The following is a 57,671-nucleotide window of genomic DNA, read 5'->3' as shown; positions in this document are numbered from 1 at the left end:
CCCGCAAGGCGGGCAATCAATGCAACGTCTGACGTTGCGATGGGGAATAAGACCGCATCCGGCAGCAACTGATAGACGCTGTTGTCCGTCGCCATCGTCAGCCTGTCGGCATAAGTTGTTGTGACATCACCCGTAAAACCGTTGCTTTTTAATGCTTCCAAAAAATCGAGCACCAGCTGGATGACACCCGGTGCCTGAGAAATCTGTGGGATCATTGAATTATGACTCTGTCTTTGTTGTATGCCTGGCGGGCCCGAGGCGACCTGCCGGATCTGCCGGGCAGATCCACCCTGTTCTTTATCCAGAATAAAAACTAACATACTTCGTTTTTAAGCGCTCCGTCTGGTTCACCTTTGTTGCAGATGTTTCATGACGTACCGCAAAAAGCACGTACGGCAACAACGCCTTGCAACTAATTATGTGGCGGGCTATCCAAAAGCCGTCGTATGTTCCATGCTTATTTTTAGCCCCCTGTTTATGAATATAGTGTTTGGAGGCACAGGGTTTGTGCCTTACTTCGTTTATCACATTGAGAAACATGAATGAATCTCCCAATTAAACGTTATGACTTGCCCCAGATTATGTTTGGGGTGCTATTTATTGCCCTGATGACCGTTGCCAGCATCTGGATTGTACAGCCCTTTATTCTCGGGTTTGTCTGGGCCGGGATGGTAGTCATTGCCACATGGCCATTAATGATCAAGCTCCAGCGCCTTCTCTGGGGACGCCGTTTTCTGGCCGTCATTATCATGACGCTGTTGTTGATCTTATTATTCGTCTTGCCTATCGCCTTGCTGGTCAGCAGCGCCGTGGAAAATGGTGCGCCGCTGGTCGAAATTGCGAGCCATCCTTCATCGTTACATATGCCTGATTTTCAGTGGCTGAACGCGATCCCGCTGGTGGGTAATAAGCTTTACAACGGCTGGCATGCCCTGATCAATGGCGGCGGGAACGCGCTGATGAGCAAAGTGCAGCCCTACGTCGGACAAACAGCAGCCTGGTTTGTGACGCAGGCAGGTCATCTGGGCCGTTTCATTGTCCACTGTGCGCTGATGTTATTGTTCAGTGCCCTGCTTTATAGCCGTGGAGAAAATGTTGCCATGGGTATCCGCCATTTCGCGGTGCGACTGGCAGCAGAACGTGGTGATGCAGCCGTTATTCTTGCCGGTCAGGCAATCCGTGCCGTGGCGTTAGGTGTCGTTGTTACCGCCATTGTTCAGTCAGTTCTGGGTGGGATCGGACTGGCCATCGCTGGCATTCCTTATGCCACCGTGCTGACCGTCGTGATGTTCGTGTGCTGCGTCGCGCAAATCGGTCCGTTACTGGTTCTGATACCGGCCATCATCTGGCTGTACTGGTCCGGCGACAATACCTGGGGCACCGTTCTGCTGGTATGGAGTTGCGTGGTTGGTTCCCTGGATAACGTGCTTCGCCCGGTTCTTATCCGCATGGGTGCGGATTTACCGATGCTGCTTATCTTGTCCGGTGTTATTGGTGGTTTATTTGCTTTTGGCATGATTGGCCTGTTTATCGGACCGGTCGTGCTGGCTGTCTCATATCGTCTGATTTCGCTTTGGGTCAATGAGGCTCCTGAGCCTGACATGGAACCTGAAGAAGCACTAAAAGCGCTGGATGAATAATTTCGTTGCGTTTTAACTGACCACCGGCGCTGCCCCTGATAATTCAACCGGGCAGCGCTTTTTTTTATTCCTGCTTCCTTCCTGAATGACTCACACTAAAAACACTTCTTCTCATCAATTAGCATGAGAATAATATCTATTAGGAGAATTCTTACAGACTAAATACCTTGAGAAACTTAGTATTATTAACAGTTCGGATTTCAACCCACTGATTTATATACAAGCTTCCCCCTGAGCTGGTATATCCCAAATTGCTGTGTGTAGTCTTTGCCTGTCTGCTATGACGGGCTTTTTTTTTATTTCTTTTCCTCACCGTTCTATTTATCCCGTAACCCGCTAACCGTTATTTTTATTCCCGTAACTTCCATCCCGGTAAAAAAGAAAAAGGCCGCCACCCGAAAGTGACAGCCTTAGCGTCAGTCATTAGTCATTTATTTACTTTTCAGCTAACGCTAACCAGGTCTGGACAACGGTATCCGGGTTGAGTGACAAACTGTCGATTCCTTCTTCCATCAGCCATTGCGCGAAGTCCTGATGATCTGATGGCCCCTGCCCGCAAATACCGACATATTTCCCCTGCTTCTTAGCGGCTTTGATTGCCATCGACAAAAGGGCTTTAACGGCTTCGTTTCGTTCATCAAAGAGTTCAGAAACCACGCCGGAATCACGATCCAGCCCCAGCGCAAGCTGCGTCATGTCATTAGACCCAATAGAGAATCCGTCGAAGTGCTCAAGGAACTGATCTGCAAGCAATGCATTTGACGGTATTTCACACATCATAATCACTTTCAGGCCATTTTCGCCCCGTTTCAGCCCCTGACTCGCCAGCTCTTTAACGACAGCTTCAGCCTGTGCCACGGTACGAACAAACGGGATCATCACTTCAACGTTAGTCAGCCCCATATCATTGCGCACGCGCTTCATGGCCTCACATTCCAGCGCGAAACAATCCCGGAAGCTGTCAGAGACATAACGACCCGCACCACGGAAGCCCAGCATCGGGTTTTCTTCGTGAGGCTCGTATTTTTCGCCGCCGACCAGATTGGCGTATTCATTCGATTTAAAATCGGACAAACGCACAATCACCCGTTTCGGCCAGAATGCAGCGCCGAGCGTCGCGATCCCTTCCGTCAGACGAGCCACATAATATTCACGCGGGCTGTCATAGCCCTGGATCATCTTATTGATGGTTTCCTGCAACTCCGCCGGCTGCTGATCAAACTCCAGTAATGCTTTGGGATGAACACCAATCATACGGTTAATAATGAATTCTAAACGCGCCAGCCCGACACCTTCATTCGGCAGACAGGCAAAGTCGAATGCGCGGTCAGGGTTACCGATATTCATCATGATCTTCAGCGGTAATTTTGGCAGCTCATCAATTTCAGAGCTCTGCACGGTGAAGTCCAGCTCATCCTGATAGACGTAACCGGTATCGCCTTCAGAACAGGAAACCGTCACTTTCTGGTTTTCTGTCAGTTTTTCAGTGGCATCACCACAACCGACTACCGCAGGAATACCCAATTCACGCGCAATGATGGCTGCGTGACAGGTACGCCCGCCGCGGTTGGTGACAATCGCCGATGCCTTTTTCATGATCGGCTCCCAGTCAGGGTCCGTCATGTCAGTTACCAGAATATCACCTGCCTTAACGTGGTGCATTTCGCTGATATTATGAATGATTTTTACCGGCCCGGCCCCAATACGATGGCCGATAGCGCGGCCTTCAACCAACACTTTACTGCTGCCATTTAGCTGATAGCGTTCCATCACCTGACCGTTTGAACGAACTGTCTCCGGACGTGCCTGCACGATATAAAGGTTGCCGTTATGGCCATCTTTCGCCCATTCGATATCCATCGGACGACCATAGTGTTTTTCAATCAATAATGCCTGACGTGCCAGTGCCTGCACTTCGTCGTCCGTCAGGGAGAAACGGGTGCTCTGTTCAGCCGGCACATCTTCAATCTGAACCTGTTTGCCATGTTCCTGGCTCGGAGCATATACCATGCGAATTTTCTTCGAGCCCATCGTACGGCGGACAATAGAAGGCTTATTCTTTTCCAGCGTAGGTTTATGTACGTAAAACTCATCAGGGTTAACCGCACCCTGAACGACCATTTCACCCAGACCATAAGCCGAGGTGATAAAGACCACCTGATCAAAACCCGACTCGGTATCAATGGTGAACATCACGCCTGCAGAAGCGAGATCAGAACGCACCATGCGCTGCACACCCGCAGACAGCGCCACGCCACGATGGTCGTAGCCCTGATGCACACGATAAGAAATGGCACGGTCATTAAATAAGGAAGCGTAAACATGTTTCACGGCGGTCAGTACAGCATCAAATCCCTGAACATTCAGGAAGGTTTCCTGCTGTCCGGCAAATGATGCGTCCGGCATATCTTCGGCAGTTGCGGAAGAACGCACAGCGAATGACGCATCAGGCTCACCGTCGGAAAGCTGCTGATAGGCCTCGCGGATGGATTTCTCAAGTTCAGGCTGGAATGGCGTCTCAATGATCCACTCGCGGATTTGCATGCCCGCCTGAGTTAATTGCCCGATATCGTCAACATCCGTTTTATCCAGCAACTCATGAATACGGTGGTTGACACCGCTCTGATCGAGAAAATCATTGAATGCCTGAGAAGTCGTTGCAAAACCATTTGGAACTGAAACACCCAGATCAGACAAATTGGTGATCATTTCCCCGAGGGATGCGTTCTTGCCCCCGACTTTATCAACGTCCTTCATACCCAGTTGGTTGTACCAGATAACATTGCGTAAATCGGGATCGAGATGAGCCATGAAACAATCCTTTCTTATTTATTTACAGTAAAAGTCAGTAGGCGTGCAAACCGGTTGTCTAGTCATTGTCAGCGACGCTTTTTCTGTCATTTAACAACGCTGTCATTTTGAGATTAGCATAATGATCCATAAGAGATGGACAGGTGAATCGATCCAGCAAATCAAACTATTTTTGTTTAGGAAAATTCCACAGCAGCAAAATTACTCACGCGATGGAAATCAACAATATTCCTTATGAATCATGGAGAAGTTGCCTTTAGTTTCGAAACTAAATTAATGCTAACAGAGCTGCTGAAGCTCTGCTGAAGCAAATCAAAAAGCTGCGAGAAATCGTGGAAAATTTAAAATACCATTTCATTTATTACAGTCATTTTGCGCACTGTCTCGCAGCAATGAGCAGAACATTGCTGGCTGGAACGAATACGCTTTTTATTTCCTGAAATTCTGGTTATTACTAAATAAGCGATAAGTTGAAGATAAATGAAGTGCGATAACTCAGGAGCAGTTTGTGGACAGATGCGTGTTTTACATTTCGGACGGTACCGCGATTACAGCAGAAGTTTTAGGCCATGCTGTGCTTTCACAATTTCCGGTAAATGCCACAACCTATTCACTCCCCTTTGTTGAAAGTGAAGAGCGCGCCAAAGCTGTCTGCCGGCAAATTAATGAAATTTTTGAGAAAACCGGTGCCCGCCCACTGGTGTTTTATTCCATCATTTCACCCAACATCCGCGACATCATTAAAAACAGTGAAGGTTTCTGTCAGGATATTGTTCAGTCGCTGGTCGCCCCCTTACAGAATGAGCTGGGCGTAGATCCTACCCCAATTGCCAACCGGACGCATGGCCTGACAGCCAGCAACATCAGTAAATACGATGCGCGCATTGCCGCGATTGATTACACGCTGGCCCACGACGACGGGATTTCCCTGCGCAACCTCGATCAGGCGCAGGTGATTTTACTGGGGGTCTCGCGTTGCGGTAAAACGCCGACCAGCCTTTATCTGGCATTACAGTTTGGTATCCGCGCGGCTAACTACCCATTTACCGCCGACGATATGGACAATATCCAGTTACCTGCCGCGTTAAAACCGCATATGCATAAGCTATTTGGCCTGACGATTGACCCGGAACGACTGACGGCAATTCGCCAGGAACGCGTTGAAAACAGCCGCTATGCATCTTTGCGCCAGTGCCGGATGGAAGTCTCTGAGGTAGAAGCTTTATTCCGCAAAAATCAGATCCGTTACCTCAACAGTACAAATTATTCTGTTGAGGAGATTTCGGCGAAGATCATGGATAGCTTCGGCATGAGTCGCCGGATGTTCTGAATCCTTTTACTGATGTAGATGGCATATCCTGCCGCCAATGGTTGAATTCATCGGGTTTTGCGTTATTGTGATCGGCATCACTTCCCGGTATTCCTGCCGCAGCGAAGAAACAAATTTTTCGAGAACACGATGTCACAAACAGATGAACTGCGTACGACGCGCATCGACAGCCTGATTACGCCTCAGGCACTGGCAGACAAACTGCCAATTTCCCCGTCGGTCGCACAACACGTGATGGAATCACGTAAACGAATTGAAAAGATTATCAGCGGTGAAGATCAGCGGTTGCTGGTCGTTGTCGGCCCCTGCTCAATCCACGATATAGAAGCGGCTATTGATTACGCGGGCAAGCTCAGCGTATTGCGTGAAAAGTATCAGGATCGCCTGGAAATCGTCATGCGTACGTACTTTGAAAAGCCACGCACCGTTGTCGGCTGGAAAGGCCTGATTTCAGACCCTGAACTGAACGGTTCCTGCCGTGTGAATGACGGTATTGAGCTGGCACGTAAAGTATTACTGACCGTCAACCAACTAGGCATCCCGACAGCGACCGAATTCCTTGATATGGTGATCGGACAATATATTGCCGACTTGATCAGCTGGGGTGCCATCGGCGCTCGCACCACCGAAAGTCAGATCCACCGCGAAATGGCCTCGGCACTTTCCTGCCCTGTTGGTTTTAAAAATGGCACTGACGGAAATACCCGCATCGCCATCGATGCTATCCGTTCGTCGCGCACCAGTCATATGTTCCTGTCACCGGACAAAAAGGGTCAGATGACCATTTACCGTACCGCCGGCAACCCTTACGGCCATGTGATTATGCGTGGAGGTAAAAAACCGAATTATCATGCGGATGACCTCGAACAAGCCTGCCTGAATCTGGCGGAATTCGATTTGCCGCAGCGGCTGGTGGTCGATTTCAGTCATGGCAACTGCCAGAAACAGCACCGTCGTCAGCTTGAGGTAGCAGAAGATATTTGCCAGCAAATCATCAGCGGTTCAACTGCCATTGCGGGCATCATGGCGGAAAGTTTCCTGGTTGAAGGCACACAGCCCATCGTTCACGGCAAACCTCTGATTTACGGCAAATCGATTACCGACCCATGTCTGAGTTGGGAAGACACCGAGACATTACTCTCAATGCTTGCGCAGGCAACAAACAGCCGGTTCTGATCACTTTGCTGTAACCTTCTTAAGGGCAACTTTGGTTGCCCTTTTTTGTGTCAGTAGCAGGCCTGGGGGCGTGTAACCCTCTGTCTGTTCTGATGCTTCTCCGCGCATCCCCTCCTGCTTCCCCTCTTAAATTAAGGGGTTAACGCCACAGAATTACATTCCAGCGACAAAAATCTTCTTGATGTGTTTAGGTAATGATTTGATAATGATTATCAAATTGATATTAATTCCCATTACCACACGTGTATTAAACGTACTCTTGCCATAAATATTTTTACAAATCATTCACATAACATCGCAAGCTTTATCCGCCAAAGAGCGGGTGACTTTAGACAACGAGGAAACAGCAATGCATTCAGTTCACTATCAGGACTATTTACAGGCAAAAGAAGCTAATCCCGGTAAATATGCCCGCGATCTGGCGGGAATTTTACGGATAAGCGAAGCTGAGTTAACGGCTTTACGTGTTTCCCATGATGCTGCGCGTCTGGATGTTGATGCCCGTAGCTTGCTGGCTGCTCTGGAGAATGTCGGTGGCACCAAGTCAATCACCCGTAACAACTTTGCCGTACACGAGCAGGAAGGTCGCTATGAGAATCAGCATCTCAGCGGTCACGCCGGTCTGATCCTTAATCCACGCGCGCTGGACCTGCGTTTGTTCCTGCAACACTGGCTGCACATTTTCAGCCTGTCAGAAACCACGGCCCGCGGCGTTCGCCACAGCATTCAGTTCTTCGATGCGCACGGTGATGCCGTTCATAAAGTGTATAACACCGATGAAACTGACATGGCAGCATGGGACGCGCTGATTGCGCAGTACAAAAGTGACGTCAATCCTCCGCTGCAAATTGAAGTCGCCCCTGAAGTTCCGGCTCCGACGACAGCCGCCGACACCAGCACTCTCGATGCTGAATGGCGTGCAATGACCGACGTTCACCAGTTCTTCCAGTTGCTGAAACGTCACGATGTCACCCGCCAGCAAGCGTTTAAAGCTGTCGGGGATGATCTGGCATGGCGCGTCGATAACGGCTCGCTGACGCGTTTACTGAATATCGCCAAAGATGACCAAAACGAAATCATGATTTTTGTAGGCAACCGGGGTTGCGTGCAAATTTTCACCGGTCCGATTGAAAAGGTCATGCCGCACGGTGAATGGATTAACGTCTTCAACAAACAGTTCACCCTGCATCTGGTGGAAAGTGCTATCGCGGAAAGCTGGATCACCCGTAAGCCGACCAAAGACGGTTTCGTGACCAGCCTGGAGTTATTTGCCGCTGATGGTACGCAGATCGCGCAACTTTACGGTCAGCGTAACGAAGGCAATCCTGAACAAACTCAGTGGCGGGAACAACTGGCACAACTTAGCAATGAAGGTGTTGCAGCATGAACAAAACCTTGAAAATGGTGGCCGCTATTACAGCATTGCTGGCGACCCCGATGCTGTATGCCGCTGAAAAGCTTGTCAGTATTGGCGGTGACGTTACCGAAATTGTTTACGCACTCGGTGCGGGCAACGAAGTGGTCGCCCGCGACAGTACCAGCTTGCGTCCGCAGGCAGTACTGGCCCTGCCGGACGTCGGTTATATGCGCCAGCTCAATACTGAAGGGATTTTGTCTATGCACCCGTCGCTGGTGCTGAGCAGCGAACTGGCAGAACCCTCACTGGTGTTAAAACAGCTTGAGCAGAACGGCGTAAAAGTGGTGCGTGTGCCGGGGAAACCTTCTGCGGACATCGTCCCGGATAAAATCGAAGTAATTGCCGCAGCGCTGAACCGTCAGGCGGAAGGTGAAAAACTGATCGCGACCTATCGTTCGCAGATTTCTGCTATTCAACACGATGCCCTGCCGGTAAAAATGTTGTTTGTGATGAGCCACGGTGGCATGTCATCTATGGCAGCAGGTCAGAATACTGCGGCAGATGCGATGATTACGTCTGTCGGGGCGAAAAATGCCATGCAGGGATTCAGTCGTTACCGTCCGCTGTCACAGGAAGGGGTGATTGCCGGTGCGCCGGATATCCTGCTACTGACCGCTGACGGAGTTAAAACCCTGGGTGGAATGGATCAGGTGTGGAAACTGCCGGGTGTTGCTATGACGCCTGCGGGCAAAAATAAGCGTGTGCTGGTCATCGATGATATGTCCCTGCTGGGCTTTGGTTTGCAAACACCTGCGGTGATGGCACAACTTCGTCAGGCTGCGGAACAAGCAAAATGAGTAGCATGAGCCCTCCGGTGCCGTCAGGTCGCCGTTCGCCAGTTTGGGCGATGATTGGCCTTGGCGGCGCTCTGCTGGTGCTGGCCGTGATGGCCGCGAATACCGGCGCGATGTCACTGTCGTTAAGGACGTTACTCGCACGTCCATTTGGCGATAGTTTATGGCAGGTCTGGCTGACAATCCGCCTTCCCCGCGTGCTGCTGGCGGTGGTAGTCGGTTGCGCGCTGGCCAGTTCCGGTGCGGTTATGCAGGGATTGTTTCGCAACCCGCTGGCGGACCCCGGCCTGCTTGGGATCAGCAGCGGCGCGGCGCTTGCGGTTGCCCTGACTATAGTGATGCCACTGGCATTGCCACCCTTGCTGGCCCTGTACAGCCATATGATCAGCGCATTTGCTGGCAGTCTGGCCATTTCAGCCATCGTCTTTACACTGAGTCGTTTCGGCCATGGTGGGTTATCGCGCTTACTGCTTGCCGGTATTGCCATCAATGCACTGTGCGGTGCCGCTGTCGGCGTGCTGACCTACGTCAGTGATGACCAGCAGTTACGCCAGTTCTCTTTGTGGAGCATGGGCAGTCTCGGGCAGGCGCAATGGCCGACACTGGCTGTGGCCTCTTCGCTGATCCTGCCAGCCTGTGTTGCGTCCCTGTTCATGGCGCGGCGCCTGAATATCCTGCAATTAGGTGAAGAAGACGCGCACTATCTCGGTGTGAATGTCCGCCGCACGCAGTTGCAATTATTGCTGCTGAGCGCCCTGCTGGTCGGGGCTGCTGTCGCGGTTTCTGGTGTGATCGGTTTTATCGGTCTGGTGATCCCGCACCTGTTGCGGATGCGTATTGGCGCAGACCACCGCTGGCTATTACCGGGATCGGCCATGGCGGGTGCCTGCCTGCTTTTGCTCGCTGACACGCTGGCCCGCACACTGGTTGCTCCGGCAGAAATGCCGGTGGGATTGCTCACCAGCCTGATTGGCGGGCCGTATTTCTTATGGCTGATCCTGCGCCCGGGAGTTCCGCGTAATGTCTGACTTTACTTCATCAATGGTTGCAGAAAATCTGACGTATTCCGTCAATAGCCGCCGGTTAATTGACGATGTTTCACTCAGCTTGCAAAGCGGAGAGATGGTGGCGTTGATTGGGCCAAACGGTGCCGGAAAATCAACACTGATGCGTATGCTGACCGGCTACCTGATGCCACAATCGGGGCAGATTTCGCTTCAGGGAAGACAACTCAATGACTGGCCAGCACAGGAACTGGCGCGCACCCGGGCAGTTATGCGTCAGAACAGTACATTGGCGTTTGGCTTTAGCGTGCGGGAAGTACTGACACTCGGGCGTTCACCGCACGGTCAGCAAAATATGCAACGGGCACTGACTGAAGTCATGACGCAAACCGATTGTCTGAATCTGGCAGAAAGAGATTATCGCCATTTATCGGGGGGCGAACAGCAGCGGGTTCAACTGGCGCGGGTACTGATCCAGCTCTGGCAACCCGCCCCTTCCTCACGCTGGTTGTTTCTCGATGAACCTACATCGGCGCTGGATTTATATCATCAGCAACACGCGTTGCGTTTGCTGCGACAGCTAACCAGGCAAACGCCGCTGGCGGTATGTTGCGTGCTGCATGATCTCAATCTTGCGGCGTTGTATGCCGACCGGATTATTTTATTGCACGGCGGAAAAGTGGTCGCCAGCGGGACGCCCGTTGACGTACTGAGCGAAGCCATACTGAGCCGCTGGTATCAGGCCGATTTGAACGTCTGCCCGCATCCGGAAACCGCATTGCCGCAAGTTTTCTTACGCCAGTAGAGACGGTTCAATAAAAATGCCACATTCAGATGTGGCATTTTTTATCTCAGCTCGAACAAGATATTTCGAGGTGTTTTCCCCAGTCGGGTGGCAATTTCGCCATTTCATCATACTGAGGCGCATCGCTGTAAGGGTCACGCAATGCCTGGTGAAGTTGCTCCAGCGCACTGATATCATCCACTTCAGCCCTTTCGATGGCTTTCTGCGCCAGATAATTTCTCAAAATAATGCGTGGATTACTTTGTTTCATGGCGTCCTGCCGCGTGGCATCATCAATATCTTCCGTTTGTAAACGATGACGATAAGCCTGATACCAGCTGTCAAAAGCGTCACGGTCGATGAATTCATCCCGTAAAGGCGACGCGGCCTGCTGTTGTTCTGTCTGGCTGAGCAACCTGAAAGTCTGCGTGAAATCCCGCCCCTCTTTCGCCATCAGACTTAGCAGCCCGGTGAGCAGATCGTTATCCTGTTTATTCTCGGTAAAGAAACCCAGTTTGCCGCGCATCAGCGTGCCATAGGCCCTCATCAGCGCCGGTTCATACTCGCCAAGCGCGGTCTGGAGCTGTTCCGTGGACATCAGGCCGGATAGCGTTTGTGCCAGACGATGCAGGTTCCAGTAAGCCACCGCCGGCTGATTATCGTAGCTGTAACGCCCCTGATGATCGGAATGGTTGCAGATATAACCCGGCTTATAATCGTCGAGGAAACCGTAAGGGCCGTAATCGATAGTCAGTCCGAGAATCGACATATTGTCGGTATTCATTACGCCGTGTGCAAACCCGATACTTTGCCATTGTGCAATCAGCGCAGCGGTTCGTTCCACCACACTGGTAAACCATTGCTGGTAGCGTGATGCGTCAACCGGCTCACTTTCCAGCAACCGGGGCCAGTGATGTGCGATGACATAATCTGCCAGTTGCCTGACATGTTCAGGCTGTTTGCGGTAGTAGAAGTGCTCGAAATGACCAAAGCGAACATGGCTTTCCGCCACGCGGATCAGCATCGCACCGCGCTCAGGCTGCTCGCGGAAAACCGGCTCATCACTGGTGGCAATCGTCAACGCCCGCGTTGTCGGCACCGATAAATGATGCAGCGCTTCCGAGGCGAGAAACTCACGCACGACAGAACGCAAAACCGCACGACCATCTCCCATTCGTGAATAAGGTGTCAGCCCGGCCCCTTTCAGATGCCAGTCGAACCGTTTTCCGGAAGGTAAAACCTGTTCACCCAGTAAAATACCCCGCCCGTCGCCCAGTTGTCCGGCCCACTGGCCGAACTGATGTCCGCTATAAACCTGAGCCAGAGGCTGCATACCGGGGAAGAGTTTTTCACCGCACCAGTATTCGCGATGCTGAGCATCGAAAAGCGAGTCATCCAGCCCCAGTTCACGCGCCAGTGGTTCGCTGTGATAAAGAAGCCGTGCGCCTTTTAGCGGCGTCGGTTGCAGTTGCGTGTAAAAGTCAGGCAACTGGTCAGCATAATGATGTTCAAATCGCGGCATAAATCCCCCTTTTTAATAGTGTAGGACTGCGGGACGTTAATTAACACGGAGCGAATGCAGGGAGATTATGACCTTGAGTGATAAAAAATCCCGGCACAGCAGGCGCTGGCCGGGATCCTGAGAGTGAAACAACCTGCGACGATCAGTGAAATTGGGTGGGCCGCACAAGCAGGCTGTCCAGTTCAGCGGGCTCAACACCAGGCCATAGCAAACCCTTCACCCCTTGTATTTCTACTTTGCGTAACGCATCAAAATAGTCCTGAGAGTCGAGCCCGTCGACCACGATATTACGGCAAAACCGGTTAACATTTCTTATCAGCGAGGGCATCACGATAGTGAAATGTTCCCCCTCACAGAGCTGCCAGAAAAGATTTTTGTCGAGCTTCACCCACTGAAAAAGATGGTCAAAAACGGGCACCATGTTAATAGTGCCTGAGCCGAAGTTTTCCAGACAAAGTGGAAAATATTGTTTTAATGCAACCAGTTGCTGGTTATTTTTGCCTTCGGAAAGACGCGGAAACGACTCGCTCAGATTAAGATGAATGAAAGTATGCATGCTGAACGCATTGCGGAGATTTTCATCTTCCAGCAATAAGGCCACCTGTTTTTCCTCAACACTGATATTCAAAATAACCTGATTATCGCTAAACCATCGGGCATGCTCACCCGCCCATATCTGTTGCTCATTAAGAAACCGTAATAACTGCTGCGGTGTTAACAGGTTCAGTACCAGTTCTGTGGGCATGACTAACTTGCTGTCTGCGCTGGAAAAACGGCAAATTAATTCTATGGCGAGTAATTTCCCGTCAATGGTATAGACCGGCTGGCACAGGTAGCTGCTGTTAAAGGCCGTATCGAATTGTATTTTCATTTTTGTCCAAAACATCAACGGCACGACTAATTGATTAATAACTTTTTTGACTATCAATCAGATCATAAAGATACCGGAGCCCCGAGGCGAAACCGAAATATTAGAGAAATTGATATCAATAAAGAGCCTGTCCGGTTGTAAGTGTACAGAGACGACCACACGAGCGGCTGCGATTCAAAGTTTTTTAAAAACGCCTTTCCCTTATTGCCTTCTTTTTAGGGGTTATAACAGTCAACACAGGGATTTCAGACTAATCTTATCGCCAGAGGTGAAAACACGCAACTTGCCTTGTGAGCGCTATCAATCCTTTTTCAACAAGAATTCCTGCTTTGTTTTGTGCTAATGCCCAAAAAGCATGTTACTAAATATTTTAGCTAATGGTTATAGTGTCTTATGGAATATTGCGCAAGTGACGGGATTCACAACCGGGCTTTTAAGAATGATGAGTAATTTTGCTAAGGTAATAATAAACCGGAGGTTATTCGTCATCATCACCGACCTCCGGCATTCTCAACTTTACTGGATACAACGCACCAGCCAGTTTTGCAGTTCAGTGAGTTCAGCCTGCATCGCCGGATATCGGATAATGATGCGCTGGCAGGCTTCCCCGACGTCCTGCGCGTGATAGCGCGTGCCTGCCAGCTCCGCGGCTAATCTCTGTAACGGTGCGGGATTAAGGCTGTCGGTGAAAATCTGCGCACGGCTGATGTTGCCCTTCTCCACATCAAAGTGAATATCCACCCCGCCCCAGATAAACCGTTCGTTCAGTAAATGGCTGAAGGCCGGTGCTTTGCCGAAATTCCATTCCCAGCTGCTTTGTTTAGCAAATCTTTCGGGGAATCCCGGAATGTCAGGAAACACCTCCGGAGAGATGATTTCAGGTTTTACATTCCCACCATACCAGTCGAAAAATGCCGCAATCACGGCCTGGCAAATTTGCTCATGATTGATATCCGGCACAAACTCATTGAGATTCGCGACCCTCGAACGCACCGAAGTGATCCCTTTCGCCTGCAACTTTTTGACGTCCGGATTGAGATAGTTGGCGAGACGGCTGAGATCGGCATTAAGCAGTAACGTGCCGTGATGGAAGCCGCGGTCGGCTGTTTCACGATAGGCGGAACCGGAAATTTTCCGCTCGCCTTCCGGCGTCTGTACCACCAGATCGTTACGACCCGAGGCAATAGCATCGATACCCAGCGTTTTTAGTGCGTTGAGAATAATGCCGGTTGAAACGCTTTTATCGTATTCCGGTTTGCCCGCCATGAAGGTGAAACAGGTATTCCCGAGATCGTGAAAAACCGCCCCGCCGCCACTGCTGCGCCGCGCCAGACGAATGCCGTCTTCTTCCATTCTGCGGGTATTGCATTCTTTCCACGGATTCTGCGCCTGCCCGATAACCACGGTTTCGGAATTTCGCCAGAGGAATAACACACGCTGCGTGGTCATCTCGCGGAAAATACAATCTTCTACGGCCAGATTGAACCAGGGATCGTAAGAATCGGAAAGTAATAGTCTGAGAGGTTTCATTGCATATTCATCCTGAATGAGTCTGCTTTGATAATAACAGCAAAAAACAGGATGAAATACGCAGTGAAATCAGGGGGAATGCGATTGGGCACCGTGTCAGATACGGCGCGCCTGCCAGTACACTTTTCGCCAGTAAACGTTGTCGAGTGAAGAACGGGTCACGCCCTGGCTGGTCGAGGCATGAATAAACTGATCGGCAGTATCATAAATACCGACATGCAAACCATTTTCACCGCTGCCGGTTTTGAAGAAGACTAAGTCGCCGGGCAACAATTCATCACGTGGCACTTTGGTGCCAATTTTGGTCTGGTCGGCGGTCGTTCTCGGCAGCACGACGCCAAACCGATCGCGGTAAGTGCGGAAGACAAAACCAGAACAGTCAACGCCGCTCGGTTGTAATCCGCCGTAACGATACGGGGCACCGTGCCATTGGCTGAGCTGGTCGTTAAGCTCGGCCACGACAGTAATAGAATCGGCAAACCTGCCGCTTGGCGGCGGAGCGTGGCTGCTGCAACCGTTAAGAATTAATGCGGCAACGGCCAGCAGGGAATACATGGATACGGATGAGCAGCGCATAGTGCATTCCTTCTCGAATAGCATCACGGCCTGACCAGACGCGAAGGTTTACGCGCGCCGGATAAGTCGCCGTTATCTAAGAACTAATAGAATTTAGCGCTATTTTATCCGTCATCCAATGTTTAATGATGTTTTTTATCGTCATAAAAATCATTCAATGGGATTTTTTTACCGGTTTACTGTGGATAAGCCAGACACCTGACAGGATAAGCAACCCGCCAATTGTTTTACTTAAGCTGATGCTTTCATTGAACCAGGGCAGCGTTACTGCGGCAATATACACCAGCGCATAACTCAGACTCAGTAAGGTATACGCCCGGTTGAGTGGCAGGTAACGCAAGGCAAAGAACCAGCATCCCATCGATAATATATAGCCACACAGCCCCATAAAAACGGCAATCAGGGCATGTAAATGGCTAACAATAAAGGGAGTATCTATAGCGGCCAGTGAAAACAACGGGATCTGCACTATGCCCCATTTCATCAGTAATTGTGCCGCCGTTACCAGCAAAACACTTCCCGCACTCCACAGGTATCCTTTCATAAGCTGACACTCATTAGTGCAATACCACACATGATCAGTGCGACGCCGCACCAGTGGCGGCCATCGACAACTTCACCGAAGAACCATCGGGCACACAGCGTGATCAAGACGAAATTCAGGCTGAGCATCGGATAAGCCAGGCTCAGCGGCAATAATTGCAATACACGTAACCATAACAGCATGGCGATACCGAGCAACAATATCGCCAGCCCGAGCCAGCGTAAAACCCTCGCCATGCCATGCGCAGCAACCTGTGCGGCCTGCTTCTGACAAAGCTGACCGGCACAGGTGACAACGCTGACGACAAGAACCAGAAGGAAACCGGTCATGGCAGTTTTTTGTAGAATAACAGTGCCTGACGGTCGATCCGCACCGTTTGATCCGCAGGAGGCAGAGAGGATTTCACCGCAGCATTACGGTCAAGTCTGAGGATCAGAGAGACATTTCCTGCCTGACGCGCTTGTTGCAGCCACTGTGAGAAATGTGCCGCATCGACAAAATTGTCTTTGGCATCCGGATAGCTCAAACCGTATTGCAGCTCACCCTTTTCATCAAACATCAGAATATCGCTGCGCTTGAGTGTCCACGCAACTGCGGTTGCCACACCGACGTTATCTGTCAGCACATAACGACTGTCTTTCAGCAACGCCATATTTTGCGTCAAAAAGGGCTGTGGCTGTTTGGAATCCATCACTTTTTTCGGAATAGCCTGTCCGGCCAGCAATGCCAGCACCAGCGGGCAAAGGGCAGCCCAATACCAGCGCTTTTTCAAATCCGTCAGCGACACTGCGCCAGCCAGCGCCCACACGGCAAAACACAGAATACCGATCAGGGCATGCGGCAACTCAGAACGACTGAACACGGCTTTGATGTGGAAAGGTAATATGCCGGAGATCAACAGAACTGCCACGGCCAGCAACACACCAAACACGATGTTGAGGGTCCCATTGGCTTTCAGTGCACGTAATTTTCCTGACTCAAGGATCTTATCTAAATAATCCGCCATCAGCAGGGCAAGCGGCGCAAAGCACGGCAAAATGTAAGTCGGCAATTTACCTTTAGCAATGCTAAAGAAAATCAGCGGCATGATTGCCCAGCTCAGCAGGAAGAACAATTCCGGACGCATGACGCGTTGAGTCCAGCCCGCCCGCAAAGCTCCCGGTAACAACCCGAGCCATGGCAGCGCCCCCAGAAACAGCACCGGCAGGTAATACCAGAAAGGTGCCTTGTGCTGAGCATCAGCCTCAGCAAAACGCTGAATATGCTCAACCCAGAAGAAGTAGTTCCAGAAGTCCGGCTCCCGGTGTGCTATCGCCAGCACCCACGGCAGGCTCAGTACCGCCGCACTCACAATCGCCAGGGGCCCCCAGCCAAGCAGGGTTTTGAAACGCTTTTCGCGCCAGATAATCGGCAGAACCGCAATAACCGGTAACGCCAGCGCCAGAAAGCCTTTGGTCATAAAACCCATACCACAGGCCAGCCCGAGTGCAATCCAGCTCAGGGCTTTTTGCGGTGTACGCGATACCCGCAGGCAGAAATAGCTTGCGACCATTGCGGCCGTCATCCACAGCGTGATCATCGGATCCATCACACTGTAAGTCCCGATGCCGAAAACCAACGTCATGGACAGATAAATCAATGCCGCAGTGTAAGCCGTCTGGCGGTTGCGCCACATAAGATGCGCCAGCCAGAACACTAAAATCGCGCTAAGCGCCGTGCTGAATACCGATCCAAAACGCACGGCAAAGTTGCTGTCGCCAAAAATCATCTGGCTGATATTGTTAAACCAGTAACCCGCGACGGGTTTCTCAAAATAGCGTAACCCGAGAAGATGTGGCACAACCCAGTCGCCGCGCTGAAGCATTTCGCGGCTGATTTCTGCATAACGGGTTTCATCGGGTTGCCATAAGAGACGGGTGTTAAGAGGAACAAGGTAAACCAGGGCAAAGAACACCAAAATCAGCGTGCCCCACAGGCCTTTAATTGTTTTCGACATCAGGAAAAACCTTCTTGCTGACAGCCTAACCAGCCTTCCCGACCCGGGAAACTGGCGCGAACCACTTTGCCTCTTGGCAATGTACTGAGATCTTGCGGCAGCAACTCACCCAGCGCGCAAAACTGGATCCCCTGCGCAGACGCACGGGTTAACAATTCATCGAACTGTTTAGCCAGTGACATGCCTTCCACTTCGGCATGAATGGTATAAACCGGTACACCATGATCTTTCGCAATAGCATCAAGAATAAAGTCGTTGAAGTTATCGGCGTTAATCTCGCCGCCAGCCACTTCGTCATAAGTGGGTAACGTCACGGGAATCTGCACAGTGCCCAGTGTTCCGTTTTCCAGTACCGGCAGGAAAGGTCGCGTTCCGCGGCAATCACTGTTGTAGTAAAAGTGGAAACGTTCTTTAACTTCGATAACCCGCTCATCGGCACGCCAGCCTGCGACAGCCGAACATTCGACATCATGGCCCAAACTTTTTTCGAGCGCATCCAGCCCCAGGCGGATTTGTGCTTCCAGCTGTTTCTCGGACCATTTCCCGACTTTTGCCTGCCAGCCCTGATGATCCCAGGCGTGCAGCCCGACTTCATGCCCGCGTTTTGCAGTTTCTTTCATCAGATAACCGAGATCACGCGCGATAAGTTTACCCGGCCACGCGGTGCCTGCCAGTAAGATATCCCAGCCGTAAAGAGACGCCGCATTAGAGCGCAGCATTTTCCACAGGAAGCGCGGTTTAAGCAGGCGCCATAAATGACGCCCCATATTATCCGGGCCAACGCTGAAGAAGAAACTGGCAGTGATTTTATGATTTGCAAGAGTTTGCAGAAGCTGAGGGACACCCTCGCGGGTGCCACTCCAGGTATCCACATCAATGCGCAGACCCACTTTCTTCATGACGGGCACCGTTTCAGGCTTTGCCAGCGTCAGGATTTACTGAACGCAGGAAGAAATCCAGGGTTTCAGCAACGGTTTTATCCATGCCGATTTCCGGTTTCCAGTTAAGCAGACGACGGGCATTTTTGATGCTCGGCGTACGGTGCTCCACGTCCTGATAGCCTTTTCCGTAATACGTGCTGCTTTCCACCAGATTGAAACCAGCGAACGGCGGGAACTGCGCGCGCAGCGGATGTGATTCAAAACTGCTCAGCAGCATTTCTGCCAGTTCACGAATGCTCGCTTCGTTAGTCGGGTTACCGATGTTAATAATCTGGCCATCACATAAGTTGTCGCGGTTCTCGATGATCCGGAACAACGCTTCAATACCGTCGTTGATATCAGTGAAGCAACGCTTTTGCTCGCCGCCATCCACCAGTTTGATCGGTGATCCTTCAACCAGATTCAGAATCAGTTGGGTGATCGCACGGGAACTGCCGATACGCGCAGCATCCAGGTTATCCAGGCGCGGTCCCATCCAGTTGAACGGACGGAACAGGGTGAACTTCAGGCCTTCTTTCGCGCCGTAAGCCCAGATCACGCGGTCCAGCAGTTGCTTGGAAACAGAGTAAATCCAGCGCTGTTTGTTGATCGGGCCGACAATCAGACGGGAATGATCTTCGTCGAATTCCTTATCATCACACATGCCGTAAACTTCAGACGTTGACGGGAAGATAATGCGTTTTTTGTATTTAACGCAATCGCGGACAATTTTCAGGTTTTCTTCGAAATCCAGTTCGAATACGCGCAGCGGATTACGGGTGTATTCGATTGGCGTTGCAATCGCCACCAGCGGCAGAACGACGTCGCATTTTTTGATGTGATATTCGATCCACTCTGAATGGATGCTGATATCGCCTTCCACGAAGTGGAAATGCGGATTACCCATAAAGCGGCTGATCGCGTCAGAGCTGATATCCAGGCCATAAATTTCATAGCGGTCTTCGCGAAGCAAACGCTCACTCAGGTGGTTACCGATAAAACCATTCACGCCGAGGATTAAAACACGGGTACGGCGTTTCATCACCGCTGTGGGCAGCGTTGCGACACGCATATCCGGCATAATGCCCAGTTCCAGCGCCAGACGGGAACCCTGTACATACAGGCCGTTTTCACTCTGCCCTGCCAGAATTTCCAGCGCACCTTCGCCACAGGCGATGGTCAGCGGATCAGAAGAAAGCACGGTGCCCGGTTGTTTGTCGTGCTGAGTTGCCAGCGGACGTGCGCGCCAGATAGTCAGTTTACGTTGGCCGAGATAAGAGAATGCGCCGGGATAGGGTTCAGTCACCGCGCGGATCAGGTTATTAATTTCAGTGGCCGATTTGTGCCAGTGAATTTCACCGTCAGCGGCGGTACGGCGACCAAAGTAACTGGCCTGAGATTCGTCTTGCGCCGTCAGTGTGATGTTACCCGCTTTCATTTCCGGCAACACATCTGTCAGTAATGCTTTCGCTGCCTCACGCACTTTGGCATGAAGTTTCAGCGCCGTGTCATCGCCAGTGATCGCCACTTTGCGCTGACCAACGATATCACCTGCATCCGGTCGTTTGACCATTTTATGCAAAGTGACACCCGTTTCGGTTTCACCGTTGAGGAGCGCCCAGTTAACCGGTGCACGACCACGGTAACGCGGCAGCAATGAACCGTGCAGATTGAAGCCACCCTGCGGCGCCAGAGATAAAATCTCTTCGCTCAGCATATTACGGTAGTAGAAAGAGAAGATGATATCGGGCTGTAAAGCACGGATGCGGTCAACCCACAATGGATGGTTAACATCTTCCGGTGCATAAACGGGCAGGTTCAGCTCAGCGCCCTGACGGGCAACGGAAGAAAAGAACTGGTTTTCATTCGGGGAATCAGTGTGGGTGAAAACTGCCTGAACATCATAACCCGCGTCAACCAGAGCCTGTAAACCAACACAACCAATATCATGATAGGCAAATACAATCGCTTTCATTACTCTTCTTCCTGACTGTGGTCTTCGGAACGAACGCCGACGACTTTTTGAACAAAATAACGGGGACGCGCACGAACATCGTTGTAGATCCGCCCGATGTATTCACCGAGTAATCCCATACCGACAAACTGCGCACCGATAAACATAAATAACAATGCAAATAGCGTGAATACGCCTTCCGCAGACCACTCAGGGCCGTTGATCAGGCGCATTAAAATGAGGAATACCGCCAGCAGGAAACCGAAGATGGCAATCACACTGCCAACAACACTGAGCATTCTCAGCGGTGTTGTCGTCAGACAAGTGATCAGGTCATACATCAGGTTAATCAGTTTCATCAGACTGTATTTGGAATCACCAAACTCACGCTCAGAATGCTGAACCGGAATTTCTATGGTTCTGCGCGCGAATGTGTTGGCCAGAATAGGAATAAAGGTACTGCGCTCATGGCAATGCAGCATAGCTTCGATAATGTGACGGCGATAAGCCCGTAACATACAGCCGTAGTCACCCATCGATTTACCGGTGGCACGTTGGATCATCATGTTGATCATCTTTGATGCCGTTTTACGGAACCAGGAATCGCGACGATTTGCACGTACGGTGCCGACAACGTCATAGCCTTCATCCGCCGTGGCGACCAGGCGCGGGATTTCTTCCGGTGGATTTTGCAGGTCAGCATCAAGCGTAATGACCAGATCACCGGTCACATGGCTAAAACCGGCCATAATGGCGGAATGCTGGCCGTAATTGCGGTTGAGCAAAACGGCAATAACATGGCTGTCCGGTTGTTCTGCAGCGGCAGCGAGCATGTCGCCGGAGCTGTCAGAACTGCCGTCATCCACCAGAATGATTTCGTATTGCTGGGTTAATTGCTGACAAGCGGCCTGCGTGCGGGAAAGCAACGCAGGCAGGCTTTCTTCTTCGTTGTAGACCGGGATAACCACCGAGACTTTACGGATTGGTTCGTATTGCGCCACTACTGCGCCTCCAGAAGGGAAAAAAGAGCCGCGACAACGCGGTCCACATCGCTGTCCTGCATATCAGGGAACAGCGGCAAACTGCATAAACGTGCCGAATTCCATTCACTGTTTGGCAGGCTCAGGTGCGGATAACGTTCGCGGTAATATTTTTGGGTGTGAGCTGCACGGAAATGTAAACCCGTTCCGATCCCCTGCTCTTTCAGACGTTCCATCAGTGCGTCACGGCTGATACCACAACGCGCTTCATCCACACGGATCATGAATAAGTGCCACGCATGAAGGTGCGGGTAAGCCGGTACAGCCATTGGCAGATAAGGTGAGCCCTGTAATTTATCCAGATAACGCTGTGCCAGCTCCGCACGGCGGGCATTCATTTGTGCAAGACGTTTAAGCTGCACGACAGCCACAGAAGCATGAATGTCGGAGAGATTGTATTTAAAGCCTGGCTCAACCACTTCAGCCTGCGGTTTACGCCCCAGCACCTGACGATCAAATGCATCAACCGCCAGACCATGGAATTTCAATGCACGTACTTTTTCAGCCAGAGCATCATCGTCGGTGGCAATCAGACCGCCTTCTGCGCAGGTCATATTTTTGATCGCGTGGAACGAGAAAATTGCTGTCCCCTGTGCGCCAATCCAGCGTTCACGGTATTTTGTGCCTGCCGCGTGCGCAGCATCCTCCACGACCGGAATACCGTGTTCATTAGCAACAGCATAAATCGGGTCAAGGTCTAAAGGCGCGCCGGCGTAATGCACCGGGATAATCGCTTTGGTTTTTGGCGTGATAGCCGCAGCAACCGCGTCGGCACTGACCATCAACGTGTCAGGATCAACATCAATCATCACCGGTTCTGCGCCGAGCAGGACAATCATGTTGATGGTTGAAACCCAGGTCTGTGAAGGCGTGATCACTTCATCGCCCGGTCCGATGCCGAGCGCCATCAGGGTGACATGCATGCCGCCGGTCGCAGAACTGACTGCGATAGCATGCTTACAACCGAAAGTGGCAGAAAAATCCTGTTCAAGCTGATGAGTCTGTGGCCCTGTGGTGATCCAGCCAGAACGTAAAACCTGCCCCACTGCAGCTATTTCTTCTTCGCCCATAGACGGACGGGAAAAAGGCAAAAAGTTTTCCATTACGCTATCCCAAAAAGGTAATTACCGATACCGACTGTAGACCGCATTTATTTAACAGTAAGTAAACGCCGTCATGAAATTATGGATCTTATGATGTCGGTTTAATCTTAATTTAACCTTAAGGATTTACCAGTCACGCGAAGCTAAACAGAAAGTAAATAAACAAAAATTAAATAGCAGGAAAAAATAAAAATCATTTAATAACAACCAATTACATTAAATTATGTTTTTATGAAAAAAATGAACTTTATTAAAACAATGCATCTTCTGCGTTTTTTATGAACAAATAAGAATTGGGGTAAAGCGTAAACCCCAATAATAATATAATTAAACCGCTATGCATTAAGCTCAGGTCGCCATTATCCATTGCCTGCCTGCCAGTTCGTGTATCTGAAATGCCACTTTGTACACGTCTGAAAGTATTTCAGGCTGCATGACATCAGCACATTTTCCCGCCGCCATCACCTGACCCTGCGACATAAGCCAGATCTGATGTGCGTAATGGAGGGTATGGTTGAGATCATGATCGCTTAACACCACGGAACGTCCTGCCGCGCAAAACTCCGCAAGTAACTGATCCAGCGCCTGCTGCTGGGCAACATCCAGGCTGTTCATCGGCTCATCAAGGAATAAAAGCTGACTATCAGGATTCACCGTCGGCCACACTTGCAATAAAGCAGCCGCCAGCCTCACCCGCTGCCATTCCCCGCCGGATAAATGCGTGACCGGCCGGCCAAGTTTATCGCTGAGATGTAAAGCATCACATAAACATGAAACCGTGCGCTCAAGAACAGCAGGATCCACTTCTCGCGGCTGATGAAGGGACAAATATTGAAATACCGGCATCAGGGATGCCGGGGTCAGTTGCTGGCATAACCAGGCGCGAAGACGTGCCAGCCTGGGTCCGGGAACGTCGGCAAGCGGTTGTCCGTCGAGAATAACCTCGCCTCCCCCTGCCGACATACCCGCCAGACGGGTCAGTAAAGTGCTTTTCCCGGCGCCATTCGGGCCGATAATATGGATCCGACAGCCCGGCACAATCTGCGCGCTAAATGCGCTAAGCCGCCCCGCAACGGTTATCTCACGACATTCCAGCATTGGTGTATTCACACGCAAATTATTTCGCCAGTGCGGCTTTGATGGTTTCCATAAGGATCGGATCTTCCGGTGTCATATCGGGTGCAAAACGCTGAACCACGGTGCCGTCACGACCAATCAGGAATTTCTCAAAGTTCCACAAGATGTCATCGGGCTTAAGAGGTTGACGACCTTTGCTGGCCAGACGTTCGTAGAACGCACTGTCTTCCGGTTTGACGGCTGTCGGACAGGCTGCAATCAGCGCTGAATACAGCGGATGACGGTTGTCTCCGTTGACGTTAATTTTGCTAAACATCGGGAATTTCACGCCAAAATGGGTGGTGCAGAAGGTTTTGATCTCATCTTCAGTGCCCGGTTCCTGCGCGCCGAATTCATTGCACGGGAACCCCAGCACTTCAAAACCACGATCGTGCCAGGCCTGGTAGATATTTTCCAGCCCCTCATATTGCCTGGTCAGGCCACATTGTGATGCCACATTCACGACCAGCAATACAGAACCTTTATAAGCACCGAGTGTCGTGGTTTCGCCATCGATAGTTTTCAGGGAGATATTATAAATTTCATTACTCATCGTTTTCGTCCTGATATTTGTAGGTTAGGGGAAGGGTTTCAGTGAACAGCATAGCCGACACACCGAAAAGCATCAGCGGATTTGTCCGGTTCTGGTCAGCAACCAGATGAATACCGGTGCACCCAGCGTGGCAGTCACCACACCAATCGGTAATTCCGCCGCGGATAAACCAATTCGCGCCAGCACATCCGCTAACAGTAAAACTGAAGCGCCGCAAAGCGCACAGGCGGGCAGCAAACGGCGCTGATCGGTGATCCCGCAAAGCCTGAGAATATGCGGGATGATCAGCCCGATAAAACCGATGACGCCCGATAAGGCGACGCTCAGCCCGACCATCCAGCCGACGGCAAGCACCAGAATATAACGCCAGGTGTTCAGCGATATGCCGAGTTGCCTCGCCTGCTGCGTCCCGAGAGACAATAGATTGAGTGCATTCCCCTGTAAGACCAGCCACAGTAAAACAGGCAGCAACATTAATCCCAGCCAGAGCTGATTCCAGTCAACACCGCCAAATCCGCCCATCATCCAGTACATCAACTGCCGTAAATCGAGATTGTTGCTGAAATAAATCGCCCAGGTCATTAAAGCACTGCAGACAATCCCAATAGCAATCCCGACAAGAAGCATACGGGCATTCGTCAAAAGGCGTTTACGGGCAATATATAGCAGAAAGAAAGTGACAATCAGAGCGCCCGCGATGGCTGCCAGACTCATGATCCAAACAGGCAACAGGCCGTGGCTTAACATGACACATAAAACCAGCGCGACGCAGGCACCATTGGCAACACCGAGTAAACCGGGCTCGGCAAGAGGATTTTCGAACAACGACTGCATCACTGCCCCGGAGACAGCGAGACTTGCGCCCACCAAAATGACAGCGACAGCGCGCGGAAACCGTAATTGCCACACGAACAGACGCGCCTCAGTGCTGAACCATTGATCCGGCCACAGCCAGCGTTCACCCGCACTCAGACTGAACACCCATATCAACAACAAGAACATACCCAGCCCGTATAACCAGCGGCGGTCACGGTATTTCTGTTGCTGTTCAAAGGCAGAAAAGGTCTGCGGGATAGGCATGAATGGCTAATTCCTGGGGCTCACGGGAAGTGACTATCCTACCGATATTAGGCAGTTAGCTCTAGCGAAGAACGGCTGAATACCATAAATAGAAATTGAAAAAGCCGGTGACTGAGCACCGGCTTCGGACACGTTGGGCATTTACAGGGAAAATCAGTGTCCCTGATAACCATTCGGCGGGATCGGCTGGCCGTTCCCCTGATGACCATTATTATCATGATGATCATTACCGTTCGGACGGCCCGGATTATGGGGCTGCGGTCCTGGCTGATTACGCCCCGGCTTATCATGGTTACGCTGCGGTGGTTTAGCGTCCCAGCGATTACCGTGCCAGTACATGCCATGTTCATTACGCTCACCGTAATGATGGCCCTGATGATCATGCCACCACTGCGGTGGACGCCAGTCATAGCCATCCCAATAGTAACCGCGCTGATCCTGATCCCCGAGGTGAAGTGATACGCCAGGTACGTTGAGGTCAATAGAAACATTTGCCTGCGCGATCACAGGCAAAGCCAGTGCACAACAAAGCAATAAGAGAGATTTTTTCACGTTAGTTACGCCTTCTTTATTTTTTATGACGTGATTTTTATATCAGTCAGGTATTGAAGAAAATATAAGAAATAAGCGTATTTTCGGATAACTTGCTCTGACCTTACAATAAAAACACAAACATGTCCTGGTTGAAATAATTCAACAAGACGGCGTGTGTTATCTATTCAATTCCTATTAAGACACTAACAAATCTTAACGCAAGCCTGACAACAACCTGTCTGCATTCTATTTATAATCGACCTGTTTATTCAAACGAAGGATGTATTTTATGCGTCGTATTTTCGCTCTGCTGAGCATTGCTCTGGTTGTCGTCAGCCTCAGTGGCTGTTTATTCCCACCATTTTGGGGTCCTGGTGGTGGCGGTCATGGCGGCGGTGGGCACGGTGGCGGCGGTCCGGGTGGACCTCGTATGTTCTATAACCACTAGTCACCTTTTATAATTCCATTCTCCCGTTCCCGGTTAATTTGTCCGGTGCCTTTTATTCAGATATTAATATGTACATATTATTAACTGAACATAATGAGTGACTTACCATAGGGGCTTCGGCCCCGTTTTATTTGAATGGCATCCGGATAAATAATAAACCAAAGTTCTTTTCAGGCCTTGAAATTTAATCTATCAGACTAATCCTGAACCGCCTACCCCTTTAACGCTATCTTTTCACTTTCTGTGCTAATTACTTAAAAGCGTTAAAACCTATTGTTTCCGATGACACTGCACTCTTAAAAATCAGATAAAAAAAAGGCCGCTTTCGCGGCCTTTTTGATGTTTTCACTTATTCTTTCGGCGTGGCATTCTCTACACGACTTTTCAATTTCTGTCCCGGACGGAAAGTCACCACACGACGCGCCGTGATCGGAATATCTTCGCCGGTTTTCGGGTTACGTCCCGGACGTTGGTTTTTGTCACGCAAATCAAAATTGCCAAAGCCAGACAGTTTAACTTGCTCGCCATTTTCCAAAGCACGACGTACTTCTTCGAAAAATATTTCAACAAGGTCTTTGGCATCCCGTTTGCTCAGCCCGAGCTTTTCAAACAGGTGTTCTGACATTTCAGCTTTAGTAAGCGCCATAGGTTCAATCCCTCAAGGATGCTTGGAATCGCTGTTTTAGAGCCTCTACACATTTTGCAACGGTAGCGGCGATCTCCTCTTCTTCCAGTGTACGGCCGGTATCCTGCAACACCAGACTGATAGCCAGGCTCTTGTAACCTTCAGCTACGCCCTTGCCACGGTACACATCAAACAAGTTTACGCCAACTACCTGATTTGCGCCAACTTTCTTGCACTCTGCCAAAATATCGTCTGCGGGCACGTTTTCGGCCACTACAACAGCGATGTCACGACGGTTCGCCGGGAAGCGAGAAATCTCTTTCGCATCAGGCAGTACGCGGTCTGCGACCTTATTCCACAACAGTTCGAAGACCACGGTACGACCATTAAGATCGAGTTTACGTTCCAGCTCAGGGTGTACTACACCAATGAAACCAATACGTTCGCCGCGTAAATAAATTGCTGCGCTCTGCCCAGGATGCAACGCAGGATTCGCTTCCACCTTGAACTGTACATCGTTCATTTTGCCGGTAAGCTCAAGAATAGCCTCAAGATCACCTTTCAAATCGTAGTAGTCAACTGCCTGACGCGCCAGATCCCAATGCTCTTCATTTTTAGTGCCGGAGATTACACCAGACAGCATGACGTCCTGACGGATACCCAAATCGGCTTGCGTATCAGGTACAAAGCGCAGGCCGCTTTCAAATAAACGTACGCGACTTTGCTGACGATTCTGGTTATTTACTACAGCAGTCAGCAGGCCAGACCACAGGGAAAGACGCATTGCAGACATTTCAACCGAGATCGGGCTGGGTAAAATCAGCGCTTCTTCGCCAGGATGCAGCAGAGCCTGCACTTTTGGATCGACAAAACTGTAAGTGATCGCTTCCTGGAAACCACGATCAACCAGCAGATTTTTCACACGTTTCAGTGAAAGGTTCGCTTCACGGTGTTTGGTCATCACCAGACTGGCTTTAACCGGCACATCAGGAATGTTGTTGTAGCCGTAGACACGCGCGACTTCTTCCACCAGGTCTTCTTCGATTTGCATATCGAAACGCCAGCTTGGCGCCACAGCTACCCAGTGGTCGCCATTATGCTGAACCTTACACCCCAGACGGGTCAGGATGTCAGTCACCTGAGCATCTTCAACATGATGCCCGATCAGGCGATCCAGTTTTTCACGACGCAAGGTGATGGTTGCCGCTTTCGGCAAATCAACGTCGGAGGTCGCTTCAATGACCGGACCGGCTTCACCACCACAAATGCTCAGCAACAACGCAGTAGCCCGTTCGATAGCTTTGAACTGCAGCTCAGGATCCACACCACGTTCATAGCGATGAGAAGCATCCGTGTGCAGACCCTGACGGCGTGCACGGCCAGTAATTGAGAGCGGAGCAAAGAATGCAGATTCCAGCAGGACGTCCTGCGTCTCGTCGTTCACACCGGAATGTTCGCCACCAAAGATACCGGCCATTGCCAGGGCTTTCTCATGGTCTGCGATGACCAGCGTATCTTCCGCCAGTTTCGCCTCTGTGCCATCGAGCAACGTTAATGCTTCGTTTTTCTGCGCCATGCGCACGACGATGCCACCACTGATGCGATTCAGATCAAACGCATGCATTGGCTGACCGAGTTCGAGTAACACGTAGTTCGTGATATCGACCACGGCGTCGATAGAACGGGTGCCACAGCGACGCAGTTTTTCACGCATCCACAATGGTGTAGGTGCTTTAACGTTGATGCCTTTAACGACACGGCCCAGATAGCGCGGACACGCTTGTGGCGCCTGCACATCAATGGGGATGGTGGCATCAATCGTTGCTTTCACCGGGTTCATTTCCGGCTCAACCAGTGGCAACTGGTTGATGACAGCAACATCACGCGCCACGCCGAGGATACCCAGGCAATCAGCACGGTTTGGCGTTACGCTGATTTCAATCGTGGTGTCATCGAGTTTCAGGAATTCACGGATATCTGTACCGACTGGCGCATCAAGTGGCAGTTCAATAATACCGTCGTGATCCTCTGAAATACCCAGCTCAGAGAACGAACACAGCATGCCTTCTGAAGGCTCGCCACGCAATTTGGCAGCTTTGATTTTGAAATCACCCGGCAATACGGCGCCCACCGTTGCAACTGCAACTTTCAGGCCCTGACGACAGTTTGGCGCGCCACAAACGATGTCCAGCAGACGATCGCCGCCCACATTGACTTTAGTCACACGCAGTTTGTCTGCGTTTGGATGCTGACCGCATTCGACAACTTCACCGACAACCACGCCATTAAATGCGCCTGCAACCGGCTCAACGCCATCAACCTCCAGGCCGGCCATAGTAATTTGGTCTGATAATGCTTCGCTGCTAATGGCTGGGTTTACCCACTCACGCAACCAGAGTTCACTGAATTTCATGTGATATTCCCGCCTTACTTAAACTGTTTGAGGAAACGCAGATCGTTTTCGAAGAATGCACGCAGATCAGTCACGCCATAACGCAACATAGTCAGACGTTCCATCCCCATTCCGAAGGCAAAACCGGAATACACTTCAGGGTCGATGCCCACATTGCGCAGGACATTCGGATGCACCATGCCGCAACCCAGCACTTCCAGCCATTTGCCATTTTTGCCCATTACATCCACTTCTGCGGAAGGTTCTGTGAACGGGAAATAGGAAGGACGGAAACGGATCTGCAAATCAGCTTCAAAGAAGTTGTTCAGGAAATCGTGCAGTGTGCCTTTCAGGTTGGAGAAGCTGATGTCTTTATCAACGATCAGGCCTTCCATCTGATGGAACATCGGGGTGTGAGTCTGATCGTAATCGTTACGATAGACGCGGCCCGGCGCGATAATACGAATTGGCGGCTGCTGGTCTTTCATGGTGCGGATCTGAACACCGGAAGTTTGCGTACGCAGCAGGCGCTTGGCATCAAACCAGAAAGTATCGTGATCGGCACGTGCCGGGTGATGACCCGGAATGTTCAGGGCATCAAAGTTGTGATAGTCATCTTCGATTTCAGGGCCGGTTTCCACGGTAAAGCCTAATTCACCAAAGAAGGTTTCAATGCGGTCGATAGTACGGGTCACCGGGTGCAGACCACCGTTTTCGATGCGACGGCCAGGCAGGGAAACGTCAATCGTTTCCTCTGCCAGGCGGGCATTCAGTTCAGCGGACTCCAGCATATTTTTACGCGCGTTCAGGGCTTCCTGAACCTGCGCTTTCGCTTCATTGATGACCGCGCCCGCAGCCGGGCGTTCTTCCGCAGGTAATTCACGGAGGGTTGTCATCTGGAGTGTCAGGTGGCCTTTCTTACCCAGATATTCGACACGCACATTATCCAGCGCGGCGATATCCTGAGCACTCTCTACGGCTGCCTTGGCATTGGCAACCAGCTCTGCGAGATGTGGCATTGCTTTCCTCTTCTTCTGGCCAATATGGCCCGATGTAAAATAACCGTGATTAATCAGGGGCGCGATTTTGACCCTGAACCTTAGCGTATAAAGCACAGATACAAAAAAGCCTCCACGAGGGAGGCTTAGGCGCTACTTTTCGTTTCTTCTCTTACGCGCGAAAGCCTTCCAAAGTCAGGCGCTAAAGTAAAAAAAGAAACGGAAAATAGCAGCATGCATGCTTGCGTTACCTTGTCGGTTGTAAATCTTGTGCCGTAATTGAAACGAAACTGTGGGTATTAAACAACGAAACAGAATGTTTTTAAACACAAAATATAAAAGAGGGAGCAAGCTCCCTCTTTCACCTGACTTACGCCAGAGCTGCTTTCGCTTTTTCGACCAGTGCAGAGAATGCCACTTTGTCGAATACTGCGATGTCAGCCAAGATCTTACGGTCAATTTCAATAGAAGCTTTTTTCAAGCCGTTAATGAATTTGCTGTAAGACATGTCGTTCTGACGAGCTGCTGCGTTGATACGCGCGATCCACAGCTGACGGAACTGACGTTTCTTTTGACGACGGTCACGGTAAGCGTATTGACCAGCTTTGATAACAGCCTGAAATGCAACACGATATACGCGAGAACGGGCACCGTAGTAGCCTTTCGCCTGTTTTAAGATTTTCTTGTGACGTGCACGTGCAATCACACCACGTTTTACGCGAGCCATATGCTCTCCTGAGTTTTATATTCTAGATGAAAAAAAGTGTATTTATGCGTACGGCAGACATGCAGAGACCAGACCCAAATCGTTCTTGGATACCAGGCCTTTTGGACGCAAGTGACGTTTACGCTTAGTAGCTTTTTTGGTCAGAATATGACGCAGGTTTGCGTGCTTACGCTTAAAACCACCATTGGCGGTTTTTTTGAAGCGTTTAGCGGCGCCGCGTACTGTTTTGATCTTTGGCATTTTAAATTCCACTTCGCATTGTTATTAACATGAATCAGAAAGGCGAATCCAGAATACGCGGTGCGAACACCGCGTAGCAGGATTACTTGGAAGCCTTACTGTTTCTTCTTAGGTGCGAGCACCATGATCATCTGACGACCTTCGATCTTCGTAGGGAAGGATTCGACAACGGCCAGTTCAGAATCTTCACACAGGTCTTTACGGACGCGGTTAAGCACTTCCATACCGATCTGTTGGTGCGCCATTTCACGCCCACGGAAACGCAGGGTGATTTTGGCTTTATCGCCATCTTCCAGAAAGCGAATCAGGTTGCGTAGTTTGACCTGATAGTCGCCATCATCGGTACCAGGTCGGAATTTGATTTCCTTAACCTGAATAACTTTTTGTTTCTTTTTCTGCTCTTTGGTCGACTTGCTCTTCTCGTAGAGGAATTTGCCGTAATCCATGATTCGACAAACTGGCGGCTCGGCATTCGGACTGATTTCTACTAAATCGACGCCCGCTTCCTCAGCTTTTTCAAGAGCTTCATTCAGACTGACAATACCAATCTGCTCGCCATCGACGCCGGTGAGGCGAACTTCTTGCGCGCGAATCTCTTTGTTAATGCGATTAGGACGCGCCGGTTGAACTCGTTTTCCGCCTTTAATACTTTATTCCTCCAGTTGATGAAGACTTCTGCTGCGGATTTCCGCCAGCAGTTTGTCAACGACTTCGCTAACATCCATGCTTCCTAAGTCTTTGCCGCGGCGGGTACGAACAGCAACTTTGCCTGCTTCGACCTCTTTATCGCCACAAACTAACATATAAGGAACACGGCGTAGCGTGTGTTCGCGGATTTTAAAGCCAATCTTCTCATTTCTCAAGTCGGCTTTAACGCGAATGCCTGCATCTTGCAGTTTTTTAGTTAATTCTTCGACATAGGTAGCTTGTGAATCAGTGATATTCATAATCACTACCTGAACCGGAGCCATCCAGGTTGGGAAGAAGCCCGCGTATTCTTCAGTCAGAATACCAATGAAGCGTTCCATTGAACCCAGGATAGCACGGTGAATCATTACCGGAACCTGACGGTCGTTACTTTCGCCAATATAAGAGGCGTTCAAACGACCAGGTAATGAAAAGTCGAGCTGCACGGTACCACACTGCCACGCACGATCCAAACAATCATGCAAGGTAAATTCAATTTTTGGACCGTAGAACGCCCCTTCACCCGGCTGATATTCGAACGGAATGTCGTTTTCCGTCAGCGCAGCCGCCAGGTCATCCTCAGCACGAGTCCACATTTCGTCAGTACCAATGCGCTTCTCAGGACGGGTGGACAGTTTCACCACGATTTTTTCGAAGCCAAACGTGCTGTACATGTCATACACCATGCGGATACAGCTGTTCACTTCATCACGCACCTGCTCTTCTGTACAGAAGATGTGAGCATCGTCCTGAGTGAAGCCACGAACGCGCATCAGACCGTGTAATGCACCAGATGGCTCATTACGGTGGCAACTGCCAAACTCAGCCATACGCAATGGCAGATCACGGTAAGATTTCAGACCCTGATTGAAGATCTGAACGTGTCCCGGACAGTTCATTGGCTTGATGCAATATTCACGGTTTTCAGAAGAGGTCGTGAACATCGCTTCTTTGTAGTTTTCCCAGTGACCGGTTTTTTCCCACAGCACGCGGTCCATCATGAACGGACCTTTTACTTCCTGATAGTCATAAGACTTCAGTTTCATGCGTACAAAGGCTTCCAGCTCACGGAAAATGGTCCAGCCGTCGTTGTGCCAGAACACCATACCTGGTGCTTCTTCCTGCATATGGTACAGGTCAAGTTGCTTACCAATTTTACGGTGATCACGTTTACCGGCTTCTTCCAGACGCTGAATGTAAGCATTCAGTTGCTTTTTATCCGCCCACGCAGTGCCGTAGATACGTTGCAACATTTTGTTATCGCTGTTACCACGCCAGTAAGCACCGGAGGTTTTCTGCAGTTTGAAATGATGGCAGAAACGCATGTTCGGTACGTGTGGACCACGGCACATATCCACATATTCTTCGTGGTGATACAGACCCGGATGGTCATCATGACTGATGTTTTCATCCAGAATCGCCACTTTGTATTCTTCGCCACGGCTTGCAAAGGTATCGCGCGCTTCCTGCCAGCTGACTTTCTTTTTAATGACGTCGTAATTCTTTTCAGCCAGTTCGTGCATGCGCTTTTCAAGCAGTTCGATATCTTCCTGAGTCAGCGTACGATCTAAATCGACGTCGTAATAGAAGCCATTATCGATAACCGGGCCGATTGCCATTTTGGTGTCTGGCCACAGTTGTTTAATGGCATGACCCAAAAGGTGCGCACAGGAGTGGCGCAAAATTTCAAGACCGGCTTCGTCTTTAGCGGTGATGATCGCCAGTTGCGCGTCAACCTCAATCAGGTCGGTTGCATCAACCAGTTCGCCGTTAACACGACCAGCGATACAGGCTTTCGCCAGGCCAGGGCCGATATCAAGGGCAACATCAAGGGGAGAAACGGGGCGATCAAAAACGCGCTGGCTTCCATCAGGAAGAGTAATGACAGGCATGCTAATTCCTTAATCTACAGTGGTGCCCCACACGACAGAGCACATCTAGAAAAATATTTGAGTTTAAATTCACGTAGTTATTCACGCTATTTAGCTTTACCTTGCCAAATATAGGCACCCTGAATACATCACGTAATTGTATCGGGATGCGACGCGAAAACAGTCCATAAGTTTAGCATTCGTAAAGTGCGAATTTCCAGCAACCTGTGTTGCTAAACGCGGATATTTTTCGTGTAATCCCCCCTGACACGTTAAGGTAACCAGAGCAGCATTTAAAAAAGGGAAGGATATGACAGAAGTCAGGCAGTTATTTGAAGTACTGGGATTGGGCCTGATGGTACTGCTTCCGCTGGCAAATCCACTGACGACCGTGGCTTTGATGCTCGGTCTTTCCGGGAATATGACCACACAGGAAAGAAACCAGCAGTCGCTGATGGCCTCGGTCTATGTCTTTATCATCATGATGGTGGCGTATTACGCGGGACAGTTGGTGATGAATACGTTCGGGATTTCCATTCCCGGCCTGCGTATTGCGGGGGGACTTATCGTCACCTTTATCGGTTTCAGAATGCTTTTCCCACAGCCACACGTGGAAGAAAGGATCCTTATCGAGAACAAAACGGCGGAAATGAAGAAACAGGATTCGCCAAATATCGCTTTTGTTCCTCTGGCGATGCCAAGTACCGCCGGGCCGGGCACCATTGCCATGATCATCAGCAGTGCTTCAACGGTGAAATCATCTGATTTCCCGCACTGGATTATTACCGTTGCTCCGGTGATGATTTTCTTTTTAGTGGGTTTGATTTTGTGGATATCTCTGCGCAGTTCGGGGGCGATTATGCGTCTGGTCGGGAAAAGCGGGATTGAGGCTATTTCACGTCTGATGGGATTCTTGCTGGTGTGTATGGGCGTTCAGTTCGTTATCAACGGGGTTCTTGAGATTATTAAAACCTTCCCGCCAGCAGCCTGAGCCGCTGGCGGGAACATCAATGCTTACCGCATCGCGAGGTAGGCATTGTTCACTTTCCACAGATAACGTGGTGCTTGTGGCGCCGGGTGTTTTTTCTGCACATGAGCAGAAAACTCAGCAGGCGTCATCAGATTGATTTTCGCAATCGCATACGTCTTATCTTTGTCGAACGTTCTCAACAACGCCCCTGCTCCGTTCACATATGCCAGTGTGGTGGCGTAACGACGAGTTTCAGGGTTATTAATACCCGCAAGCTGCTGTTGTAAAATACTTAAATAAGCCGTACCCAGGTCAATGTTCACCGCCGGATCTTTTAAATCACGCGGCGTGGGCTGACCGTAACGTCCTTTCATCCGGTAGGCATCGCGTCCTGCCGTTGAGGCCTTTAGCTGCATTAACCCAATCGCATTCGATTTGCTGACAACGGTTGGGTTATATCCAGATTCGACCTGAATGATTGCTTTAACAAGTGTTTCGTCGACGCCATAGGTATTTGCCGCCTGGTGAATAACATCACCATAAGGCCCTGGATGCATTAATGAAGTATCGCGCTGAGGTGGCGGCGATGGATTCAAAAAACGCGTCGTCTGAACCGGTGTTTCTTTAGCGCAACCCGCCAGCAATAGCGCGGCCATCAAATAAAGAATGTTTGGTTTCACGTTATCTCTCTCGCGACTGGGACGAGATGTAGCATATACATCTTCTTCCAACACCTGAATATATTTTTCGTCTATTATTATTATTGTTTTGTTAAACAAAGGGGTTAGAGGGATGTCGATAAGACAATTCCGTTTATAAAACCCGTTTCATGTCACATATTCCTAAATTAATCTGTCCGCTGATGATACGTTCTATTTAGACATCTGAGAAATTGCATAAATTGACATCATCATCTGATTCAGCCGTGCGCCGGATCGGGTTTTCGAAGCTGAAAAAACGCTAACTTAATGAATTATCTGGCCAGTCAGAAGGGGTCATACCATGTGGCAAGCCGTCAATCGTTTGTTGAGTGAACACTTAGGCAATGCTGAAATCCGCGAACGTGTTGAGCTTCCGGGAGGCGAAATCCACCCGGCATGGCGGCTGAGCTACGGCGACAGAAACGTGTTTGTGAAATGCAATGCACGCGAAATGTTGCCTATCTTTGCCGCTGAAGCCGATCAGTTGGCCTTACTTGCGCGCAGCCAGACCGTCAGGGTGCCGGAAGTTTATGGTGTAGGTAGCGACCGTGATTACAGTTTCCTCTTGCTCGAATATATCCCGCAAAAACCTCTGGATGCACATAATGCCTATGTTTTAGGCCAGCAACTTGCCGCATTGCATCAGTGGAGTGAACAACTGCAATTCGGTCTGGATTTCGATAATGAACTGGCGACAGTTCCGCAACCCAACAGCTGGCAACGGCGCTGGGCTACCTTCTTTGCCGAGCAGCGCATTGGCTGGCAGCTGCAACTGGCTGCTGAAAAAGGGATGATATTTGGTAATATCGAAGATATCACCGCTATGGTTCATGCCCGCTTGCAGAATCATCAGCCGCAACCTTCACTTTTACACGGCGATTTATGGCCGCATAACTGTGGCTTATCTGATGATGGTCCGGTGATTTTTGACCCGGCCTGTTACTGGGGAGATCGGGAATGCGATTTGGCGATGCTGCCGTTATATCCGAATGTTCCGCCGCAATTATATGACGGTTATCAGAGTATAACGCCACTCCCTGACGACTTCATTTCGAGGCAACCGATCTACCAGTTATATTACCTGCTTAACCGCAGTAATTTATTCGGTGGTCAGCATCTTGTGGTGGCGCAACGCGCCATAGAAAGGCTGTTACACGAAGATATCAGTTAGCGGGATAAATATTTCAGCTCTGAACAAATAAGACCTGAAAACGTTAATATTCAGGCCTTATTTTTCATTTTCACAGAAACCCGTTATAAATATGTCGTCAAATTATCAGGCCATTAATCCTAATAATTTCAAAATGAAGTAGCCGATGACAGCGATGATAATTGGCAAAATATACAATGGAAAATACTGCACCAAAATCGTGTGTCGCGGTATCACGATACGCTCTTCAATTTGCGAACGTGTCCGGCCTTCAGCACCTTTCGCCTGTTCCAGAATAAGCTGATCCTGGATCCCTTCGCGAATGTGTTTTACCTGACGGGACATTCTCGCGCCGGAAGCCTGAAGTGCCAGCCCCACAAAAATCAGCCAGTAGATAATGAAGAACATGATGTTCGCGCTGGTGAAACCCTGCCCTAAAGCTGGCACCGGTGAGTTGTACCAAAAGACATTGAGAAACGAGGTATTGAACTTCACCATATCCACCATCACGTGGATGAAATCCAGCATGACCGCGTTGATGCCCTGCTCCGTCTTAGTGTGCTCGTTGATAAAATTCAGCAAAGAAATCAGCGTAGAAAGCAGCGCAGGGATAAAAATGATCCATCCCGCAATTCGTTTAATTACTGCCACACGTCCGGCTTGTTGGTACGTCATGAATTCCCCTTGTTAGGATACCTAAAGCAACGGCTAAGTTTACCCACAGAAAGCCTGCTCCGCCCAATGTTTTAATCAGTTAGCGTAACGCTGTACCGGGAACGTCCATCCTGTCCATTTTCACATGAGATTTCACCTGCATTCCCACCGATGTTAAAGTGGGTTTCTATTTATTGTGAGGGAGTCCGCTTTCATGGCTTATGTCCGCCCTGTTAATGCAGCAATTTTCGATATGGATGGTCTGTTAATTGATTCTGAACGGTTATGGACTCAGGCTGAGCTGGACGTTTTCAGTCGCCTGGGCGTTGATATTTCCCAGCGCCATTTGCTGCCGGATACGCTAGGTTTGCGTATCGATCAGGTGGTCAGGATGTGGTATCAGGCGCTTCCGTGGCAGGGTCCGGGTCAGGAAGAAGTGTCCTCAATGATTATTGCCCGCACGATTGAACTGGTAGAACAAACCCGGCCGTTACTGCCTGGCGTGAATCATGCCCTTGAGCTTTGCCGTGATCAGGGGCTGAAGATTGGTCTCGCGTCGGCATCACCGCTGTTTATGCTCGATACCGTGCTGGAAATGTTTAATTTACACTCCTTCTTTAAGGTTCGTGTTTCAGCGGAAAAGCTGCCTTACAGCAAACCGCATCCTGAGGTCTATCTGCTGGCTGCCGGAGAATTACAGGTTGATCCGCTCAACTGTGTGACGCTGGAAGATTCCTTTAATGGCATGATCGCCACCAAAGCCGCGCGTATGCGCTCGGTGGTGGTGCCGGACCATGAATACAGTGTGGATCCACGCTGGGCGCTTGCCGATGTCAAACTTTCTTCCCTCGAAGAATTGCGTGTGGCACACATCAGCTAAAATTTATGCGCAGCCGCTCATGCCGCTGCGCACCTTCTCTGCTTTCTCTCCTTTCCATATACCTTCTCTACGCATTTCTCCTGCCACAATTTTTGAAGCTTCGTTTAATTTCGTAAATCTTGAACTGACTCATAAAATAAATAAAACGTTATTTCATTTTTATTGAATTCGCATGTCAATGAACCTATGATTCCTGCAACAAGGACGAGCCGGGAGCTCTCCTGCTTCTGTACGCTGTCACTGCCACGCAACGGTCAGACTAGCCCGGTAAGTCCTCCTTGATATCGTCATTCATGAGAGGCACCGACATGCAAGTTCGTCAAAGTATCCACAGCGACCACGCAAAAACGCTTGATACCGCTGAATTACGCCGTGAATTCCTCATTGAGAAAATCTTTGAGAAAAATGCCTATACCATGACTTACAGCCACATCGACCGCATCATTGTCGGCGGCGTCATGCCCGCTGAAAAAACGGTATCCGTGGGTGATGAAGTCGGTAAACAGCTTGGTGTGAGCTATTTTCTTGAACGTCGCGAACTCGGCGTGATTAATATCGGCGGCCCGGGTCTGATCGTGGTTGACGGTACAACCTATGAAATTGGTCATGAAGAAGCGTTGTATGTCGGCAAAGGGGCAAAGCGGGTCGAGTTCAGCAGCGTTGATGCCTCCAGACCGGCCAAGTTCTACTACAACAGTGCGCCGGCACACACGACTTTCCCGAACAAAAAAATCACACTGGCGGAAGCCTCTCCGCAGACCATCGGCGATGCAGCTACCAGCAACCGCCGCACCATCAATAAATTCATCGTGCCCGACGTTCTGGAAACCTGTCAGCTGACCATGGGGCTGACCAAACTGGAAGAGGGGAGCCTGTGGAATACCATGCCTTGCCACACCCATGAACGTCGTATGGAAGTGTATTTCTACTTCAATATGGAAGCGGAAACTGCCGTGTTCCACATGATGGGGCAACCACAGGAAACCCGTCATTTATTAGTGCACAACGAGCAGGCTGTCATCTCTCCTAGTTGGTCAATTCACGCCGGAGTGGGTACCAAAAACTATACCTTCATCTGGGGGATGGTCGGTGAGAACCAGGTATTCGATGACATGGATCACGTCAAAGTCAGCGAACTGCGCTAACTCCCCCTTGCTCTGCCTTACCGGCAGAGCAACTCATTTTTTATGGCGAACGCGCCGTTGCAAAAGAGACTCTGAATATGATCCTCCGTTCATTTGAATTAAGCGGCAAAGTCGCAATCGTCACCGGTTGCAATACCGGGCTGGGACAAGGCATGGCGCTGGGTCTCGCGCAGGCGGGATGCGATATTGTGGGCATTAACGTTTCCGCCCCTGAAGAAACTGAAAAAAAAGTCACCATGTTAGGCCGCCGTTTTCTCGATCTGAGGGCTGATCTGAGCACCATCACAGGCATTCCTGAGCTGATCGAGAAAGCAGTCGGGGAATTTGGTCATATCGATATTCTGATCAATAACGCCGGTATTATCCGCCGTGAAGATGCCATCGAATTCAGCGAGAAAAACTGGGATGATGTGATGAATGTGAACAGCAAAACGCTGTTCTTTATGTCTCAGGCCGTGGCGAAGCAGTTCATCAAACAGGGTAACGGTGGCAAAATTATAAATATTGCCTCTATGCTCTCGTATCAGGGGGGGATCAGGGTGCCTTCCTATACCGCGTCAAAAAGCGCAGTAATGGGTCTGACCCGACTGATGGCCAATGAATGGGCGAAGCATAACGTCAATGTGAATGCGATTGCGCCGGGGTATATGGCGACTAACAATACGGAACAGTTGCGCGCCGATGAAGAACGCAGCAAAGAAATCCTCGACAGAATCCCCGCCGGACGCTGGGGTCTGCCGGAAGATGTCATGGGGCCGGTAGTCTTTCTGGCATCGAAAGCCTCTGATTACGTTAATGGTTACACCATTGCCGTCGATGGTGGTTGGCTCGCGCGTTAAGGGCAGAATAAGTGACACCAGAAAGGCGTATTCTTATACGCTTTTTTGTTTTTTATCAGTCCGTTGACAATTAGTTACAGGGCATCTCTTCCAAGATTGTGACAGTTTCACTTATACTGGATAAAATAACAGTTATCCAGTTCGGACGCGTCATGACGGCGGAAGGCCATCTCATTTTCTCAATTGCCTGTGCAGTATTTGCTAAGAAGGCCCAGCTTTCTCCCGAACTGGCGCATGGTGACTGGTGGCACATCATTCCAGGGTCTTTGCTTACCTGTCTGCTGCCCGATATTGATCACCCCAAATCGGTGCTGGGCCAGCGTCTCAAATGGTTGTCGGCCCCCATCGCCCGGGCTTTTGGTCACCGTGGATTCACTCACAGTTTGCTGGCGGTGGCTGGAGGGATTTTCCTGCTACGCACTCATTTCCCTCATGACTGGGTGATCCCCGCTGATGCTTTCCACGCCATGATTATCGGTTACCTGAGCCATATCCTGGCAGATATGCTGACGCCTGCAGGAGTGCCGCTGCTCTGGCCTTGTCGATGGCGTTTCCGGCTACCGCTGATTAACAGCCAGAAAGGTAATCAACTCGAGCGCACGCTCTGCCTTATGCTGGTCGGCCTGACGCTTTTCTGGCCAGACTGGACGCCCATCATTGGTGCAATAAATCCTGACTTTTTTAATCACATCCTGAAATTATTCATCTGAATAGCATGAAATATTGCCGATATGATGAAAATTAATACAAATACCAACAAAAAGTTATAATGAATTCCTTTTGGATATAAATGCTCGGACCCTCAAACTGATATTCTGCCCCCCAATGCTTTGGGATGGTGCAGTCCTTTTCCGGAAACACCCGTTTCATTTATCAAAATTATAAGTTTGGAGTCTGGTATGAATCTTCCGCTCGTTCTTAACGTAGTGGTTTTCGTTGCCCTGCTTTTGCTGCTGGCACAAACCCGCCACAAGCAATGGAGCCTGGCAAAAAAAGTTTTACTGGGTCTGGCTATGGGTGTCGTATTTGGCCTGGCTTTACAGCTGATCTACGGTTCCGATGATCCGGTACTAAAAACCTCAATTACCTGGTTCAATATTGTCGGTAACGGCTACGTCCAGTTGCTGCAAATGATCGTCATGCCGCTGGTTTTCGTCTCTATTCTGAGCGCGGTAGCGAAACTGCATAACGCGTCATCGCTGGGGAAAATCAGCTTCCTGACCATCGGTACCCTGCTGTTCACCACACTGATCGCTTCTCTGGTGGGTATCTTCGTGACGGGCCTGTTCGGCCTCACCGCTGACGGCCTGGTACAGGGTACGCAGGAAACGGCGCGACTGACGGCAATTCAGTCTAACTATGTCGGCAAAGTGGCTGACCTGAGCGTGCCTCAGTTGATCCTTTCCTTTATACCTAAGAACCCGTTTGCTGATCTGACAGGCGCAAGTCCGACATCAATCATCAGCGTCGTGATCTTCGCAGCCTTCGTTGGTGTAGCCGCCCTGCAACTGGTGAAAGATGATGCAGAAAAAGGTCCGCGCATTCTGGCCTTTATCGATACCCTGCAGGCATGGGTGATGAAGTTGGTGCGTCTGGTCATGAAACTGACCCCGTACGGGGTACTGGCTCTGATGACCAAAGTGGTCGCCGGCTCGAACATTCAGGACATCATTAAACTCGGCAGCTTTGTGGTCGCGTCTTACCTGGGTCTTGGCATTATGTTTGTTGTTCACGCGATACTGCTGTCGTTCACCGGTGTTAATCCGGCGAAATTCTTCCGTAAAGTCTGGCCGGTGCTGACTTTTGCCTTCACCAGCCGTTCAAGTGCCGCGACCATCCCGCTGAGCGTTGAAGCGCAGACACGCCGTCTGGGTATTCCTGAATCTATCGCCAGCTTTGCGGCATCGTTCGGGGCAACGATTGGTCAGAACGGCTGTGCAGGTCTGTATCCAACCATGTTGGCCGTCATGGTTGCGCCAACCGTCGGCATCGACCCGTTTGATCCGGTATGGATTGCAACATTAGTGGGTATTGTTACCCTGAGCTCTGCCGGTGTTGCCGGTGTGGGTGGTGGTGCGACATTTGCAGCCCTGATCGTGTTGCCAGCCATGGGCCTGCCGGTTACGCTGGTTGCCCTGCTGATTTCTGTTGAGCCGCTGATTGATATGGGCCGTACCGCGCTGAATGTCAGCGGTTCAATGACGGCAGGCACTATCACAAGTCAGTTGCTGAAACAGACGGATAAAGCGGTGATGGATGCTGAAGAAACGGCTGAGCTGGCTCACCGTTAATTTCAGATTGCTGCAAACAAAAAACCGAAGCCAGTGGCTTCGGTTTAATAAGATGGTCACCCCCACCCTGTGAGCGGTACGCTGACAGGGTGTTTTTCTTTCTGAAGGGGATCATCATGCAAAACGTTACGCTCATCGGTATTGACCTCGGCAAGCATTCGTTCCATGTCCACGCTCAGGATAAAAACGGTAATGCATTGCTACGTAAGAAGTTTTCCCGCAACCCGTTAACCGCCTTTCTCTCTACTTGTCCCGCTTCTACCGTTGTTATGGAGTCCTGTGCGGGCGCCCATTTTATGGCCCGGCACATCAGCCAGTTCGGGCATCAGGTGAAGCTCATATCTCCTCAGTTTGTCCGACCCTTCGTTAAAAGCAATAAGAACGATTTCATTGATGCCGGGGCTATCTGCGAAGCCGCATCACGACCTTCTATGCGCTCGCGCTTTTATGCAACGACCTGAACACAATCAGGGGCGGCTGGCTGACTAGGTGAAGGCCCAGCTCTCGCGGCATCACTCGAACGTAGTGGCCTGCGGGTTAGCCAACAAACTGGCCCGAATAGCCTGGTCGGTGACAACCCATCGCACAGCTTTTATCCAATAAAAAGAGCCAACAGGGACGAACTGTTAGCTCTTAGGCATTACGCAGTGACTTTCTGGTTTTGCGACGACCGATTATTGATGACATGAACGGCACAGCGACCTGCGGATGAACCTGACATAAAAAATGGCTCTTTGAAGCCGTCCGCTTTTTAAGGTTCTGCAGGCGCGGACTTCATCATGGCGCGGGCAACGTAAGGTTGCCCATCAGACGCCGTATAGATTTAAGCAAGCCCATCATAAATCAAAATCAACGTTGCAAAAACGGGGGTGACCATAGATTTTTATGGTTCTGACTCAGACGTTATGACTTCAGCTCCGCACAAAACGCTGCTATCCGGTCGCAGCCGTCTTGCAAAACTTCCATGCTGGTCGCATACGAAATGCGGAAATACGGACTCATGCCGTAGGCCGCGCCCTGCACGGTGACGACGTGTTTTTCTTCGATCAGCGCCATCACGAAATCGGCATCGCTATTGATGTGACGCCCGCCTGCGGTGGTTTTCCCGATGCAGCCTTCAATGTTCACGAACAGATAGAACGCGCCCTGCGGTTTATGACAGCGCAGTTCATGCACGGACGTTAACCGCTCCAGCACGTAATCGCGGCGCTGGCGGTAGATTTCGGCGCGCTCTTTCAGTAAATCCTGCGGGCCGTTAAGCACCGCGACCGCCGCCGCCTGCGTGAGCGTGGTGACGCCGCCGCTGTTTTGCGTGTTCACGTTACTCATGGCTTTAATCAGATCTTGCGGACCGCCGCAAAAACCTAAACGCCAGCCGGTCATGGAATAGGCTTTCGACACGCCGTTGACCGTCAGCACGCGATCGAGCAAACGCGGTTCCACTTCGGCCAGCGTATAAAACGTCACGTCGTCATAAATCAGATGTTCGTAAATGTCATCGGTCAGGATCCACACGCCCGGATGGCGCAGCATCACCTCGCCCATCGCCTGCAATTCCTGGCGGGTTGCCACGGAACCGGTCGGATTGCTCGGGTAATTCAGCAGCAGCCACTTGGTTTTCGGCGTAATCGCCGCGTCGATGTCCTGCGGATACGGCTTGAAATTGTTCTCTTCCGGGCAGGCCACCGGCACCGGAATACCGCCCGCGAATTTGACGATATCCGCATAGCTAATCCACGACGGCGTCGGGATCACCACTTCATCGCCCGGATTAATCGTCGCCAGCATCGCGTTAAAAATAATTTGCTTCGCGCCGCCTGCGGTGAGGATCTGGCTCACGTCGTAATTCAGGTTGTTATCGCGCTGAAATTTACGCGCAATGGCCGCCCGCAGCGCAGGGGTTCCGTCGGTCGGCGGATAACGGGTATCACCGCCGAGCGCAGCGGCGTAGGCGGCTTCCGTGGCGTGAGGGGGCGTCGGAAAATCCGGTTCACCGGTAGAAAGCGCAATGACGTTCACGCCTGCGGCTGCGAGGTCACGGGCCTTTTGCGTCATGGCGACGGAGGCAGAAACAGAGACATTTTTTAAGCGATCGGCGATATCAGGCATGGTCCTGGGGTTCCATTGTTTTTATCGAACGTAAAAAGACGGACAGCGATGAGGCACTTCAGGGGAAAGAGTAATGAGGAACGGACCGCGCCGACCAATAGCGCTTTGTTGTGGTGACATAACACAAAACAATGGCTGAACGCGCAAATCAGGCAATTTGCACCGGCGCAGTGCAGGCGGGGATTTTCATTATTCGGGAGGCTGCGCAAAGGCAGAAAACATCCGGCTATACAGTGAATAAATCGGCGGGTAAATCAGAAGGAAAACCGGATATCGGACATAAATCAGCCTGTTAGTGCGTGTTGGCACTCATCTTGCTTCATACACATTACTTATAACACCACTTGTTTCCGTGATGAGGATGCCATCGTGAATCTCCGCCGCCTTAAATATTTTATCAAGATTGTCGATGTGGGTAGCCTCACTCAGGCCGCAGATATCCTGCACATTGCGCAGCCTGCGCTCAGCCAGCAACTCGCGACGCTGGAAGGCGAAGTGAATCAGCAACTGCTGATCCGCACCAAACGCGGCGTGACGCCGACCGAAGCGGGCAAGATTTTGTATATCCACGCGCAGGCCATTTTGCGCCAGTGCGATCAGGCCCAGAGCGCGATTGACGGCTCGGCGCTGGCGCTTTCGGGCAGCGTTTCTGTCGGGCTTGCGCCGGGCACCGCCGCACAGCAACTGGCATTGCCGCTGCTGGAAGAAGTCCACCGGCAATATCCGGGCATCGTATTGTATTTCAATGAAAACTTCGGCACCACGCTCAGCGAGCTGATCATGAATGGCCGGATGGACATGGCGGTGATTTACGGCAACCGGGAAATTCACGGATTACGGTTTATGCCGCTGATGAAAGAAGAGTTGTATTTCGTCTGCCCGCACGCGCTGAGCAAACCGCTGAAATCCGTCAGTCTGGCGCAGGTGGCAAAGTATGACCTGTTCCTGCCGCGCATTTACAACATCATGCGAAAAGTCATCGACGACGCGTTTATCCATGAAGCTGTGACGTACCGCGTGAAGTGCGAAATCGAATCGCAAACCACCCTCAATGCCGCGCTGGCGGCGGGTTTAGGCTGCACGATCATGCCGGAATCCGCCGCCCGCGCGATGCTCAAAGCCTCGGATTCGTGGATGGCGAAAATTGATAAACCGAATATTCAGGCGGCGCTGTCATTTTGTATGTCCGACCATCTGCCGCTGTCCCAGCCCGCCGAAGCGGTCAAAGCGATTTTGCTGTCGCTGATGGCCAGCCGCACGGTGGATAACCGGCCACTGACGCTGGTGGGGTAATAAGCGCACCTTATTACCGCAAAGCGAAATCCTCTTTCCTGACGTCGGCAGTGACACGATAGAGTGCTTTTACCGCCCGCAAAGCGGGTCGTTTGTCGTCGTTATTGCGCGGGGACACTCTCTCTTCGACGGGAAGGATATGGAAAAAAAAGCACCAGCACTCAGCGAGTTGCGAGATATCGCACGAAAGATGCGTAAGTCCGGCCTGAGCCAGATTGAACTCAGCGGAAACGGCTTTCGGGTCAGCATGAAATACGCGCCAGTCTCCCCCGCCATTTTGCCATGCCGCATGCCGGACGAAACGCCTGCGCTTCCCGCGCTGACCGCCCCCGACGCGGTGTGTGCACCTTTCCCCGGCATCGTGTTGTTACAGCATCCGCTCAACAAAATTCCGTTCACACAACCGGGTGAAAAAGTCGGGAAAGATGCGCTGCTCGGGCTGCTGAAAGTCGGCGTGATTTATCTGCCGCTGCGCAGCCCGGTGCAGGGCGTGGTGGAATCCCTGTCCGTGGAAGACGGTGACTGCGTGGAATACGGCGCGGAGATTTTCACTTTACGCCGCGAGGAGCTGGCCGCATGAAATACATCGATTTAAACGCCGATATCGGCGAAGGCTTTGGCGATTACACCATCGCCGACGACGCCGCGCTGATGCCGCTGATCACCTCCGCCAACGTGGCCTGCGGGTTTCACGCGGGGGATGCGGTGATTATGGCGAAAACCGTCGCGCTGGCGAAAAAGTATCAGGTAGATCTCGGCGCGCACGTCGGATTCCCTGATTTGTCCGGGTTTGGCCGCCGCCGGATGCACATCGAACCGGAGGTGATGGCGCATTACGTCACCTATCAGCTTGGCGCGCTTTCTGCTTTTGCGAAAGCGGCGGATTACCCGCTGACGCACATGAGTTTCCACGGTGCGCTGGGCAATATGGTGTCCGAAGACGCCCGGCTGGCGCGGGTGTTATTGCAGGCGGTGAAGAATTTCGATGCACAAATGATCATCAGCACGATGCCCGGCAACGCCGTCGAACGCATGGCGCGGGCGCTGGATTTGCCGGTGATTTGTACGTTTCTCGCCGACCGCGCCTATGAAAGCAACGGCCTGCTGGTCAGCCGGACGAAACCGGGCGCGGTTATTCATGACAAAGAGCAGGTACGCGCGCGCATCCGCCAGTTGCTGCGCGAAGGCACGGTGCAAAGCATCGACGGCGTGACGTTGCCGGTGGATGCGACATCGATTCTGGTTCACGGCGATACGCCGGAATCCCTCGAAATGGTGCATACGCTGCGGGAAATTATTACCGAAATGGACATCGCGCTGATGCCGCCAGCCCGGCAACGCCGCCTGATGGCAGGGTAAAACACGCTGTTATAAGCCCCTCTTATCGCCTCACACGGTTTATGTCTTATACCGTCTGAGAATTACTGGATACAGTCAGAAAACACCCACCGGCAGAACATGATGGAGCCGGCGGTTTAACAGGAGAGTCGCAATGCCATTTTCAGATTACAAAACCGCACTGGTGACCGGCGCATCGGCCGGAATGGGTGAAGCCATTGTCGAACGCCTTTGTCAGGAAGGGATCACCGTTCATGCTGTCGCACGCCGCGCCGATCAGCTGGCCGCCCTCGCCGCCCGCACCGGTTGTATTCCGCATGCGCTCGACGTCAGCGACCTCGACGCGGTGACGCGCCTGTGCAGCGAGATCAGCGTGGATATTCTGGTGAACAACGCCGGGGTTTCCCGTCCCGGCTCTATCCTGAGCGCCGATGAAGAATCCGTGGATACGCAGGTGGATGTGAATCTGCGCGCCGTTTTGCATCTTTGCCGCCTGCTGGTGCCGGGCATGATGGAACGCGATCGCGGCCACGTCATCAACATCACCTCGATTGCCGCGATTTATAACTTCGGCGGCAACTCGATTTATCACGCCACCAAAGCCGGGGTTCACGCCCTGTCTCGCCAGCTACGCGTTGACTGCTACGGCAAGCGTGTGCGCATCACTGAAATCTGCCCGGGTCGCGTGGCGACTGACATTTTCGGCAATGTTTCCGGCGATCACGAAGAAGCCCGCCGCCGTTTCATTGACGGTTTTGAACTGCCCGAAGCCAAAGACATCGCCGATTGCGTGGCGTTTGCCGTTTCTGCGCCGATTGCCGTCAACATCGGCAACATCGAAATCACCCCGACGTTGCAGGTTCCCGGTGGCCTTTCCACCATGCGCCCCGGCGAAGGTCTGTGATCTTTTTCCTATAAACCCACAGTTCAACCATTCAGGAGGGTGAAAATACGATGACGCTCGATTTCAGCAAAGTCCTGACCGGTCAGTTCGAGCAGATGATCGTCGATGGCATGGTTGTCACCCTCAAGCTGGCGCTGGGGTCCTGGCTGCTCGCGATGTGTATTGCCCTGCTGCTGGTCGTCATCCGGCTGACGCACAAACGCGCCGCTGAATATTTCGTCCGCGCCTATGTGTCGTATCACCGCAATGTGCCGACGCTTATTCAGCTGATGATGTGGTATTTCGCCATTCCGACGCTGCTGCCGGAATCTGTGCAGATGTGGATTAACGATTTCAACGCCGAGTTTCTGTTCTCGATGTTTGCGCTCGGATTGTGTCAGGCGGCGTATTTCTCTGAAGACATCCGCAGCGGATTACGCGCTATTCCTGAAGGGCAAACCGAAGCATCACGCGCGCTGGGCATGAGTTACACCCGATCGCTGCGTTCGGTTATTTTACCGCAAGGCATCCGCAACGCGCTGCCTTCGCTGCTCAACCACACCGTTTTACTGTTCAAAAACACCAGTCTGGCTATGGTCATTGGCGTAGCTGAACTGACTTACGTGACCCGTGATATTGAAAACCAGACGTTCCGGACTTTCGAATCGTATCTGGTGGCCTCTGCCGGTTATCTGTTCTTCTCTCTGCTGCTGATGGGTGCTGGCGCCTTGCTGGCCCGCCGGTTCCAGCGGGCCTACGCGAGGTAATCACATGCTCGAGATGTTCACGATTTTGCACGACAACGGGATGCTGTTCCTGATGGGGCAATATCCGCAGGGACCGCTCGGCGGGATACTTTGTACGTTACTGATTTCCCTGCTGGCCGTTTTGTTTGCACTGCCGGTGGGTATTCTCCTCGGGCTGGCGCGTTTATCGCCTTTCCGCTGGCTGAGCTGGCCCGCTGCCTGCTGGGTCTACGGCTTACGCGGCATTCCGCTGCTGATGGTGGTGTTCTGGACGTATTTCTGTGTTCCGCTGTTAATCGGTCACAACATCAGCGGCTTCAGCACCATGCTGTGTACGCTGGTGATTTATGAAAGTGCGTATATCGCCGAGATCGTGCGCGGCGGCATTCAGGCGCTGCCGGGCGGCCAGTACGAAGCGGCGCGCGCTTTAGGGATGAGTTATTTCAAAACGCTGCGTCTGATTATTCTGCCGCAGGCGTTATACAACACGCTGCCAAGTCTGGTCAGCCAGCTGGTTTCTATCATTAAAGACAGCACGCTGGGTTACGTCATTAACGTGCCGGAGCTGACCTTTGCCGCTAATCAGGTGAATAACCAACTGCTCACCAAACCTTTTCAAGTCTTCGCGATTGTCGCGATTGGCTATTACATCATCTGTTTCAGCCTGACGTGGCTGGCCAATAAGCTTGAAGCCCGTATCACGCGCAAACGGCAGAACCGGATGCCGGAAGCGGAGAAAATGACGAAGGCTCCACTGCTGAAGACTCAATCATAATAAGGAACGACGATGCGACCAATGATCTTATTTAATCAGGTTAATAAATGGTATGGCGAATATCAGGCGCTCACCGACCTGAGTGCAGAAATTAGAAGTGGTGAAGTCGTGGTGGTTTGCGGACCGTCCGGCTCGGGCAAATCAACGCTGATCCGCACCGTGAACCGGCTGGAACCTATTGAAGAGGGCCAGATCCTGTTCGATGGCATGGATATTCATGGCACCAGCACCCGCCTGAATCAGTTGCGCACGCGTATCGGTTTTGTCTTTCAGAACTTTAATCTTTTTCCGCACGTTTCGGTGCTGGACAACATCATGATGTCGCCGGTAAAGGTGCTCGGCGTGAAACGTCAGGAAGCACGCAAGCACGCGGGTGAACTGCTGGAACGTGTCGGATTATCACACAAAGCCAATGCCTATCCGGCACAGCTTTCCGGCGGGCAGCAGCAACGTGTTGCCATCGCCCGGGCATTAGCCATGAAACCGCCGGTGATGTTGTTTGATGAACCGACGTCGGCGCTTGATCCGGAAATGGTCGGTGAAGTCCTGAATGTGATGCGCAGTCTGGCACGTGAAGGTATGACCATGATGTGCGTCACACACGAAATGAATTTTGCCCGCGACGTGGCGGACACAATCTGGTTTATGGATCAGGGGAAAATTCTGGAAAAATCCAAACCGGAAAACTTCTTCAATCATCCGCAACACCCGCGTGCCAGGAAGTTTTTAAGTGACTTATTGCACCATTAATTATGCACGTGGCGTATTCCTTTGCAGCGCCTTGCCGCTCAGAGCTTATCCATCAAAGGGGGCTTAAGAAATAACGCCTGCATAGGTATCTCTGTCTTTGAATATATTATCAGCATGTCAGTTCATGACTGTCGGCAAGCAGCTCGTGTATTTCATCTGCCGACAGCGGTCCGGAAAGGATCACACTGACCCAGTGCTCTTTATTCATATGATAAGCAGGCAAAATGCCGTCTTTCTGACGTAATGAGCCGATGTGCTCCGGCCGGACCTTAACCTCAAGTATGTCGACTTTATCTTCCGTTTTCAGCCCCAGCTTGGTACCGGATACATTCATCACGAGACCAAACCATTTATCACCATTGTGATGACGAAGCACGGCATAATCCGGCAGGTTACGCCAGAGATATTCCGGCTCCGAATTATAGTGTTCCCGCGCGTACCTGAATAACGACTCTCTTTTCATAATCACTCCCGTATCGTCGGTTTATACCGTTCTGACCAGCCCGTTCCAGCGCCTGCGCGGGTATGCACAGAGTCGTATCCAGGGTGAAACCTGTGCGGATGAGGAACTGCCGAACCCAGTACATACCGTATCCTCCTGAGAAGATGCCTGCAAGGTAACAAGTGCCTGACTGGGTTACGTTTACCGGTTGTTCGGCGGCGTACTGCCTGACAGTAAACCGCCCCTTTGCCTCGCGGTTTAGCTCCCGGCAACAGACTCGCGAACGAAATCTTCATAAGTGCGCAGCGGGTGTCCAATGAGAGCCTGTAGCTGTTCTGCGGTTCCTTCAGCAGCTTGCATGCCGAACGTCTGAATACCAGCCATCATCAGGCTCATGTCATAAGCCAGCCAGTTGGGACCGTACGAGGCGAGTTGCCCTTCAAACGCGGTGACGTCATCTCCCCCGTAAGTAATCTCGCGACCCAGGGCTGAACTCCAGATCTTCGCCACGGACGCACCGGTCAGCGGTTGCGGCCCAATCAACTCCAGCGTGACAGGATCCAGCGCAGACGATGCCCTGTCGCGTCGCAGCAACTCAGCCACGGCGACATCCGCGATATCGCGCGCATCAATCATTGAGACGCCCGCCGAGCCGACAGGCATCGGGTACACCGCGTAGTTCTGAATCGTCTGTTGAACCATCAGGTCGTTTTGCATGAAATAAGCCGGACGCAGAATGGTGGCGGGGATGTCATGACTTTTGATCATCCGTTCAACCGTATGCTTGCCGGTAAAGTGCGGAACGTTGGTGAATTTATCAGCATGGATCACCGACAGATAAACGATACGCTCAATGCCCGCCTCGCGGGCGAGGTTCAGGGCGATCAGGGCCTGAGTAACCTCATCGGGCGTAACCGCATTCAGCAGAAACAGCGTTCGTACCGATGACAGCGCGGCACGCATCGACGCGACGTCGGTCAGGTCTGCAACGACTTCCGTAACCCCTGCCGGAAACTCGCGCTTACCCGCCTGGCGTACCAGGGCTTTGACCCCGGCGCCAGCGTCAGCCAGACCCTGAATGATAAGTGAACCAATGGTGCCCGTGGCACCGGTAACGAGAATGCTCATATTTAACTCCTGCAAGATAGTGATAATGGTTAACGTGAGAAATCCGCAACGACCTTACCGGTCCGTGAAACGGTACGATTACGTTCGATTGCGTTGGGAATATCAGCGAAGCCCACTACGCCGCCAATTCTGGACTGTAGCGTGCCGCTGGCGACGTCGTTGGCCAGCTTCCCGAGTAATACCGGATCGGGCTTATTCATAAACCAGAGACCCCAATCAGTACGGCGCGTTGTACGTTGTTCATTGCAGTTCCTCGTAGCAAGTTCTGATAACGAGACAATATTCCGTTGCAATTAAAAAACAAAGATCCTAAAACTTAGACACCTTGTCTCATAAATGGAACACCATGAACCTGAACGCGCTGTCTGATTTTATCCTCGTCGCCACAAATGAAGGGCTGGGGAAGGCAAGCCGCGCAAGCGGCATTTCCAAAGCCACGCTATCGCGACGCATCGCAGATCTTGAGGAGCAACTGGGTGTGAGGCTGATCGAGCGAAGCGCTCGCGGTTTGAAGCTCACCGAAGCCGGGGCGACGCTGATCTCCCGGACTGAAGGCCTGCTGAGTGAGGTGACCGAAGCCATGACGGCGGTCGGTGATGGTGTTTCGACGCCTCGCGGGCGTTTGCGTGTCGCCGCTCCGGTCCTGTTTTCCCAGCTTGCGATGGGGCGCATTGGTGCCGAATTCTGTGCGGCCTACCCGGAAATTGAAATTGAAATCGTGGCGGAAGATCGCATGGTGGATCTCGTCGAGGAACAATTTGACGTCGCAATCCGCATCAACCCAAGCCCCGACAGCAATTTAGTCGGACGGTGTTTCGCCAAAGACAGGCTGGTTGTCGTGGCCGCACCTGAAATAATCAGGCCACTCCCCGGCGCAATCAGGCCAGTGCCCGGCATCGTAACGTCGAGTTTCCAGCCTGCCCACTGGAGTCTCGATGGCGGGCAACTGATCCTGGAGCCGATCCCAAAATTGCGCTTCTCTTCGTTACTGATGGTCCGCGATGCGGCAATCGCCGGCGGTGGGGCTGCCCTCATTCCGCAATCCATCGCATGGAACCAGCTTGCCCGCGGCGATTTAGTTCAGTGGGGCATCGTGTCGGGGGCAGAGCGGGAACTTTGGGTTTTGCATACTTCCAGGCGGCTTGCTGCGCCAAAAGTTCGCGCATTCGTCGATTTCCTGTGCGCCCGATACCCGGACATGTCTCTGGTTCTCAACGGATAGCGCTCTCAATTTTTTCTTTCGCGCAACAGGAGGATTTCATAGCCAACTTCCGGAGACAGGCGACCGGTCACCGGCAAAATTCTCAGGGGGTAGCAGACGACCAGATTCAGCCGCTACCTGTGCAGTATTCAGCTCACCTTCTTTTGATAGCATTAATCCGCATTAGACATCTATACGTCTATCCCTTAGGATCATTGCACCCGGGATAACCACCTGACAGACAATGAAAATTAAACATTTACCTCTTGATCAAAATATTAACGGCTGGGCGGCGCTGCGGGGTGATATTCCCCGCCATCCGGCTTTACGTGGAAAAGTCACGGCAGACTGGCTGGTGATTGGCGCAGGCTTTGCCGGGCTGGCATTTGCCCGTCGTATTGCCGAGCTTCGGCCGCATGAGCATGTTGTGGTACTCGAGGCGCTCGACGTGGCCGATAACGCTTCGGCCCGTAATTCGGGTTTTGTGATTGATTTACCGCATACCGTCGGCAGCACATCGGCTGAGCTGGAACACGCCAATGCGTACCGGCGTCTTTTACAGTACGGGTTGCATCATCTGAAAGAGACCGTCGATAAGCATGATATTGCGTGCGACTGGCTGAATTCAGGCAAATACCATTGCGCCGTGAGTGCGCAGTTTGACGGTGAAATCGCGCATTATCAGCAGGAACTCACCACGCTCGGCGAAAGCTTTGAGCTGCTGGACAGAGCCGCACTCCGTCAGCGTTTGGGCACCGGTTTTTACCGCAGCGCGGTGTACACGCCCAACTGTATTCTGGTGAATCCGGCGGCGCTGATCAGCGGGCTGGTGGCCACGTTGCCGGCAAACGTCACGGTTTATGCCAACTCACCTGCGTTGCAGATTGACACTCAGGGCACTATTCATGCAGAAACGCCGCACGGCGAAGTGCGTGCCGGTAAACTGATGCTGGCGATCAATGGTGCAGCACGCGGGTTACCGCTGTTCAAAGGCAACGTCTTCGCGATGTCGACGTTTGCAACACTGACTGAACCGCTGTCACCCGCACAACGTCAGCTTATCGGTGATATTGCGCCGTGGGGCTCGACGCCGGTGAATGCACTGGCGGGTGCGACGTTGCGCTATACCTCTGACCATCGCTTCCTGATCCGCGAACACGTCAACTTTACGCCAGGTCTGGTGACCCGTGCGGTAGAAACCGGCCGTCATGCCCGCCGCCATCAGGCATTATTTGCCCGTATTTATCCGCAGTTACAGGACGTCAATATGGCGTACACCTGGTCGGGGCTGATCAGCATTACGCGCAACGGCGCGCCGGTATGGGGGAATATTGCGCCGAACGTGTATTCGTCAGCGGGATGTAATGGTTCCGGCAGTTCCAAGCAGAGTGCGTTCGGGCGGTTGCTGGCGGAACATGCGCTGGGAGAGGACAATCCGTTGCTGGCCGATATGCAGGGCATCGGACGCGCCAGTTATCTGCCGCCGCGCCCGTTCCTGGATGTCGGTGTGAAAGGATTTATGGCCCGTGAACGCTGGCGTTCACGCAGCGAGTTGTAGAGACTGAACATAGCCGGTCGCCGCATAACCGGCTTTTTAATGACGTTTATCGACGCGCGCCACGATACGATCGCCCAGCCACTGAATGCCGCAAACCATCACAATCAGCACGACGATCACTTCTATCATCACCACCGTTTCAAAACGCTGATAACCGTAACGGATTGCCAGATCACCCAGTCCGCCTGCGCCGATAGCGCCCGCCATCGCCGATGCGCCAATCAACGCCACCAGCGTGACCACAAATCCGGACAAAATACCGGGCAGCGCTTCCGGGATCAGCACGTCCCAGACAATACGCAGTTTACTGGCACCCATCGCGCGAACGGCGTCAGTCAGTCCGCGATCCACGTCGCGCAGCGAGACTTCTGCCACGCGGGCGAAATACGGCGTGGCGGTAATCGACAGCGGAACAATCGCCGCCCAGGTGCCGAGCGATGTGCCCACCAGAAAACGGGTTACCGGGATCAGCGCCACCAGCAAAATGATAAATGGCAGAGAACGGAAACCGTTGATCACCAGCCCGAGCGAGCGGTTAACCCAGCGATTTTCGGCAATGCCGCCGGGACTGCTCATCACCAGAATCAGGCCCAGAGGCAAACCCGCGATCAGCGAGAACAGGCCGGAAATTGCCGTCATCAGTAACGTTTCTTCGACGGCGTTAATCAGTAAATCAATCATTACCGGAGACATAACCTGTCAGCTCCACGGTGGCCTGGTGCTGTCGCAGCCAGTCTAAAACAACCTGCTCAGATGCCGTATCGTTTACCGGCACTGAGAAGAAGAAACGCACAACGGCATAATGCTGAATATGATCCACGCCGCCCTGGATCAGCCGGAATTTGCCCGGTAATGCCGTCGCCATTTGAGTGAGTATTTCGCCCTGCCGCCCCTGCTCCGCATACTGGACGCTGTAAATGGCCTCGCCCTGACGTACCGGCGACAACCGTTCAGCCAGCGCTTCCGGCAGTTGCGGCAATAATCCCTGTAACAGCGTACGGGTCAGCGCGGACTGCGGATGCGCAAACACCTGCCACACCGGCCCCTCTTCGATAATTTCACCGCCATTAATCACCGCCACGCGATGCGCGATTTTTTTAATCACCTCCATCTCATGGGTGATCAGCAAAATGGTGATGCCGAGTTTCTGATTGAGGGATTGCAGCAGCGCCAGAATCGAACGCGTGGTTTCAGGATCGAGCGCCGATGTCGCTTCATCGCAAAGTAAAAGTGCCGGACTGGCTGCCAGCGCACGGGCAATACCGACGCGCTGTTTCTGACCGCCGGACAACGCCGCCGGATAGTTCTTTGCCTTATCTTCCAGCCCGACCAGCGCCAGCAGCTCGGCGACACGCGCCTGACGCCGTGCCTTGTCGTATCCGGCGATTTTCAATGGCAGCGCGACATTCTGCTCAACCGTTTTGGCCGACAGCAAATTGAAATGCTGGAACACCATCCCCACGCGGCTGCGCACTGACTGCAAGGCTTTCTCGCTCAGGCCGGTGATGGCATGGCCTTCGATTTCAATCACGCCGCTGTCCGGCTGTTCCAGTCCGTTCAGGCAGCGGATCAGGGTGGATTTCCCCGCACCGCTGCGGCCAATAATGCCCAGGATTTCGCCCCGCCGGACCGTCAGCGAGACATCTTTCAGCGCCTGAATTGTGCCGAACTGACGGCTTACATGGTCAAGGCGCACGACGTCATGCACCTCATCCTGATGCGTTTTCAGAGTGCCACCGGCAAACTGCCCGGCGTTAGCCGGGCGTGGAGGGGCTTTTTCTGAAGACGTCGCCGTGAACTGCGCACCGGTTTCAGAGATGATCGTCATGCTTTACATCCTTACCAGGCCGTCACGCCGGTGCCTTTATAGACCTTATCAAACACCTGTTTGACAGCCTCGTTCTGGTAAGAACTGACCAGCGTTTTCACCCACGGCGCATTCACATTTTCAGTTTTCACCGCGATGAAGTTGTTGTAAGGATTATTCTTTACCGGTTCCTGCGCGATACGATCCGCAGGCGTCAGGCCACTTTTCAGCGCCCAGTCGGTGTTCACAATCGCAGCATCCAGATCCGGCACGGAGCGGCCGATAATGCCGGAATCCAGCTCTTTAATGGTGACGTGGCGCGGGTTCTCAGTGATATCCGCCGTAGTGGCGAAAATACCGGCGCCCGGTTTGAGTTTGATCACGCCAGATTGCTGAAGCAGGATCAGCCCGCGCCCTTCGTTCGCCGGGTCATTCGGCACGCCAATCACTGCCCCTTCTTTCAGCTGGTCGGCAGATTTTACTTTTTTAGAGTACAACCCGATTGGCCACACAGCGGTATCACCCACGCGCACGATGTTGTAGTGATTCACTTTGATCTGGTTATCGAGGAAAGGCTGATGCTGGAAGGCATTGGCATCCACTTCGCCGTTTTGCAGGGCTTCATTTGGCTGGTTGTAATCGTTGAAAATCACCGGTTTTACCGTCAGACCTTTTGCTGCGGCCTGTCTGACCACTTCACGCCAGACATCTTCGTCCTCCCCGCTGAT

Annotated in this window: 57 protein-coding genes, 1 other RNA gene, 1 pseudogene and 1 other annotated feature (2 of these 60 cut by a window edge); of the genes and pseudogenes, 25 read left to right on the top strand and 34 right to left on the bottom strand. The window is 51.7% G+C overall.

Annotation, left to right across the window (positions count from 1 at the left end):
- Positions 1–215, bottom strand: partial view of a D-2-hydroxyglutarate dehydrogenase YdiJ gene (ydiJ, locus tag ABIC79_RS20540; RefSeq protein ID WP_013576104.1) — the 5' end (the start) only. 2,842 nt of this gene lie to the left of the window's left edge; only the first 215 of its 3,057 coding nucleotides appear in the window; its start codon is at positions 213–215; its stop codon lies off the left edge, out of view.
- A gap of 327 nt (positions 216–542) precedes the next feature.
- Here ydiJ and ydiK point away from each other — a divergent pair, with 327 nt between their 5' ends.
- Positions 543–1,640: an AI-2E family transporter YdiK gene (gene ydiK, locus ABIC79_RS20535; RefSeq protein WP_013576106.1), complete on the top strand. Its 1,098-nt coding sequence runs from the start codon at positions 543–545 to the stop codon at positions 1,638–1,640.
- 188 nt (positions 1,641–1,828) lie between these two features.
- Positions 1,829–1,939: antisense sRNA RprA (rprA, locus tag ABIC79_RS20530), an RNA gene on the top strand.
- 136 nt (positions 1,940–2,075) lie between these two features.
- Here the strand turns inward: rprA and ppsA are convergent.
- Positions 2,076–4,451, bottom strand: coding sequence for a phosphoenolpyruvate synthase (ppsA, locus tag ABIC79_RS20525; protein WP_112152175.1), 2,376 nt, complete (start codon positions 4,449–4,451; stop codon positions 2,076–2,078).
- 508 nt (positions 4,452–4,959) lie between these two features.
- Here ppsA and ppsR point away from each other — a divergent pair.
- The 6 genes from ppsR (at position 4,960) to ABIC79_RS20495 (ending at position 10,977) form a co-directional block, all read left to right on the top strand.
- Complete coding sequence (gene ppsR, locus ABIC79_RS20520; RefSeq protein WP_013576108.1) at positions 4,960–5,781, top strand: posphoenolpyruvate synthetase regulatory kinase/phosphorylase PpsR; 822 nt, start codon at positions 4,960–4,962, stop codon at positions 5,779–5,781.
- A 129-nt stretch (positions 5,782–5,910) separates the two neighbouring features.
- Positions 5,911–6,957, top strand: coding sequence for a 3-deoxy-7-phosphoheptulonate synthase (locus tag ABIC79_RS20515; protein ID WP_013576109.1), 1,047 nt, complete (start codon positions 5,911–5,913; stop codon positions 6,955–6,957).
- A gap of 349 nt (positions 6,958–7,306) precedes the next feature.
- Positions 7,307–8,344: a hemin-degrading factor gene (locus tag ABIC79_RS20510; RefSeq protein ID WP_013576110.1), complete on the top strand. Its 1,038-nt coding sequence runs from the start codon at positions 7,307–7,309 to the stop codon at positions 8,342–8,344.
- Positions 8,341–9,171, top strand: a complete 831-nt coding sequence (locus tag ABIC79_RS20505; protein WP_112152174.1) for a heme/hemin ABC transporter substrate-binding protein — start codon at positions 8,341–8,343, stop codon at positions 9,169–9,171. Before ABIC79_RS20510 ends, ABIC79_RS20505 begins: the two co-directional genes overlap by 4 nt.
- The gene (locus tag ABIC79_RS20500) at positions 9,168–10,196 is read left to right on the top strand and encodes a FecCD family ABC transporter permease (RefSeq protein ID WP_162906064.1); all 1,029 of its coding nucleotides are present in this window, start codon (positions 9,168–9,170) and stop codon (positions 10,194–10,196) included. Before ABIC79_RS20505 ends, ABIC79_RS20500 begins: the two co-directional genes overlap by 4 nt.
- On the top strand, positions 10,189–10,977 hold the full coding sequence (locus tag ABIC79_RS20495; RefSeq protein WP_013576113.1) for a heme ABC transporter ATP-binding protein: 789 nt from the start codon (positions 10,189–10,191) through the stop codon (positions 10,975–10,977). Before ABIC79_RS20500 ends, ABIC79_RS20495 begins: the two co-directional genes overlap by 8 nt.
- 46 nt (positions 10,978–11,023) lie before the next feature.
- On the opposite strand, the gene ABIC79_RS20490 is transcribed toward ABIC79_RS20495, so the two are convergent.
- The 23 genes from ABIC79_RS20490 to thrS form a co-directional block, all read right to left on the bottom strand.
- The gene (locus tag ABIC79_RS20490) at positions 11,024–12,478 is read right to left on the bottom strand and encodes a protein adenylyltransferase SelO (RefSeq protein ID WP_013576114.1); all 1,455 of its coding nucleotides are present in this window, start codon (positions 12,476–12,478) and stop codon (positions 11,024–11,026) included.
- Between the two features lie 142 nt (positions 12,479–12,620).
- Complete coding sequence (locus ABIC79_RS20485; RefSeq protein WP_013576115.1) at positions 12,621–13,349, bottom strand: EAL domain-containing protein; 729 nt, start codon at positions 13,347–13,349, stop codon at positions 12,621–12,623.
- A gap of 516 nt (positions 13,350–13,865) precedes the next feature.
- Positions 13,866–14,879, bottom strand: a complete 1,014-nt coding sequence (lplA, locus tag ABIC79_RS20480) for a lipoate--protein ligase (protein WP_013576117.1) — start codon at positions 14,877–14,879, stop codon at positions 13,866–13,868.
- A gap of 96 nt (positions 14,880–14,975) precedes the next feature.
- Positions 14,976–15,455, bottom strand: coding sequence for an NlpC/P60 family protein (locus ABIC79_RS20475; RefSeq protein WP_013576118.1), 480 nt, complete (start codon positions 15,453–15,455; stop codon positions 14,976–14,978).
- A 154-nt stretch (positions 15,456–15,609) separates the two neighbouring features.
- On the bottom strand, positions 15,610–15,999 hold the full coding sequence (gene arnF / locus ABIC79_RS20470; RefSeq protein ID WP_013576119.1) for a 4-amino-4-deoxy-L-arabinose-phosphoundecaprenol flippase subunit ArnF: 390 nt from the start codon (positions 15,997–15,999) through the stop codon (positions 15,610–15,612).
- A complete protein-coding gene (gene arnE / locus ABIC79_RS20465; RefSeq protein ID WP_013576120.1) occupies positions 15,996–16,328 on the bottom strand; it encodes a 4-amino-4-deoxy-L-arabinose-phosphoundecaprenol flippase subunit ArnE in 333 nt (110 codons plus the stop codon). Before arnE ends, arnF begins: the two co-directional genes overlap by 4 nt.
- A complete protein-coding gene (gene arnT, locus ABIC79_RS20460) occupies positions 16,325–17,995 on the bottom strand; it encodes a lipid IV(A) 4-amino-4-deoxy-L-arabinosyltransferase (RefSeq protein ID WP_013576121.1) in 1,671 nt (556 codons plus the stop codon). The genes arnE and arnT overlap by 4 nt, the downstream gene beginning before the upstream one ends.
- Positions 17,995–18,894, bottom strand: coding sequence for a 4-deoxy-4-formamido-L-arabinose-phosphoundecaprenol deformylase (arnD, locus tag ABIC79_RS20455; protein WP_013576122.1), 900 nt, complete (start codon positions 18,892–18,894; stop codon positions 17,995–17,997). Before arnD ends, arnT begins: the two co-directional genes overlap by 1 nt.
- 13 nt (positions 18,895–18,907) lie before the next feature.
- Entirely contained in the window at positions 18,908–20,890 is a 1,983-nt protein-coding gene (arnA, locus tag ABIC79_RS20450; RefSeq protein WP_037035289.1) for a bifunctional UDP-4-amino-4-deoxy-L-arabinose formyltransferase/UDP-glucuronic acid oxidase ArnA, read from the bottom strand.
- On the bottom strand, positions 20,890–21,870 hold the full coding sequence (arnC, locus tag ABIC79_RS20445; RefSeq protein WP_013576124.1) for an undecaprenyl-phosphate 4-deoxy-4-formamido-L-arabinose transferase: 981 nt from the start codon (positions 21,868–21,870) through the stop codon (positions 20,890–20,892). The genes arnA and arnC overlap by 1 nt, the downstream gene beginning before the upstream one ends.
- Positions 21,870–23,012: a UDP-4-amino-4-deoxy-L-arabinose aminotransferase gene (arnB, locus tag ABIC79_RS20440; RefSeq protein ID WP_013576125.1), complete on the bottom strand. Its 1,143-nt coding sequence runs from the start codon at positions 23,010–23,012 to the stop codon at positions 21,870–21,872. Before arnB ends, arnC begins: the two co-directional genes overlap by 1 nt.
- Before the next feature lie 348 nt (positions 23,013–23,360).
- On the bottom strand, positions 23,361–24,110 hold the full coding sequence (gene btuD, locus ABIC79_RS20435; RefSeq protein WP_013576127.1) for a vitamin B12 ABC transporter ATP-binding protein BtuD: 750 nt from the start codon (positions 24,108–24,110) through the stop codon (positions 23,361–23,363).
- 19 nt (positions 24,111–24,129) lie between these two features.
- Positions 24,130–24,681, bottom strand: coding sequence for a glutathione peroxidase (locus ABIC79_RS20430; RefSeq protein ID WP_013576128.1), 552 nt, complete (start codon positions 24,679–24,681; stop codon positions 24,130–24,132).
- 72 nt (positions 24,682–24,753) lie between these two features.
- Positions 24,754–25,761 carry a vitamin B12 ABC transporter permease BtuC gene (btuC, locus tag ABIC79_RS20425; protein WP_013576129.1) on the bottom strand — a complete coding sequence of 336 codons (1,008 nt, stop codon included), beginning with the start codon at positions 25,759–25,761 and terminating at the stop codon, positions 24,754–24,756.
- Between the two features lie 153 nt (positions 25,762–25,914).
- Positions 25,915–26,313: a DUF2502 domain-containing protein gene (locus ABIC79_RS20420; protein ID WP_013576130.1), complete on the bottom strand. Its 399-nt coding sequence runs from the start codon at positions 26,311–26,313 to the stop codon at positions 25,915–25,917.
- 779 nt (positions 26,314–27,092) lie between these two features.
- The gene (gene ihfA, locus ABIC79_RS20415) at positions 27,093–27,389 is read right to left on the bottom strand and encodes an integration host factor subunit alpha (RefSeq protein ID WP_004089944.1); all 297 of its coding nucleotides are present in this window, start codon (positions 27,387–27,389) and stop codon (positions 27,093–27,095) included.
- A 4-nt stretch (positions 27,390–27,393) separates the two neighbouring features.
- Complete coding sequence (gene pheT, locus ABIC79_RS20410) at positions 27,394–29,781, bottom strand: phenylalanine--tRNA ligase subunit beta (protein ID WP_112152168.1); 2,388 nt, start codon at positions 29,779–29,781, stop codon at positions 27,394–27,396.
- A gap of 14 nt (positions 29,782–29,795) precedes the next feature.
- Complete coding sequence (gene pheS, locus ABIC79_RS20405; RefSeq protein WP_013576133.1) at positions 29,796–30,779, bottom strand: phenylalanine--tRNA ligase subunit alpha; 984 nt, start codon at positions 30,777–30,779, stop codon at positions 29,796–29,798.
- Positions 30,780–30,878: 99 nt separating this feature from the next.
- Positions 30,879–31,003 (bottom strand) — a sequence feature (Phe leader region).
- Positions 30,954–30,998 (bottom strand): pheST operon leader peptide PheM, encoded by a 45-nt coding sequence (gene pheM, locus ABIC79_RS20400; RefSeq protein WP_121626058.1) that lies wholly within the window; start codon positions 30,996–30,998, stop codon positions 30,954–30,956. It overlaps the preceding feature by 45 nt.
- Positions 31,004–31,128: 125 nt before the next feature.
- Positions 31,129–31,485: a 50S ribosomal protein L20 gene (gene rplT, locus ABIC79_RS20395; RefSeq protein WP_013576134.1), complete on the bottom strand. Its 357-nt coding sequence runs from the start codon at positions 31,483–31,485 to the stop codon at positions 31,129–31,131.
- Between the two features lie 42 nt (positions 31,486–31,527).
- Positions 31,528–31,725: a 50S ribosomal protein L35 gene (gene rpmI / locus ABIC79_RS20390; RefSeq protein WP_013576135.1), complete on the bottom strand. Its 198-nt coding sequence runs from the start codon at positions 31,723–31,725 to the stop codon at positions 31,528–31,530.
- A 95-nt stretch (positions 31,726–31,820) separates the two neighbouring features.
- Entirely contained in the window at positions 31,821–32,372 is a 552-nt protein-coding gene (gene infC / locus ABIC79_RS20385) for a translation initiation factor IF-3 (protein ID WP_013576136.1), read from the bottom strand.
- A 3-nt stretch (positions 32,373–32,375) separates the two neighbouring features.
- A complete protein-coding gene (gene thrS / locus ABIC79_RS20380; protein WP_013576137.1) occupies positions 32,376–34,304 on the bottom strand; it encodes a threonine--tRNA ligase in 1,929 nt (642 codons plus the stop codon).
- Positions 34,305–34,593: 289 nt separating this feature from the next.
- Here thrS and ABIC79_RS20375 point away from each other — a divergent pair, with 289 nt between their 5' ends.
- Positions 34,594–35,274 (top strand): MarC family NAAT transporter, encoded by a 681-nt coding sequence (locus ABIC79_RS20375; protein WP_013576138.1) that lies wholly within the window; start codon positions 34,594–34,596, stop codon positions 35,272–35,274.
- Between the two features lie 23 nt (positions 35,275–35,297).
- Here ABIC79_RS20375 and ABIC79_RS20370 read toward each other — a convergent pair whose 3' ends face one another.
- Complete coding sequence (locus tag ABIC79_RS20370; RefSeq protein WP_013576139.1) at positions 35,298–35,933, bottom strand: transglycosylase SLT domain-containing protein; 636 nt, start codon at positions 35,931–35,933, stop codon at positions 35,298–35,300.
- A gap of 322 nt (positions 35,934–36,255) precedes the next feature.
- Between ABIC79_RS20370 and ABIC79_RS20365 the strand changes: the two genes are divergently transcribed.
- Positions 36,256–37,125, top strand: a complete 870-nt coding sequence (locus ABIC79_RS20365; RefSeq protein ID WP_037035297.1) for a fructosamine kinase family protein — start codon at positions 36,256–36,258, stop codon at positions 37,123–37,125.
- A gap of 105 nt (positions 37,126–37,230) precedes the next feature.
- Here ABIC79_RS20365 and ABIC79_RS20360 read toward each other — a convergent pair whose 3' ends face one another.
- The gene (locus ABIC79_RS20360) at positions 37,231–37,779 is read right to left on the bottom strand and encodes a YniB family protein (RefSeq protein WP_119261786.1); all 549 of its coding nucleotides are present in this window, start codon (positions 37,777–37,779) and stop codon (positions 37,231–37,233) included.
- 193 nt (positions 37,780–37,972) lie between these two features.
- Between ABIC79_RS20360 and hxpB the strand changes: the two genes are divergently transcribed.
- The 6 genes and pseudogenes from hxpB to ABIC79_RS20330 all read left to right on the top strand — a co-directional run.
- The gene (gene hxpB, locus ABIC79_RS20355) at positions 37,973–38,638 is read left to right on the top strand and encodes a hexitol phosphatase HxpB (RefSeq protein WP_013576142.1); all 666 of its coding nucleotides are present in this window, start codon (positions 37,973–37,975) and stop codon (positions 38,636–38,638) included.
- 308 nt (positions 38,639–38,946) lie between these two features.
- Positions 38,947–39,783 carry a 5-dehydro-4-deoxy-D-glucuronate isomerase gene (gene kduI / locus ABIC79_RS20350; RefSeq protein WP_013576143.1) on the top strand — a complete coding sequence of 279 codons (837 nt, stop codon included), beginning with the start codon at positions 38,947–38,949 and terminating at the stop codon, positions 39,781–39,783.
- A 77-nt stretch (positions 39,784–39,860) separates the two neighbouring features.
- Positions 39,861–40,622: a 2-dehydro-3-deoxy-D-gluconate 5-dehydrogenase KduD gene (kduD, locus tag ABIC79_RS20345; RefSeq protein WP_013576144.1), complete on the top strand. Its 762-nt coding sequence runs from the start codon at positions 39,861–39,863 to the stop codon at positions 40,620–40,622.
- Positions 40,623–40,774: 152 nt separating this feature from the next.
- Entirely contained in the window at positions 40,775–41,332 is a 558-nt protein-coding gene (locus tag ABIC79_RS20340; RefSeq protein WP_013576145.1) for a metal-dependent hydrolase, read from the top strand.
- A 189-nt stretch (positions 41,333–41,521) separates the two neighbouring features.
- Positions 41,522–42,913 (top strand): L-cystine transporter, encoded by a 1,392-nt coding sequence (locus ABIC79_RS20335; RefSeq protein ID WP_037035298.1) that lies wholly within the window; start codon positions 41,522–41,524, stop codon positions 42,911–42,913.
- A 116-nt stretch (positions 42,914–43,029) separates the two neighbouring features.
- Positions 43,030–43,350, top strand: a pseudogene (locus ABIC79_RS20330) (IS110 family transposase); the annotation flags it as partial.
- Positions 43,351–43,816: 466 nt separating this feature from the next.
- Here the strand turns inward: ABIC79_RS20330 and ABIC79_RS20325 are convergent.
- On the bottom strand, positions 43,817–45,022 hold the full coding sequence (locus ABIC79_RS20325) for a pyridoxal phosphate-dependent aminotransferase (RefSeq protein ID WP_037035530.1): 1,206 nt from the start codon (positions 45,020–45,022) through the stop codon (positions 43,817–43,819).
- A 369-nt stretch (positions 45,023–45,391) separates the two neighbouring features.
- Between ABIC79_RS20325 and nac the strand changes: the two genes are divergently transcribed.
- The 7 genes from nac (at position 45,392) to ABIC79_RS20290 (ending at position 50,807) form a co-directional block, all read left to right on the top strand.
- Complete coding sequence (nac, locus tag ABIC79_RS20320; RefSeq protein WP_119261788.1) at positions 45,392–46,315, top strand: nitrogen assimilation transcriptional regulator NAC; 924 nt, start codon at positions 45,392–45,394, stop codon at positions 46,313–46,315.
- Between the two features lie 139 nt (positions 46,316–46,454).
- A complete protein-coding gene (locus tag ABIC79_RS20315; RefSeq protein ID WP_119261789.1) occupies positions 46,455–46,895 on the top strand; it encodes an acetyl-CoA carboxylase biotin carboxyl carrier protein in 441 nt (146 codons plus the stop codon).
- A complete protein-coding gene (locus ABIC79_RS20310; protein ID WP_112152198.1) occupies positions 46,892–47,674 on the top strand; it encodes a LamB/YcsF family protein in 783 nt (260 codons plus the stop codon). Before ABIC79_RS20315 ends, ABIC79_RS20310 begins: the two co-directional genes overlap by 4 nt.
- A gap of 133 nt (positions 47,675–47,807) precedes the next feature.
- Positions 47,808–48,557 (top strand): SDR family oxidoreductase, encoded by a 750-nt coding sequence (locus ABIC79_RS20305; protein ID WP_013576018.1) that lies wholly within the window; start codon positions 47,808–47,810, stop codon positions 48,555–48,557.
- Positions 48,558–48,607: 50 nt separating this feature from the next.
- Positions 48,608–49,303 (top strand): amino acid ABC transporter permease, encoded by a 696-nt coding sequence (locus tag ABIC79_RS20300; RefSeq protein ID WP_166860485.1) that lies wholly within the window; start codon positions 48,608–48,610, stop codon positions 49,301–49,303.
- 4 nt (positions 49,304–49,307) lie between these two features.
- Positions 49,308–50,057: an amino acid ABC transporter permease gene (locus tag ABIC79_RS20295; protein WP_013576020.1), complete on the top strand. Its 750-nt coding sequence runs from the start codon at positions 49,308–49,310 to the stop codon at positions 50,055–50,057.
- A gap of 12 nt (positions 50,058–50,069) precedes the next feature.
- Positions 50,070–50,807, top strand: a complete 738-nt coding sequence (locus ABIC79_RS20290) for an amino acid ABC transporter ATP-binding protein (RefSeq protein ID WP_013576021.1) — start codon at positions 50,070–50,072, stop codon at positions 50,805–50,807.
- A gap of 109 nt (positions 50,808–50,916) precedes the next feature.
- Here ABIC79_RS20290 and ABIC79_RS20285 read toward each other — a convergent pair whose 3' ends face one another.
- The 3 genes from ABIC79_RS20285 to ABIC79_RS20275 form a co-directional block, all read right to left on the bottom strand.
- Positions 50,917–51,270 carry an MmcQ/YjbR family DNA-binding protein gene (locus ABIC79_RS20285; protein WP_112152197.1) on the bottom strand — a complete coding sequence of 118 codons (354 nt, stop codon included), beginning with the start codon at positions 51,268–51,270 and terminating at the stop codon, positions 50,917–50,919.
- Between the two features lie 237 nt (positions 51,271–51,507).
- Complete coding sequence (locus tag ABIC79_RS20280) at positions 51,508–52,377, bottom strand: NmrA/HSCARG family protein (protein WP_112152196.1); 870 nt, start codon at positions 52,375–52,377, stop codon at positions 51,508–51,510.
- Between the two features lie 29 nt (positions 52,378–52,406).
- Positions 52,407–52,577, bottom strand: coding sequence for an NADPH:quinone reductase (locus tag ABIC79_RS20275; RefSeq protein ID WP_015690107.1), 171 nt, complete (start codon positions 52,575–52,577; stop codon positions 52,407–52,409).
- A gap of 146 nt (positions 52,578–52,723) precedes the next feature.
- Between ABIC79_RS20275 and ABIC79_RS20270 the strand changes: the two genes are divergently transcribed.
- Positions 52,724–53,599 carry a LysR family transcriptional regulator gene (locus ABIC79_RS20270; protein WP_126124987.1) on the top strand — a complete coding sequence of 292 codons (876 nt, stop codon included), beginning with the start codon at positions 52,724–52,726 and terminating at the stop codon, positions 53,597–53,599.
- A gap of 223 nt (positions 53,600–53,822) precedes the next feature.
- Positions 53,823–55,136: an NAD(P)/FAD-dependent oxidoreductase gene (locus tag ABIC79_RS20265; protein WP_013576026.1), complete on the top strand. Its 1,314-nt coding sequence runs from the start codon at positions 53,823–53,825 to the stop codon at positions 55,134–55,136.
- A 36-nt stretch (positions 55,137–55,172) separates the two neighbouring features.
- Here the strand turns inward: ABIC79_RS20265 and ABIC79_RS20260 are convergent, their stop codons facing one another.
- The 3 genes in view from ABIC79_RS20260 to ABIC79_RS20250 are tightly spaced (at most 11 nt apart) and all read right to left on the bottom strand, a layout consistent with a single transcriptional unit that may run on beyond the window.
- On the bottom strand, positions 55,173–55,829 hold the full coding sequence (locus ABIC79_RS20260) for a methionine ABC transporter permease (RefSeq protein WP_013576027.1): 657 nt from the start codon (positions 55,827–55,829) through the stop codon (positions 55,173–55,175).
- A complete protein-coding gene (locus ABIC79_RS20255) occupies positions 55,810–56,964 on the bottom strand; it encodes a methionine ABC transporter ATP-binding protein (RefSeq protein ID WP_015690110.1) in 1,155 nt (384 codons plus the stop codon). The genes ABIC79_RS20260 and ABIC79_RS20255 overlap by 20 nt, the downstream gene beginning before the upstream one ends.
- Positions 56,965–56,975: 11 nt before the next feature.
- On the bottom strand, positions 56,976–57,671 hold the 3' portion of the coding sequence (locus ABIC79_RS20250) for a MetQ/NlpA family ABC transporter substrate-binding protein (RefSeq protein ID WP_354568304.1). 147 nt of this gene lie beyond the right edge of the window; only the last 696 of its 843 coding nucleotides appear in the window; the start codon falls outside the window, past its right edge; it ends in the stop codon at positions 56,976–56,978.

Source organism: Rahnella sp. 2050 (assembly GCF_040544515.1).
GTDB lineage: Bacteria > Pseudomonadota > Gammaproteobacteria > Enterobacterales > Enterobacteriaceae > Rahnella > Rahnella aceris.
Note: the sequence above shows the minus strand (reverse complement) of the source record. Positions and strands in the feature narration are given on the sequence as shown.

Coding starts and splice junctions, on each gene's coding strand:
- ydiK (WP_013576106.1), top strand. CDS start 543: ATGAATCTCCCAATTAAACGTTATGACTTGCCCCAGATTATGTTTGGG.
- ppsA (WP_112152175.1), bottom strand. CDS start 4,451: ATGGCTCATCTCGATCCCGATTTACGCAATGTTATCTGGTACAACCAA.
- ABIC79_RS20515 (WP_013576109.1), top strand. CDS start 5,911: ATGTCACAAACAGATGAACTGCGTACGACGCGCATCGACAGCCTGATT.
- ABIC79_RS20510 (WP_013576110.1), top strand. CDS start 7,307: ATGCATTCAGTTCACTATCAGGACTATTTACAGGCAAAAGAAGCTAAT.
- ABIC79_RS20505 (WP_112152174.1), top strand. CDS start 8,341: ATGAACAAAACCTTGAAAATGGTGGCCGCTATTACAGCATTGCTGGCG.
- ABIC79_RS20500 (WP_162906064.1), top strand. CDS start 9,168: ATGAGTAGCATGAGCCCTCCGGTGCCGTCAGGTCGCCGTTCGCCAGTT.
- ABIC79_RS20495 (WP_013576113.1), top strand. CDS start 10,189: ATGTCTGACTTTACTTCATCAATGGTTGCAGAAAATCTGACGTATTCC.
- ABIC79_RS20490 (WP_013576114.1), bottom strand. CDS start 12,478: ATGCCGCGATTTGAACATCATTATGCTGACCAGTTGCCTGACTTTTAC.
- ABIC79_RS20485 (WP_013576115.1), bottom strand. CDS start 13,349: ATGAAAATACAATTCGATACGGCCTTTAACAGCAGCTACCTGTGCCAG.
- lplA (WP_013576117.1), bottom strand. CDS start 14,879: ATGAAACCTCTCAGACTATTACTTTCCGATTCTTACGATCCCTGGTTC.
- ABIC79_RS20475 (WP_013576118.1), bottom strand. CDS start 15,455: ATGCGCTGCTCATCCGTATCCATGTATTCCCTGCTGGCCGTTGCCGCA.
- arnF (WP_013576119.1), bottom strand. CDS start 15,999: ATGAAAGGATACCTGTGGAGTGCGGGAAGTGTTTTGCTGGTAACGGCG.
- arnE (WP_013576120.1), bottom strand. CDS start 16,328: ATGACCGGTTTCCTTCTGGTTCTTGTCGTCAGCGTTGTCACCTGTGCC.
- arnT (WP_013576121.1), bottom strand. CDS start 17,995: ATGTCGAAAACAATTAAAGGCCTGTGGGGCACGCTGATTTTGGTGTTC.
- arnD (WP_013576122.1), bottom strand. CDS start 18,894: ATGAAGAAAGTGGGTCTGCGCATTGATGTGGATACCTGGAGTGGCACC.
- arnA (WP_037035289.1), bottom strand. CDS start 20,890: ATGAAAGCGATTGTATTTGCCTATCATGATATTGGTTGTGTTGGTTTA.
- arnB (WP_013576125.1), bottom strand. CDS start 23,012: ATGGAAAACTTTTTGCCTTTTTCCCGTCCGTCTATGGGCGAAGAAGAA.
- btuD (WP_013576127.1), bottom strand. CDS start 24,110: ATGCTGGAATGTCGTGAGATAACCGTTGCGGGGCGGCTTAGCGCATTT.
- ABIC79_RS20430 (WP_013576128.1), bottom strand. CDS start 24,681: ATGAGTAATGAAATTTATAATATCTCCCTGAAAACTATCGATGGCGAA.
- btuC (WP_013576129.1), bottom strand. CDS start 25,761: ATGCCTATCCCGCAGACCTTTTCTGCCTTTGAACAGCAACAGAAATAC.
- ihfA (WP_004089944.1), bottom strand. CDS start 27,389: ATGGCGCTTACTAAAGCTGAAATGTCAGAACACCTGTTTGAAAAGCTC.
- pheT (WP_112152168.1), bottom strand. CDS start 29,781: ATGAAATTCAGTGAACTCTGGTTGCGTGAGTGGGTAAACCCAGCCATT.
- pheS (WP_013576133.1), bottom strand. CDS start 30,779: ATGCCACATCTCGCAGAGCTGGTTGCCAATGCCAAGGCAGCCGTAGAG.
- rplT (WP_013576134.1), bottom strand. CDS start 31,485: ATGGCTCGCGTAAAACGTGGTGTGATTGCACGTGCACGTCACAAGAAA.
- rpmI (WP_013576135.1), bottom strand. CDS start 31,725: ATGCCAAAGATCAAAACAGTACGCGGCGCCGCTAAACGCTTCAAAAAA.
- thrS (WP_013576137.1), bottom strand. CDS start 34,304: ATGCCTGTCATTACTCTTCCTGATGGAAGCCAGCGCGTTTTTGATCGC.
- ABIC79_RS20375 (WP_013576138.1), top strand. CDS start 34,594: ATGACAGAAGTCAGGCAGTTATTTGAAGTACTGGGATTGGGCCTGATG.
- ABIC79_RS20365 (WP_037035297.1), top strand. CDS start 36,256: ATGTGGCAAGCCGTCAATCGTTTGTTGAGTGAACACTTAGGCAATGCT.
- ABIC79_RS20360 (WP_119261786.1), bottom strand. CDS start 37,779: ATGACGTACCAACAAGCCGGACGTGTGGCAGTAATTAAACGAATTGCG.
- hxpB (WP_013576142.1), top strand. CDS start 37,973: ATGGCTTATGTCCGCCCTGTTAATGCAGCAATTTTCGATATGGATGGT.
- kduI (WP_013576143.1), top strand. CDS start 38,947: ATGCAAGTTCGTCAAAGTATCCACAGCGACCACGCAAAAACGCTTGAT.
- kduD (WP_013576144.1), top strand. CDS start 39,861: ATGATCCTCCGTTCATTTGAATTAAGCGGCAAAGTCGCAATCGTCACC.
- ABIC79_RS20340 (WP_013576145.1), top strand. CDS start 40,775: ATGACGGCGGAAGGCCATCTCATTTTCTCAATTGCCTGTGCAGTATTT.
- ABIC79_RS20335 (WP_037035298.1), top strand. CDS start 41,522: ATGAATCTTCCGCTCGTTCTTAACGTAGTGGTTTTCGTTGCCCTGCTT.
- ABIC79_RS20325 (WP_037035530.1), bottom strand. CDS start 45,022: ATGCCTGATATCGCCGATCGCTTAAAAAATGTCTCTGTTTCTGCCTCC.
- ABIC79_RS20315 (WP_119261789.1), top strand. CDS start 46,455: ATGGAAAAAAAAGCACCAGCACTCAGCGAGTTGCGAGATATCGCACGA.
- ABIC79_RS20310 (WP_112152198.1), top strand. CDS start 46,892: ATGAAATACATCGATTTAAACGCCGATATCGGCGAAGGCTTTGGCGAT.
- ABIC79_RS20305 (WP_013576018.1), top strand. CDS start 47,808: ATGCCATTTTCAGATTACAAAACCGCACTGGTGACCGGCGCATCGGCC.
- ABIC79_RS20300 (WP_166860485.1), top strand. CDS start 48,608: ATGACGCTCGATTTCAGCAAAGTCCTGACCGGTCAGTTCGAGCAGATG.
- ABIC79_RS20295 (WP_013576020.1), top strand. CDS start 49,308: ATGCTCGAGATGTTCACGATTTTGCACGACAACGGGATGCTGTTCCTG.
- ABIC79_RS20290 (WP_013576021.1), top strand. CDS start 50,070: ATGCGACCAATGATCTTATTTAATCAGGTTAATAAATGGTATGGCGAA.
- ABIC79_RS20285 (WP_112152197.1), bottom strand. CDS start 51,270: ATGAAAAGAGAGTCGTTATTCAGGTACGCGCGGGAACACTATAATTCG.
- ABIC79_RS20280 (WP_112152196.1), bottom strand. CDS start 52,377: ATGAGCATTCTCGTTACCGGTGCCACGGGCACCATTGGTTCACTTATC.
- ABIC79_RS20275 (WP_015690107.1), bottom strand. CDS start 52,577: ATGAATAAGCCCGATCCGGTATTACTCGGGAAGCTGGCCAACGACGTC.
- ABIC79_RS20270 (WP_126124987.1), top strand. CDS start 52,724: ATGAACCTGAACGCGCTGTCTGATTTTATCCTCGTCGCCACAAATGAA.
- ABIC79_RS20265 (WP_013576026.1), top strand. CDS start 53,823: ATGAAAATTAAACATTTACCTCTTGATCAAAATATTAACGGCTGGGCG.
- ABIC79_RS20260 (WP_013576027.1), bottom strand. CDS start 55,829: ATGTCTCCGGTAATGATTGATTTACTGATTAACGCCGTCGAAGAAACG.
- ABIC79_RS20255 (WP_015690110.1), bottom strand. CDS start 56,964: ATGACGATCATCTCTGAAACCGGTGCGCAGTTCACGGCGACGTCTTCA.